Source organism: Botrimarina colliarenosi (assembly GCF_007859955.1).
In the GTDB taxonomy this organism is placed as follows: Bacteria; Planctomycetota; Planctomycetia; order Pirellulales; family Lacipirellulaceae; genus Botrimarina; species Botrimarina colliarenosi.
On record NZ_SJPR01000008.1, the window covers coordinates 5,194 to 62,864 of the forward strand.

The following is a 57,671-nucleotide window of genomic DNA, read 5'->3' on the forward strand; positions in this document are numbered from 1 at the left end:
GTGTTCTGCGTGTGGAAGCCCACTTGGGTCCAACCGCCGAACGTGATCGGGCTGCAGCCGCACGGGTCGAGGTGGCCCTGGAGGGTCCACGGATCGCCCAGGCAGCAATCGCCGAACAGGCTGCACGTCGAGCCACAGCCACACGCGTCGCCGCAGCAGCCGTCGTACGCGGGTGACTCGTCGCAGCAAGCGGCCGAGGCGAACGACATCGGCGCGGCGCCAACGTCGTACGACGTCGCGACCGGCGCGCCAGCGGCCGACGGGTTCGGCGGCGCCACCGAGGGCAGCGTCTCGAGGGGCTGGTTGTAATAGCTCTGGTACTGCAGCGGCGCGGGGGCGACCGAAGCGGGTTGGGCGACCTGGTCGGCCGCCGCGTAGCCGGCGACGGCAAACGCCGTCAGCCCAGCAAGGGCGTGACGTTTCATAAGACTCACACTGCTCCAGGATCGGGAAGGCGGGGGCTAGCTGCCGGGAGGGAGCGGTGGCGCAGGCCTCCTCGCGGCCCGCGTCGCTAGCTAGCACTGATATCGCCAGGCAGCGGGCCGCGTATGAACCTTGAAGCACGCCCGTCAGCTAGAAATGCTGGCGTCGCGGTAAGCCTTGCCGAGGTGCGGAACACTACCGATTAGGCAACGGCGGCGGCTTTTCCCCGCGTGAGCAAGACGGCGGGAAAATGAGACCAACTGTGGGGGGTCTCCAGACCCCTCCCACAAACAGACCCAGGCGCTTCGACACCGTCTATGCGGTGGCCGCCAAGACGTCCGAGAACAGAGCGTCGACGAACTCGTCCGGGTTGAACGGCGCGAGGTCCTCGTGGCTCTCGCCCAACCCGACGTACTTGACCGGCAGGCCGAGCTGCTGGCGGATCGAGACGACGACGCCCCCCTTGGCGGTGCCATCGAGCTTGGCCAGCACGATGCCGGTGCAGCCCGCCGCGTCGGCGAACTTGCTCGCTTGGCTGACGCCGTTCTGGCCGGTGGTGGCGTCGAGCACCAGCAGCACCTCGTGCGGCGAGCCCGGGAGCGCCTTCGCCAGCGCGGCGCGGATCTTCGTCAGCTCGGCCATCAGGTCGGACTGCGTCTGTAGCCGGCCGGCCGTGTCGATAATCGCCACGTCGATCTTGTCGGCAAGCGCCTTTTCGACCGTCTGGTAGCCGACCGTCGCCGGGTGGGTCCCGCTCGGGGCGGTGACGATGCTGGCGCCGAGGCGGTCGGCCCAGATCGTCAGCTGCTGCACGGCCGCGGCGCGGAACGTGTCGCCGGCGCCCAGCACAACGCTCTTTCCCTCGCTCCTGAACTGGCTGGCCAGCTTGGCGATCGAGGTCGTCTTGCCCGCGCCGTTGACGCCGCACACCATGACGACGGTCGGGCCGCTGGCGGCGTACTCGATCGGCGAGGCGGGCTGGTGCATCAGCTCCTTGAGCTTCGCCTTGAGGACGTCAACGACCTCCTCGAGCTGCACGACGCGGCCGCGGAGCTTCTTGCCGATCTCCTCGACCAGGGCCTCGGTCGAGTCGTACCCCATGTCGGTGCGGAAGAGGATGCCGCGGACCTCTTCGAGGAACTCCTCGTCGATCAGCCGCCCCTCGCTCTTGAAGAGGTCGCGGATGTCGGTGTTGAGGACGGCGCCCGTCTTTTTGAGACCGGCTTTGATGCGGCTGAAGAAGCCCATGCGGGAGGCGGCTGGCTGGAGACGATGCGGCGGAGGAAAAATGGCGAGCCGGCTATTCTCAATCCTCGAGCCGTTCGCCTCAAGCCTCGGCCGGCTGTCGCGGCAGCTTGTCGAGGATGCCGTTCACAAAGCCGCTCGATTGGGCGCTGCCGAAACGCTTGGCGAGTTCGACCGCTTCGTTGATCGCCACGGCGCGGGGGGTCTCGCCGTGGAGGACCTCGTAGGCGGCCAGCCGGAGGATGTTGCGGTCGGCGCCCGCCATCCGCTTCAGGCTCCAGTTCTGGGCGATCTCGCCGAGCCGTTCGTCGATCGCTGCGCAGTTCTGGCGGACCCCCAAGACGATCCGCAGGGCGAAATCCTCACCGTCCTGGTTGTTGAGCCGGCCGTGGAGGAAGTCGGTCAGCTCGGTCCCCGAATTGCGCGGGTTGACGTCGTCCTCAAAGAGGATCTGCAGGGCGACTTCGCGGGCGCGGCGACGGAGGGACATGCGGCGGGAGCAAACTTTCGGGGCGGGGGCGATCCCCTAAGGATAACCGCTGGGGCGCGGGGTACGCCAAGGGGCGGCGAAGAATAGGACTGTGGGAGGGGTCTCCAGACGCCGATGACGCGCACCATGCCGTTTCGGAATCGATGCCGTCATCGGCGTCTGGAGACGCCTCCCACAAGCACGCACTCCTCCCACAAGCGGTTCCCGCTACGACGTTGGCAGCGACTTAAGAATCGCCACCATCCGCAGGGCGGCTTCGGCGCACTCGGCGCCCTTGTTCCCCTTTGCCCCCCCCGCGCGGGCGACCGCGTGCTCGCGGGAGTCCACCATCAGCACGCCGAACAGCACCGGCAGCGAGTGCTCGGTGGCGATCCGCATGAGGGCGTCAGTCACGCCGTGGTTGATCCAGTGGTCGTGGGCGGTCTGGCCCTTGATGACCGCGCCGAGGGTGATAATCGCCCCGTAGCGACACGTGTCGGCCAGCCGCTGCACGACGACCGGGATCTCCCACGCGCCCGGGACCCAAACGACATCGATCTGATCGTCCGGCACCCCCGCCCCCGTCAGCGTCGCCACCGCGCCGTCGGCGAGCGGCTGAGTAATGTCATCGCGATTCCACTCGGCGACGACAACCGCATAGCGGGCGTTCTTGGCGACTTCGGTAGCAGGTTCGATCAGGTTGGGCATCGATTCAATTTTAGAGTACGAAAAAAGGGAACCACGGAGGCACAAAGAACACAAAGGACGATGAAAGAGAAGAGCCCACGAATTTCACGAATGGCCACGAATCTTCTCGAACGAGATTCGCGTCGATTCGTTTGATTCGTGGGCTCTTCTTTGTGCCCTTCGTGCCTTCGTGGTTCTCAACTAGTCCTTCAGCGACATCAAGAACTCGGCGTTCGACTTCGTCTTGCCCAGGCGGGTCGTCAGCAGGTCCATCGCCTCGGGCGGGTTCATCTCCGACAGGACGCGGCGCAAGACGCTTACGCGGCGGTGCTCTTCGGGGTCCATCAGCATCTCCTCGCGGCGGGTGCCGCTGCGGTCGATGTCGATGGCGGGCCAGATCCGTTTATCGACCAGCTTCCGGTCGAGGAAGATCTCTTGGTTGCCGGTCCCCTTGAACTCTTCGAAGATCACCTCGTCCATGCGGCTGCCGGTGTCGATCAGCGCCGTGGCGATGATGGTGAGCGAGCCCCCCTCCTCGACCTTGCGGGCCGAGCCGAAGAACCGCTTGGGGCGCTGCATGGCGTTGGCGTCGAGGCCGCCCGACAGGACCTTGCCGCTCGGCGGGCACTCCGAGTTCCACGCCCGGGCGAGCCGCGTCACCGAGTCGAGGAAGATCACCACGTCGCGGCCGTACTCGACCATCCGCTTGGCCTTCTCGATCACCATCTCCGAGACCTGCACGTGCCGCGAGGCGGGCTCGTCGAACGTGCTGCTGATGACCTCGCAGTTGGGGCCTTTGACCTCGCGCTCCATGTCGGTGACCTCTTCGGGCCGCTCGTCGATCAGGAGCATCATGACGTAGGCGTCCGGGTAGTTTTGCAGGACGCTCTTCGCCATCTTCTGCATCAGGATCGTCTTGCCGGCGCGCGGCGGGCTGACGATCAGGCCGCGTTGGCCGAAGCCGATCGGCACAATCAGGTCGACGACCCGCATCGCCAGCTCTTCGGGCGTGGTCTCCATCGAGATCCGGTGATCGGGATGGATCGCCGTCAGGTCGTCGTAGGGGATCTTCTTGGTGAGCTTGTTCGGGTCCTCGCCGTTGATCGACTCGACCCGCAGCAGGGCGAAGTAGCGCTCGTTCTCCTTCGGCGGCCGGATGGTGCCGGTGACGGTGTTGCCGTTGCGGAGGTTGAAGCGGCGGATCTGGCTCGGCGAGACGTAGATGTCGTCCGGGCAAGAGAGGTAGTGGTAGTCGGGGCTGCGGAGGAAGCCGAACCCGTCCGGCAGGATTTCGAGGGTCCCCTGCCCCACCATCATCCCCTGGAGCTTCACGCGCTCTTTGAGGATGCGGAAGATCAGATCCTGCTTCTTGAGGCCGGCGGTGTTCTCGACCCCCTCGGTCTCGGCGATTTCGAGCAGCTCTTGGGTCGAGAGCTGCTGGAGGACCGCGATGTGGATGTTTTGGTCGGGCTCGGTCGCCTTGGCGATGGCGCCGCCGCTGCGGCGGACGCGCTCGGCCGCCTTGTCGAGCTCTTCGGCAATCGACAGCGGCTCTTCGTTGTCGAGTTGGCGGAGCAGTTCTTTGTCGATCTGCTCGCTCGGCGGGGCGTACCGCGTCGGGCGCCGCATGTGAGGCCCGCCGGTGCCCGACGGACCGCCGGTGCGACCGCGGATGCCACGCAAGGGACCACGGCCGGACGACGTCGAGCCGTGCCGGTCGGAGGAAGAATCGTTGTCGGGAGCGTTATCGGCCATGACGAGGGCTCCAGCACTGCGCAGTCGTCAAGCGACGAGTCCGCCCGCCAGGAGGCAGGGAGTCGGGGTCTGCACAGGGCTTGGGGGGAGAGTCCGACACAGTAGCTGGAACGCAAGAAGCGCCGGGCTAACCGAGCCAGAGAGGGAGGTGGGATGGGGGATTAGGTCAGGGTCGCCGCAAGGGCGGGCAGGACCACCGAGACGAAGGAGTCGCGTCAGGTGGGAGCAGCGGGGGTCCGACACGCCAGCAGGTGGACGCCAAAAGGCAACCGCCGGCCGGGAGCCAGCTGCCCACCGGCGTGTCCAGAACGGACAAACCAGTGGGCCTAGTCAGTATGCCAAACGCATGTCGCCGATGGTAGCAAAATCGGCGTCATCGAAGACCAAATCTGAGGGAAAACACTGTTATCGCGACAACCCGACGTCCGATTAGCGGGCGTCGGGCAGCCCCCAGCGTCGCCAAACCCGGTCAACGACCTCCCTCGCCGCGGCCTCATCAGCGCCGGGCACGACCACGTCGGCAGCGGCTCGCTTCGCGTCGATTGGCGTCTGCGAAGCCTCGCGACGGGCCAATTCGTCGGCGGACCAGCCCCGTGTAGCCGCCCGCTGCTGACGAACCGCCAGCGGGGTATCCACAAAGAGGACCGCGTCGCACTCGTCGGCCCAACCCGCCTCGATCAGCAGCGGGATGTCGAGCACCGCCACGGCGACGCCCTGCCCGGCCGCCCCGCCCCCGGCAATCCTGTCGAGTTCTGCCCGCAGCCGCTGGCGGACCCGCGGATGGACGAGATTCTCTAAGAACCGCCGCTCGGCGGTCGCGGCGGCGTCGTCCCCAAACACCCGCCGGGCGATCTCCCCCCGGCGGAGCGAGCCATCCTCCGCCAGAACGCCCGCGCCCCAGCGGTCCACCAACGCGTCACGCACCGCCGGCTCGGCAAGCACCGCGTGGGCATGCCGGTCGGCGTCGAGCACCACGGCGCCCCGCTCCGCCAAGAGCGCAGCGACGAAGGACTTGCCGCTGGCGATCCCACCGGTGAGGCCGAGGATGGTCATCGTCTCTCCCAGTTCATCGAAGAACCACAAAGGAACCACGAAACGAAGGGAGTTTGCCAGCCCACGAATTACACGAATCTTCGCGAATCGTTCTATTCGTGCTTATTCGTGTGATTCGTGGGCTGACAAACTCATCCTTAGTTTCTTGGTTCCTTGGTGGTTCAAATCTTTCATCAGCACTCGGCCCAGTTGTCGCCGACGCCGATGTCGACCGCCAGCGGCGTGCGGAGGTCGGCGACGCCCTGCATCTCTTCGGTCACGAGGGTCGTCAGTTGTTCGACTTCTTCTTCGGGGGCGTCGAACACCAGTTCGTCGTGGATTTGGAGGATCAGCTTCGTGCGGAGCCCCTCGCCGCGCAGCCGGCGGCTGACGGCGAGCATCGCTAGTTTAATCAGGTCCGCAGCGGTCCCCTGGATCACCGTGTTGACCGCGGTCCGCTCGGGCAGGTTCATCTGGATCGGCTGCGGGCGGTCGTCGAACAGCGAGCCCTTGGGGATCGACGGCTTGCGGACGCCGGCGATCGATCGGCGGCGGCCTAACAGCGTTTCGACGTAGCCCTGCTGGGCGGCCGTGTCGAGCGTGTCGAGCATGAAGTCGGCCACGCCCGGGTAGCGGGCGAAGTAGTCGGAGATGAACCGGGCCGCCACGTCCTGGGGGATGCCGAGCGACTTGGCGAGGCCGAACGCGCTCTGGCCGTAGATGATGCCGAAGTTGACCGCCTTGGCGCCGCGGCGCATCTCGCTGGTGACCTCCTCCAGCGGCACGCCGTTCACCTGGCTGGCGACCAGCGTGTGGATGTCTTGCCCCTCGGCGAACGCTTGGCAGAGCGTGTCGTCCTGGCTGAAGTGGGCCAACACCCGTAGCTCGATCTGCGAGTAGTCGGCCGCGAGGAGCTTCCAGCCCGGCTCAGAGGCCGTGAAGGCGGAACGGATCTGGCGCCCCTCCTCGGTGCGGATCGGGATGTTCTGCAAGTTGGGGTCGCTACAGCTCAGCCGGCCCGTGGCGGCGACCACCTGATTGAACGAGCAGTGGACGCGACCCGTCTGCGGGTTCACCAGCAGCGGCAAGGCGTCGACGTAGGTGCCGCGGAGCTTGGCGTACTGGCGGTGCTCGACGATCAGCTTCGGCAGCGGGTGCTGGGACGCCAGCTCCTCGAGCACGGCCGCGTCGGTCGAGGGGCCCGTCTTGGTGCGGCGGATCGGTTTGAGGCCGATTTCTTGGAACAAGACCTCCGCCAGTTGCTTCGGCGACGCCAAGTTGAAGGGGTGGCCGACGAGCTCCTCAATCTCCTCGGCGAGGGCTTGCAGCTTGTCCCCGAAGTCGGCGCTGAGCTGCCCGAGCCGCTCGACGTCGACGCGGACGCCGTTCCACTCCATCTCCGCCAGGACGTCGACCAGCGGCGTCTCAAGGTCGTCGGCGAGCGTCAGCAGCCCGTCGTGGTCGAGCCGCTCGTGCAGCAGCGGCCAGAGCCGGAGCGGCACGTCGGCGTCCTCGGCGGCGTAGTCGGCGATCGCGGCGACGGGGACCTCGTCCATCCGCTTTTGCGATTTTCCTTTGCCGATCAGCTCGCTGATTTTGGTCGTCGTGTGGCCCAGGTAGCGCTGGGCGAGCACGTCGAGGTTGTGGGTCCGCTCGCCGGCGTCCAGCAAGTAACTGGCGATCATCGTGTCGAACACGAGGCCGCGGAGCGTCACGCCGGCGCCGCGGAGCACGATCATGTCGTACTTCAGGTTCTGGCCGATCTTGTGGACCGTGGCGTCCTCAAGAATCGGCCCGAGGGCCGCGATCACGTCCGCCAGCGGCAGCACCCGCTCGCCCGCCGGCGCCCGGACGGGGACGTAGGCGGCCTCCCCTTCGGCCCAGGCGAACGACAGCCCCACCAGCTCCGCTTCGCGCGGATTGACGCTGGTGGTCTCGGTGTCGATCGAGATCGTCTCGCACCCGGCAAGCGTCGTGGCCAATTCGGCCAGCGCCGCGGGCGTGTCGATCGTTTCGTAGGCGGATTCCCAATCGCTGGCGTCGGGGTCGGTGCCACGTCCGGCGAGGCCCGCCACCCGCTCGGCGATGCTGCGGAAGCCGAAGTCGGCGCACAGCTCGGCGAGCCGCTCGTGGTCGAACTCGCCGACGCGCGCCGCCTGCCAGTCGATCTCAAGGTCCATGTGCTGGTGGAGCCGCACTAGCTGCCGTGACAGTAGGGCCTGCTCGCGCCCTTCCATCAGATTCTGCTTACGTTTAGCGCCTTTGACGCGCTCGGCGTTGTCGAGCACCCCGTCGAGCGTTCCGAACTCGTCGAGCAGCTCCTTGGCAATCTTCGGACCAATGAGCGGCACGCCCGGGACGTTGTCGATCTTGTCGCCGACGAGCGCCTGGAAGTCGACCACCTGGTCGGGCCGGATCCCCCAGTCCGCGTAGAGAGCGACCGCGTCATAAACGAGGTCCTTGCGGATGTTGTAGACCGAGACGTGGTCGGTGATCAGCTGGCGGCTGTCCTTGTCGCCTGTCACGAGCCGGCACGTGACCTGGGCCTCGTCGCAGAGCCGGGCGACCGTCGCCAGCACGTCGTCCGCCTCGTAGCGAGGGACCGAGAGGACCGGCACCCCGAGGGCCCGGACCACTTCCTCGATCTTGGGGAACTGCGACCGCAGCTCGATCGGCGTCTCGCTCCGCTCGCCCTTGTAGACCGGATAGAGGTCGTGGCGGAACGTGTCCCCGGGGGGATCGAACGCACAGAGGATCGCATCGGGCCGCTTGTCCTCGATCAGCTTCAGCAGGTCCTTGGTGAAGCCAAAGACGGCGTTCACCGGCTCGCCGCGGGGGCTCGTCATCTCCGGGATGGCGTGAAACACCTGGAAAATGAGCGAGTAGGCGTCAACGACGTAGACGGTCGACCCGGCGGGGAGCATGTCGGACAAGGGGCGAGACGGGGGGTTGGTGGGGGGAGGGGGTGCTTCACTCCCGGCGCTGGCGCTGAGGGCTCCCATTTCGGACGTTGCTCCCGCACCGCCAGACGAGAGCCCTAAGCGCCAACGCCGGGAGTCGCCCGCAAAATCACCCCAAACCACCCAAACGGACAAAGTTCGGTCCAATCGGGCCCGCCGGCGCCGGTTTTGCGGCCTCTTGGGGGGGACTCTACCCCGTTCGTTGACAGGCGTTAATCCCCTAACTAGTTTCGACTTAGGTTCCGAAGTCCCCCGCGCCGCGCGGAGGGGCCCGGGATCGTTGTTCGCCGAGGGTTGCGACGCTTCACTAGTTGCGTCAGGCGGCCCTACGGCGGACACTCGCCTCCGCGTAAATCACTCCTTACCGGTTTCGCCCCGTCCCCCCAGTCGGTGGCGCCCCTGTTGGCGCCCGACCGCGGAACGGGTCCACCCGTAGGCCCTCGCTAGCAAGCGTTCGAAGGACTCCGCATGGCCGCCCGCCAGGACCAAAGCCAGACGATCGTGATCATCGTCTGCTCGATTCTGATCCTGCTGCTCGCAATCGTCGCGTACCTGACTTGGAGCTCCTCCAAGCAGGAGTTCGCCCGCGCCGAAGAACTAGCGACCCAAAAGCAGCAGGCCGAGAACGCCGCGCGGCAGAAGGTCCAAGAGGCCGAGTCGATGCTCGCGATGCTCGGCCTCGACGCCGGCGCCACCTTCACCGAGGTGCAGGAGCGTTACGAGGCCGACAAGAAGCAGTTCATGTCGACCTTCGAAGAAGGGACCCAGACCTACCGCAACGCGCTCGACTACATCTACACCGAGAACGCCAAGATCGCCCAGCAAGAGAACGAGGCGAAGAAGCAGGTCAAATCGCTCGAGCAACAACTCGTCGCGATCGAGGCAGAGAAGCAGAAGCAAATCGACGAAGCGGTCTCCGCCCGCGAGCAAGCCAAACAAGACCTCGCCGCCGAGCGCGCCCGCTTCGAGCGGGAGCGTGAGAGCATCGACCGCCAGAAGCGACAGCTCGCCCAGACGCTCGCCGACAAGGAGACCGAGTTCAACAGCCGCGTCGCCGTTGCGCAGTCGGCCCGCCAAGCGGCGGAAGACTCGCTCACCAAGGCGGAACGGTCACGCTCCACGCTGCTGGCCGAACGCAAGCAAGAGACCCCCAGCTCGGAGGTCGCCGACGGCGCCGTGACTTACGTCAACCAGGCGACGCAGACGGCGTGGATCGACCTCGGTGAGGAAGACTCGCTCCGCCGCCAAGTGACCTTCAGCGTTTTCGACTCGGCCCTCACCGACGCCGCCAAGGCGGAGAAGAAGGGGAGCCTCGAGGTGACACGGCTGCTGGGCGACCACATCGCCGAGGCCAAAATCACCAACGACGACCCCCGCAACCCGATCCTGCCGGGCGACCGCATCTACAGCCAGGTCTGGCAGCGTGGCAAGGCGCTCCGCTTCGGCCTCACCGGCCTGATCGATATCGACGGCGACGGCGTCAGCGACCTGCAACGCGCCAAGGACCTGATCGCCCTCAACGGCGCCAAGGTCGACGTGTCGCTCGAAGAAGACGGCACCGTCGACGGCGAGATGACGGTCGGCACCCGCTACCTGGTGCTGGGCGACTCGCCCGACCAGCCGAGCAAGGCCGCCTACCGCACCGGGTATCAAGACATGAGCCGCGAAGCGGCCAACCTCGGTGTCGAGACGATCTCGCTCACCGACTTCTTGAACCGGATGGGCTACAAGCCGGTGGAAGAGACCGTCCGATTCTCGGGCGGATCGAACAAGGGCGGCCCCGCCGGCGACGCGCCGCGGAGCTTCCGCTTCCGCACCCCGTGAGTCACGGGCCGGCCATCCGTTGACGGCCTGCTGGGGCTTTGTCAAAGCTAGGAAGAGGGGTTTGCTCCACGAGCCGTTTTGGCGCTTGCCACGGTTCTTGGTGATTCAAGCGGGGCTAGCGCCCAATCGGCTCATCCTAGGATTCAGCTTTGACATGGCGCTAGCCGAACACCTCCTAGCCGAACAACCGTCGCGCTAAGTCGGCGTCGCGCGTCGCCAGCGCTTCGCGGGCCTTGTCGGGCCGGACGAAGACCTCCGCCGGATCGGCCAAACCGAGTTCGTCCGCCACCTGGCGGCAATGGAACCGATCGCGGCGACTGAGACCGTGCGCCCGGATCAACTCGCTAAAGGGGCTCCTCGGCCGGTCCTTTCTCGACCAGTTCTCTTGCAGCTTGCCGAGGCGGCTAAGCAGCCAGAACCCCAAAGCGAAACCGGCCACCAGCAGGACGAGCCCGACCGCGTCGCTGAGATCCCAGCGGAGGGCCTGGCCGCTAAACCGGTCGCCGAGGCGGTTCCAGTTGGAACGCTGCGCCAGCAGCGTGAGGGCCCAGATTGTTGCGTCGCTCATCATCGGACCTCCATCAGCGTTTCAAGCGACTGGCCCGTAAGCTTTTCGAGACACTCCTGGGCGGCGCGACGCAAGGCGCTGGCGCGCGAGCCGACCGCTTCAACCAGCGCGTCGATGACCTCCGTTGTTGGCGTCACGGAGCCCAGCAGCTGCGCGCACTCGACGCGGACACCGAGGTCCTTATCCGCCACCAGCGTTTCGGTCAGGGAGTCGACGAGGACGTTGGCCAAGTCCATCAAGCCGATCAACTCGAGCGCCTTCAGTCGACGCGACACCGCCGCCGCCCCCAGCTCGGACCGCAGGGAGGCGACCGCCAGGGGGTCCGCCTTGCCGACGAGTCGGCCCACGTCGCCCCGCACCTCCGGGGGTAAGTCGTGGAGCGAGTCTCGGTAGGCCGTGAACGAGAGTTCTTGCAGCGTCTTGCCCGCCGCGTCGCGGACCGGGGCGTCAGGAGACTCGAGCATCGCCACCAAGACGGTGGTCGCGTTCGGGTAATCCTTCTTGCGGACCATCCGCACCGCCGTGGCCACCACCGCCGGATCAGCTGCCTGCAGCGCTCGCCACAAGGGCTCTTCCGCCAAGCGGGTTGGCAAGACGCTGATCGCCCGGCAAGCCGCAAGCCGAGCGACCGCGTGCTCACTCGCGAGGACCGTCAGGATGGCGCTGGCGAGCGCGCTGCGGCTCGCCTGCGACGCGCTCGCTAGCTGGATCGCGGTCGCTTGCGCCGGGCCCGACAAGTCGGCCAGCACCGCGACGCGATCGGGTTCGAGCCATGAGAAGAAGCCCAGCCGCTGGCAGTTCTCACGGACCCGGAGCCCGACGGGGTAGCCGACGAGCGTCAGCAAGGCTGTGAGCCCCGCCCGGTCGTACCGCTCCGCCACGATCTCGAGAAGAGCCTGCGGAGAGCGAAGGTCCGCAAGCAAGGCGGCGAGTATCGAGATGGCGCCCGGGCAACTGCTTGTCTGCAGCGCCGTTTGTAGCGCGTCGTGCGCCGGGTGGGTATCGGTGCGGAGGGCGCGGAGCAGCGCCGGCTCGTCGCCGGGCGTCAGCAGCAGCAGCGCCTGTAGCAGGTCGTGTTCTCCATGCTCGCCGAACCGATCGAGCGCCGTCACCAACGCGTTGACCGCCGCCCGACGGGCGAAGGCGGGGTCCTGTGGTCGGGGTCCCTCGCCGGCGTGGACGGCCGGGTCGTAGTGGCGGACCCGCTCCTCAAGGCGTACCGCGAGGAGGAGGGCGTCGGCCGCCAGCGCGCCCGAAAGGTCATCGGGACAGGCGAGCGCGACGGTGACAATCGCCGGCAGGGCCTCCGTGAGGCCGAGCGCCGCCGCCACTTCGCTGCCTCGCCGGGCCAGCTTCGGCGCTTCGGGGCGGATCAGCGAGGGAAGGGCTTCCGCAAGCGGCGTCGTCTCCGGGAGCTCGCGGAGGGCCGCTTGGGCGTCGGCGGGGAGTTGGGAAAAAGCCTCCACCAGTTTCCGGTGGCCCGCGACGTCCTCCCGCAACGCCAGCACGCGAACCGCCCCCAGCCGTAGCGCCGGCTCCTCGGACTGCAGCGCAATCAGCAGCAACTCGGTCGCCCGCGGATTGGGCGAGCCGAGGAGCGTCCGGAGCGTCAGTTCAATCGCAGAGGCCACAAGGAAGGCCCACAGGGAGGGAGACGGCGGGCAGAGGCGGCCCAATCGGCAGAACTTATCGGGGCAGCGCGTCAACGGTTATGTCGTCCCCGCGAGCCGACCGGTATCAGCCGCCGCCTGCGTAGTCGCCGCATCCGTGGAACCGCGGTGGCGGAGTTGGCGGAGTTGTCCGATCGCACCGACGCGACCAGACTGGTTGTTCTGGTTACACCGCTTCCCCCGATTGCCAACGCTCCCGTGCCCGAAACGCCTCCAGCCCTCACCGACGCCGAACTAGCCGGCCGCGAATGGCCGGCCCTGCGGGCGTCGATTATCGATATCGCCGCGGCGCTCGACCGGCTCGACGCCACCGGCGGCAGCGAGTCGGCCCGCGTCCGCGCCGAGGCGGAGGCCCTGCTGAGGACCCTCCTCGCGGCGGGCGACGCCGACCGCGCCGAACGCCTCCTGGAGCAGCTCAGCCGGCCGTACGACCCCGCCTGGCGCAAGCGGTTTGCGGCCGACAACCCCGACGAGTCGCTATGAACTTCTTCGATCCCCACCTCCACATGGTGTCGCGGACCACGGACGACTACGCCCTGCTGGCGCGGATGGGGTGCGTCGCGGTCAGCGAGCCGGCGTTCTGGGCGGGCTACGACCGCAGCGGCGTCGAGGGCTTCCGCGACTACTTCCGACAACTGACCGAGTTCGAGCCGACCCGCGCCCGTCAGCACGGCATTGAGCACTACACGTGGCTCTGCATCAACGCCAAGGAGGCGGAGAACGTCGCGCTGTCGCGCGAGGTGATCGCGATGATCCCCGAGTTCCTTGATCGCCCTGGGGTGATTGGGATCGGCGAGATCGGGCTCAACAAGAACACCCCCAATGAGGCGACGGTGTTCGCCGAGCACGTCGACCTCGCCGCCCGGCTCGGTGAGCTGGTGCTGATCCACACGCCGCACCTCGCCGACAAGCTGCAAGGGACGCGGATGATTCTCGACCTGCTGCGCGACGACGGCCGCCTCGCGCCCGAGCGAGTGCTCGTCGACCACGTCGAAGAGCACACCGTCCGCCCCGTGCTGAACGAGGGCTACTGGGCCGGCATGACGCTCTACCCCACCAGCAAATGCACGCCGGCCCGCGCCGCCGACATCGTCGAGCGCTACGGGCCCGAGCGGCTGCTGGTGAACTCGGCCGGCGACTGGGGGCCTTCGCGCCCGACGGCGGTGCCCGACTTTATCTTTGAGATGCGGGCCCGCGGCCATGCCGAGGCGACGATCCGCCGCGTCGTGCTCGACAACCCCCTGGCGTTCTTCGCCGGCTGCAAGCGCTTCGAGCCGCCCGCACGGCTGGCCCCCTGATAAGAGCGGGCCGTCTGAACAAGTGCGGGGCGCCGACGGCTAGTGATTGCCGTCGGTATGCCCAACGACGCGGTACCGATCCCCCGTCACGTCGATCGTGTAAGCCGCCCCCGAGACCGGGCAGGCCGGGATCCCGTCGGGGAAGTAGGCGAGGACGTCCAGTTCATTGAGGTCGGCGCTTGGCCAGACGCCGTTGGCGTTGCGGTAGCGCTCGACCGCCGAGTGGATGTGGCCACAGTTGTAGACGCACGTCCTGTCTTTGGCGGTGTCGGAGCTGCTGATCACGCGCGGAACAATGATCGCGGCGAGGATGCCGAGGATCGTCACGACGGCGAGCAACTCCATCAAGGAGAAGCCGTAGCGGTTGTTCGGGGTGGCGTTTGGCATGGCGTGGCGCCCGCTCGACTCGCGGATCAAGGACGCTCGGAGACGCCCCTCGTACGGAAGGAATAGCTCGCCGAGGTGCGGCCCCGACGGCATTGCCCCCGCCGGCGCCTCGCATGCGCCTCACCGAGGGCGGGTGGCGCGGGTTGTCCGGGTTGGCTCGGACAGGCTGGCCAATCAGTCGGCGTACTCGGCGAGGTCCGCTTCGGCGAGGTCACGCAGCCGCCGCGGAAAGTCCGGCATCGCCGTCACGACGCGGGTCCAAGTCGGCAGCGCCGGCTGGCCCGAGGGGTCGTGGTGGACCGCCGCGCCGGTCTCGCTGATCAGCTCGGCAAAGCCCTCGACGGCTTGCTCTTCGCTGTGGCGGTCGTAGTCGAGGCCGTTCATCAACGAGTCGGCGTGGTACTGACGGATGGCGTCTTGTGCCAGCCGCAGGTAAGCCGCCTGGACGGTGATGAAATGCCCCTTGCTGAACACCATGCCGCGGCTGGTGAGCGTCCGGAAGAGGTTGGCGAGGATATCGCGGGCCATCTTCATCAGGCCCGACGTCTTGTCCTCCAGCGACAGCGGCTGGTGCTTGTGGTCGTACAGCCGGGCGATATCGACCTGGGCGACACGCTTCGGCGAGGTGTTGCGGAACACCTCGGCGAGCGTCCCGACCTCGAGGCCCCAGTCGCAGGGGATCCGGTTGGACCGCGCCAAGAGCGACGAAATCGCGAACTCCCCCGCCAGCGGGTAGCGGAAGCTCCGCAGGAAGACGAGGTAGGGGTCGTTGCCCATCACCGAGATCAACGCCCGCAATAGCGGGACGACCAACAGCCGGACGACGCGGCCGTGCATCCTGGTGGTGCAGCGGGCGTAGTACGCCTTGCAGAACTGGAAGTCCATGCCGGGGTGCGCCATCGGCAACGCCAGCCGCACGAGCATGCCATTGTCGTAGTTCTCAATGTCGCCGTCCTGGAGGACAAACGCCTGCAGACGGGGGTCGGCGAGCAAGAAGCCGAACGCGAACCAGACCGCCCTCCCCTTGCCGGGCACGCTGACGTTGAAGCCCGCCGCGTCGAGGTCGGCCAGGGCCTCGCAGCCCCGCGGCCCATCGGTCCACAGCAGCTTGGCGCGGTCGCCCAGCGGCGCAATCCGCCGGCGGGCCTCCACGTAGTCGTCCACTGAGTCGGCCCGATTGAGCACCACAACCGCCGTATCGACGTAGTCCGCCGAGGCGAGGCTCTCGATGATCTGCCCAAACGGCGCGGCGCGCATGTCGGAGGCGGTCACCGGCAGCACCAGGCCGATCGGGAACTCCGCGACCGCCTTGCGGAGCATCTCCTCGAGCGTCGCCGAGTCGGTCAGACCGAGGTCGTGCAGCGTGGTGATCGGACCGCGTTGGGCGAAGTCGGGCATACGATTGCGGATTGCAGAATTCGGATTGCGGAGTCATCGACAGCGAGCCGGGCCGTCCCCCGCCCCGGTGCACTATCAACGACTTACCACAGAAAGAGGAGCCGCCGACGAACGCAGATAAACGCGGGTGCCTAACGGGGGGCAAGCCACAGGGTTTGACCGGGCGTCAGACTGGAAGTGGCGCCGCCTTCCATGGTAACTCCGGCAAGGAGGTCCGTCGCGTCACGATAGGGGTCGGGCAAGTCGGCAAGCTCGTCGGTAGCCGCCACGTTGCAGAGCACCAGCAAACGCCGTTCCCCGTCGAGGCTCACCCGCTCGAAGGCGAGCACCGCCGGGTTGCCGGTATCGACGACCCGCTGCGGGGCGTCGGGGTGGAACGCCGGCTCGGCGATCCGCTTGGCGAGCAGGTCGCGGTAGCCGTCGAAGACGCGGCGCTGGACCGTTCCGGGGGTGAGCAATCCGTCGAGCTCGGCCCGCTCGTACTTGCGGCGGTTGATGCGGCGGGCGATGCCGCTCGCCTCGGCGCCGGCAATGTCGTTCGGCGCGCCAACCAAGCTTTGGAAGTAGGGCGCCGGCATGCCGCGGAGCGCGAGCATCACCGCCTGTGAGGAGAGGAAACGCCGGACGTGCAGGTCGTCGTCGGGCGTCTCGGGCGCCAAGGCGCTGAAGTAGGCGACGCAGAGCTCGTACGGCGCGTCGCTGCCGTCGGGCTTGCGGCGGGTGTTGACGATCGCGCCGCGTTGCTTGACCGCCTCGACCATCGCGGCGAGCCGCTCTTCGGAGACGAGCCCCTCCAGCGGCCGGACTCCAACGCCGTCGTGCGAGGCGGTGAAGTTGAAGAACGTGCAGCCCGGCGGCGGGGGCGCAAGGTCCGTCAACCAGTCGCGGAGCGCGGTGGCGTCGCCCGACAGGAACGCCTCCAACAGCAGCGGCGGCAGGCTGAACTGGTAGACCATGTGGGCCTCGTCCGCCTCGCCGGTCGTGGGCGAGACCTCGCCGAAGTACGACACGTTCTCGGCGTGCGGCACATTGGTCTCGGTGAGCACCAGCGTCCGCGGCGTGAGCGCCGCCAGCACGTCGCGCATCAGCTTGACCAGCTCGTGCGTCTCCGGCAGGTGGAGGCACGTCGTCCCGAGCCGCTTCCAGAGGAACGCAACCGCGTCGAACCGGACGATCCGCGCTCCGCGCCGGGCGTACTCGACCAAGATGCGCAGCATCCGGGCGAGCAGCGCCGGGTCTCCGTAGTTCAGGTCGATCTGGTCGGCTGAGAAAGTGGTCCAGACATAGCGGGGCCCTCGGCTGGTCTCCACCGGCGTCAGCAGCGGCAGACTGCGGGGCCGCGTGACCAGGGAGTAATCGAGCGCCGGGTCGGCCTCGATGAAGAACTGGTCGTAGGGGGGCTCGCCACGTTTGTAGGCGGCGTACCACTCGCTCTGCTGCGAGATGTGGTTTAGCACCAAGTCGAACATCAGCTCAAACGGCTCGCCCAGCGCGGCGATGTCTTCCCACGTCCCCGACGCCGGATCGACCGCCAGGTAGTCGATCACCGAGAAGCCATCGTCCGACGAGTAGGGGCAGAACGGCAACAGGTGGACCGTGCTGAGCAGATCGTCGAGCCCCTGCTCGACCAGCCACTCACGGAGCGTCACCAGCGGCGAGGGCTCGCCCCCTTCGGTCGAAAGCTGGTCGGCGTAGGTGATGAGCACCACGTCCCGCTCGTCCCAACGCGGCGCCGACGGGGCGGTCGGTGGTTGGTCGATCGGCGCTGGTTCTCTGAGCAGATCGGCGAACTCGGCCTCCAGCGCCCGCAGGGCGTTGTCGGCTTGGTCGCCGTAGACGCGGCGGAGTCGGACGGTCAGCGAGGGAACGCGATCGGCTAGCGACAAGGCGGAACCTTCCTACGCGGTGAGCCTGGAGAGCTATCGATCGAGGTCGATAGCGGCGGGGAGCGTCGATTGTAGCGAATCGGGCGGGCCGCGTCGCCGGCGGCTGTGTCGGCCCAGCCCAACCCCTGCGGTCCGAGGGGGGCTACAAGTCTTCCAGTCCCGTGACATTGGTCACCAGGGCGCGGAGCTTGCGCCGCAACACCGCGTAGCTGAAGAACCGTTTGCCGAGCTCGTAGTTGTGCTCAACCATCCGCTCACGGTAGGTGGGGTCCTCGATCACAGCCTGGACTTTCTGCACCACGTCACGCGTCATGTAGCCGTTCATCGTGATGACATCGAAGCCCTTCGGCTCGATGTCGGACACAAAGATTGAGTAGCGGTTCACCAGCACCGGCTTGCGGTAGTAGAACGCCTCGATCAAGGCGTTGCCGAAGCCCTCGTAGAGGCTGGGGTAGGTGATGAAGTCGGCGTGGGCGTAGGCGTCGCTCAGCAGGTAGACCTTCTGGCCGTCGTCGTTGACGCCGCGTTCTTCACCGACGCGCGTCGGGATGTAGCGGAGATCGACCCCCTGGCTGACGGCCATGTCCTGCAGCATGTGCAGGTACTCGTGCCCCTCGTCGCCCGACTCGTGAGAGACGACCAGTTTGCACTTTGGATTGCCCAGCGACTTGATCAGGGCGATCGCGTGCTCGATCCCCTTGCGGGGAACGACCCGCGTCGGCTGGAGGAAGAGGATGTCGTCGGGCTCGACACCGATCGACGCGCGGAAGTCGGAGTTGTAATCGTCGACCGCCTGCGGGGGCTTTTCGAAGTCGAGCACGTTCGGCACCAGCACGCTCGACATCCCGCGGCGATGCGACAGCGCGCGCTGGGCCTCGCTGTTGATGGTCACATGCTGGATACACGGCACCGTGCAGGGGAACGCCATCCGCAAGATGTCGCCGATCGCGTTGACGCTAAAGCGGTCCCGCTCCCAGTAGAAGTCGTGGTGGTGGGCGATCGTCGGGAAGCCCGTCTCGGCGCAGTAGGTGGCGATCGCCACCCCCAGCGGCACGTTCATGGGGATGCAACTGGCGTTTTGGATACAAAGGATCTCGATGTCGAACCGCGACACGAACTCGTACAGCGACCGCTTCAAGTGGTCGGCGATGGCGTAGATCCGCCGCGTCACCTCGGGGTCCCGAGTTGTGCGTCCGTAGACCCGCTCGTTGATCCACTGGATGTCGGGATGACCGAAGTAGGCGTGCGGCACCAGGGTGCTGACGCTCGGGTCGGTGTCGAGCTTGCCGGCGAACCAGTAGCTGATGTGCTCGTGACGCCAGAGAACCTTGGCCCACTTGGCCGCTTCGAGGGAGACGCCATCGGTCCCCGCGAATCGGGTGCCGACAAAACCAATCCGGTGGCCAGTATTTGCTGCGGGCGCGGACATCGGCGGGCGGGATGGAGTGAGGGAGGGCGATTTGGGTGGGTTCGGCGTCGGGGCCACCCCACCTGCAGGCCGGTCGACGCTTATCCAACATGCGCCGAAGACCTAATCCGGGCAAGCGCCAGAGTCGTTACAACACGATTGACAGCAGTTCTCGGAGGTCGGTCACCACCGCATCGGGGCGCACGTCGGCGAGGCTCCGATCGTCACGGCGCCAACGCAGACTCCGCGCGTCGCCGGCGAACAGCGCGGTGCGGAAGCCGGTCTGCTGGGCCGGCGCGACGTCGTTCCGCAGATCGTTGCCGACGAAGAGCGCCTCGTCCGCGGCGACGCCGTGAGCGGCGAGGGCGTCGGCGCAACGCTCGTAGAGGTACGCGCCCGGTTTCGCCTCGCCGTGCTCGTACGACCAGACGCTCAGCTCCGGGGCGAATCCCCACGACCGCAGCGACTTCCCGGTGAGCGGGGCGAAAGCGAGCGGCGTGAAGAACTGGGCGTTGCTGACGATGCCGAGCAGCTGGCCCGCGTCCCGCAGGGCGTCGAGCGTTTCGGCGAGCCCGGGCATCGGCCCGATCGGATTGACGCGGCACTCGTATTCGACGGCGAGCCGTTCGATCTGGGCGTCGGTCGCCGCGCGGCCGAGCCCTTCGAGCACCGTCCGCCAGATGTCGCGGATCTCGACCTCCGGGTGCGCGCTCGGCGAGGCGTCGTGCGCGGCGTGGATCGCGGCGTGCAGGGCGGCGACCACCGCCTCACCGTCCGCCACCGGCTCGCCGAGCACGGCCTGGAGGGCGTCGGCCGCCGCCGCGCCGCGGGCGCCGCCGCTCGCCAGCGAGATGTCGCCGCTGCCGCTCACGAGGAGCGTTCCGTAAACGTCAAAGACGACCGCCCGGACCCCCGGGAGCTTCGGCAGATCGGCCGTCTCGCCAGTTGGCTCGGATGGCAGTGGCCCACTCAATTGGGTGATGAGATCGCTCAGCGTGTCGCGCTCGGCCGAAGCGACCGACTCAACCCGCACGGGGCTCTGGCGGACCGGGTCGGCGAAGTGCTCGACAATCGCCTCGCCATGGAAATCGCCGGCCAGACCGCCTCGATCGGCGAGCACCGCACTGAAAACCACCTTAAGACGCCGCCCGATGCTCTCAGTGTTGTAGTGCTCGCGGACCACCGCGGCGTTGGCGGCGATGTCGCCCGCCGCCGCCTCGATCCCCAGATCGAGCGGAACCGTCGGCCGCCGCGTGGCTTGGATCACTTCCGCCTGCTCGGTCGCGGTGAGCCGGGCGAAGTCGTTTTCGAGGCTTTCGGCCGCCCGAAGCTCGGCCCACAGGCTGCGGAAGCGCATGCCGGCCGCCTTGAACTCACGTGTGATCTCCGGCAGATCACGACCGATCAGCGGTTTGCCGGCGAGCCAGGCCTCGAGGAAGACCATGCCAAACCCCTCGGCGACGCTCGTCGTGACGATCGCGTCGGCGGCGGCGAGGGTCTCGAGGAAGTCGCAGCCGTAGCCCCCCTGCTCTTTCGGTCCGCCGGTGTCGAAGCAGCACGGCAGGTCGAGCGAGTCGGCCAGCCGCCGCCAGCGGTCGAACGAGGCCGCCTCCGCCGGGTTCTTCGGCCGCAGCGTCACAGCAAAGTAGGTCCCCTCCGGCGCCAAGGCCGACAGCAGGAGCATCTCGCCGAGGTTCTTTCGGCGGATTCCCCGGACCGGGTAGACGACCAGTTGGGCGTCCTTGGGCAGTCCCAACGCCGGCAAGACCCGCGACCGGGCCTCCTCCCGCGGCGGCATGCCGCTGAACTCCGACACCGGATTTGGGAGCGTGTGCAGCCGCTCCGCGGCGACGCCGGCGGCCCGGAAGAGGTCGGCGTCGCGTTCGGTGAGTGTCGCGTAATGGACGCCTGGAGCCTGTGGATAGAGGAGCCCGCCGAGCCGATCGGGATCGCTTTCGCTCAGAGACACCTGCAAGTGGCGGTAGTTGTCGGGCCGGTTGTCTTCGGCGAAGTCATGAACCTGTAGCAGCATCCGCCAGCCGCCGTCGGCCAACCGACGCAACGCGCCGGGGAGCGATACGTTCTTGCCCAGCGCGTGGTTGTGGACCTGCAGCAGCGTGGTGTCCGCCGTCAGGCCATTTTCGGCGAGTCGGGCGGCGAGGGTCGCGGCCAACCCCGCCGGGTCGGCCGCTGCCGCGGCCCGGTCGTAGGCGAGCGCCGGCTCGATGACGAGTTCGATTGGGAACCCCTCCGGCGAGGTCTCGGGCCAGCCGTCGCGTTGCCCGTCGTAGAGCACGACGACCCTCTCGGGCCTCTCGGGCCTCTCGGGCCTCTCGGCGGCCGGTAGCGTCGCCAGCGCGCGGAGCTGGTTGACGATCACCGAAGTGACGCCACCCCGGTTGAGGTGGTGGTGGAGGATCGCCAGTTGCATCGGCTCGGTCGTCTCGCAATGGGGAGAGTTTGGACGCACTCCCTAACACGGGGGCCGGCACGGGGGCAACGGCCGATCATCGACCCCAATCGGCCTTGGTGGCGTCGACGACTCACTTGAAAACACGTGAGCGGCGCCAAAAAACGCGTAAGCGGTGCGAACGGCGTGCGCAAATGCGTGTGCTTATTCTGAATCCTTGTCTATTCTGAAAGGGTTAGGAACCCCCTGAGCCGACACGCCCTGCGGGTCGTTTTGCGGAACATGAGAATTAGGCGCCTGTTGATGTTGAGCTTCTTCGCTTCGCTGTTTGCCGCCCCCTCCGACTCGCCCCGTTCGCGCGGGCGTCTGCTCGCCGCGGAGCCGCTCGAGACCCGCGAGATGCTCGCCGCGGCCGGGCTGGTGGATGTCGGCTCTCAGCCTAGCGGCGCCCTCGACGGCAAGATCGTCTACCTGCACGGTGGCCACGGCATCACCACCACCGCCAGTGGCTGGGGCTACCAGCGGTCGTTGCTGCTCGACATGGTCGAGGACCTCGGCAACGTCGACCAGATGTCGCAGCTCGCCGAGCACCTCTGGAACGCCGGCGCGACGGTCGTGCCGCTGCGTCCCGTCGGGCATCAGCTCAACGAGGTGATCGTCGACAACGACGATGTCGGCGTCACCTTCACCGGCGCCTGGAGCAACAGCTCCTCGAGCATCTACTTCGGCGACGCCGGCGACGTCCCCTACCGCTACGCGAGCACCTCGCTGACTGAAACGGCCACGGCCCAGTTCCGGCCCGACCTCCCCGAGGCCGGTTTCTACCCCGTTTATGCGTGGGCCCGCCCGGGGACCGACCGGGCGGCCGACCAGTTGTACCGCGTCCACCACTCGGGCGGCGCCACCGAGGTGACGGTTAACCACCGCATGGTTGGCAACGGCTTGGTCTATCTCGGCACGTACTACTTCGAGGACGGGACCGACGGCTACGTCGAAATCTCCAACGAATCGAGCGAGACGGGTAAGGTCGTCATCGCCGACATGATCCGCTTCGGCAACGGCATCGGGAGCATCGACGTCGGCAACGGCGTCTCGGGCGAACCACGCGAGAACGAAGCGGCCCTTTATTGGTTGCAGTGGCACGTCGAGCACAGCCAAGGCATCTCTTCGAGCACCTACGGCACCTCGACCGTGTCGGCGCCGAATCGCTACGCGGCCTTCATGAACCAAGCCGGCGAGGGCTCGCTCTCCGACCGGGTCTACATCAGCTATCACTCGAACGCCAGCAGCGGCAATTCGCGTGGCGTCGTCGGTCTGCACAACACCTCGAGCGGCGGCGACACGCCCAATCAACTGCTTCTGGCGCAGCTCATGGGCAGTCAGATCAACGACGATCTCGTCGCCCAAGCGGGCCAGTTTGAGCGAGATTGGTTCGACCGGGACTTGAACATCACTTACCAGGCGAACTTCAATTACGGCGAGATCAACAACTCGGTCATCAACAACGAGTTCGACGCGACCATCATCGAGTCGGGATTCCACGACAATCAGTTCGACGCCGAGATGCTCCGCGACCCCGAGGTCCGCGAGGCGATCGCCAAGTCGACGACCCAAGCCTTGGTGGACTACTTCCGCGCCGTCGATGGAAACACGACGCCCGACATCGACGCCCCACCCACCGTCGTCTCGTTAAGCGGCGAATCCGAATCCCCGGGGGAAGTGACGCTCAATTGGACGCCGGGGACGCCTTCGTCCTACGCCGGCAGCGCGGCCACCGGCTACATGGTCTACGCATCGACCAACGGCTACGGCTTTGACGGCGGGACCTACGTCGCCGGCGGCGCGACGACGACCCACACCATCACCGGCCTGACCGCCGACGAGACTTATTACTTCCGCGTCGCGGCCGTCAACGCCGGTGGCGAGGCCGCCGACTCGGAAGTTGTCGCCGTCAAGCCGTCCGCCTCGCCCCAACGACTGTTGATCGTCAACGGCTTCGACCGTGAGGACAATTCGCTCGCGGACGTCGAGCCTTTCCGGGGCGGGTCGAACACGGTCGATCGGGTCCGGCTCTACGGTGGCAACACGCGTGACTACGCCATCGAGGTCGCCACCGCGATCCAGGCGGCGGGCGCCACGCCGTCGATCGCCACGGCGTCGAACGAAGCGGTCGCCAACGGCGTCGTCGATCTGGCGGTGTACGACGCCGTGATCTGGATCACCGGGACCGAGTCGTCCAAAGACCAGTCGCTCAGCGCCGCGGAGCAATCCGCCGTATCGGCCTACCTGACGTCGGGGGGCAAGCTCTTCCTCTCGGGCGCCGAGATCGCCTGGGACCTCGACAATCTCAATAACGGCCGCGCCTTCTACAATGGCTCGCTCAAGGCGGACTATGTCGCCGACGACGCCGGCACGCACAACGCCACGGGCGTCGCCGGCTCAATCTTTGAGGGGCTGAACCTCCAGTTCGACGACGGCTCGGTGGCCTACGACGTGGCCTTCCCAGACGTGATCGCCCCGCTGGGCGGTTCGACGGCGGCCCTCGCCTATGGCGCCGGCGCGGGAGCGGCCGCCGTCCAGTACGCCGACGCCGGTTCGGGCCAGCGGCTCGTGCTGATGGGCTTCCCCTTCGAGACCCTCACCGGCGAAGACAACCAAGCCGACGTGATGTCGCGGGTGCTGGAATTTTTCGGCTTCGCGACGACCCCCGTCGAGACCGTCTCCTTGATTCTCAACAACGACGACGGTGCCCCGACCTATTCGGACGCCGGCGGTTGGAACGACCTCGGCGGCCTGAGCCCCACCGACACGCAGCGTTTCAATCTCCGCGGTGTCGCCGCCACGGCGACCTGGACGGGCGTGCTGCCGGTCACGGGCGACGCCGAGGTCTTTGTCCAGTATTCGGCCGGGTCCAACCGCGTCTCGGGCGCCCACTATACGGTCACCGTTGGCGGCGAGAGTCGTATTGTCACGATCGATCAACGAGAGAACGACGCGACGTGGGTCTCGCTCGGTAAGTTCACCGACGCGACCGGCGCCGTCACCGTGACGCTCGACGCCGGCGCCTCGACCGGCGGCAGCTTCGCCTTGGTGATTGCCGACAAAGTTCGCGTCGATGTCCGCGGCGTCGCGACGCCCCCCAACGGCGACTTCAACAACGACGGCGTCGTCAACGCCGCCGACTACACCGTCTGGCGCGACACGCTCGGCCAGTCGGTCACGCCCCTGTCCGGCGCCGACGCGGATGGCAGCGGCTTCGTCGATGCGGCCGACCGCGAAATCTGGCTCGCAACCTACGGCGACACGGTAGCGGTAAGCCCTGTCGCGGTCAGCACGGTCGCGGTCAGCAGCCCCGCCTTGATCGTGACGGCGCCGACCGACACAGCGGTCGGAACAGCCCCGATTACGACGGAAACGGCAAGCAACGGAGCTGAGAAACGCGCTTTTGCGTCGTTTATCGCCCCACCGGCAGCCGACGAGTCGCTATCGGCGCCGTCGGCACGTCAGCGGGTGACGTTCCGTCCCACCGCCCGAACGACGGCGGTCGACGCGGCCTTGCTGCTGATCACTCAGCCATCATCGAGCAATTCCGACGAGATTAGTCCGGACGGCCCTGCTGCAACGGAGCGGCTACCCGCAGAGTCCGAAACCGCCGTCGATCTCGCGTTGGGAACGCAAATCAAGCTGAAGTAGTTCCCGAGTAAGGACTTCGGACACCCGAGTATGCGCCCTTCGGAGACAGCCTTGCGCATAAGAGATGCAAAAGGTAGCAGTTTTGTCGGTAGCATAAAGAAATGACGAATTTCCGAGCACTACAGAAATAGCTACCGACCGCGCTGTCATCCACGGCAGCCCTGCAGCCTCATAGAGATTCCCTCCGTTTTAGTAGGAAACACCCAAGATGAAGCTTTGCACGATAGTTGCTGCAGCCCTGGGGCTAGTAGTCAGCCTTCCTCAGACAGGATTCGCCGCGTCGTATGCGTCAGGTCTGCGGGACATCGGTGGCGGGCAAGTCGAGTTCGTCTTGAACGAGGACGCGGCTGACGTTTCGATCAACCTGAACGTCGGCGGCACGCTCAACCTCGGGTCTCTAACACAGGGCCGGCACACGTTCAGCCTAGGCGCCGCGAGCGCTTACGACATCGTCGTCAAAGACAGCGCACCCGCCGGCTACAACGCTATTGACCAGTCCGCCAATCCCTGGGCTGGCTTCGATCGTCCTGGCGGCTTAGCGATCAACAACATCCCGTCGAGCCCGTACTTCGGTACGATCTACGTCAACCAGAATCGCGGACTCAACGGCGTCAATCCGATCACCGTCGGGTCCCGGACGATGGGCAACGGGATCTACTCGCTGACAGCTGACCGCGTTGGCGTCGATCTGCCGACCTGGTCGGTTCCGTCGGACCCCAACGATCCCGCGCTGGCCAAGCTGCCCGAACCGTTCGCATCAACCTTCGCCCTCGGCGACAACCAGGGTTACAAGAGCTCGAGCGCTTTCTACCGCATCGGGATGGATGACGCAGGGAACCTGATCGCCAGCGACTGGTCCAATTTCCCGGGCCAAGCGGGGTTGGCTTACATCTCGAATGACTTGACGACGGGCGCTTACCTTTTTGCTCCAACCGCTGATTCGGCGCAGACAACCATCGGCTCGGGAGGAAAAATCCAAGTCGATGGCAGTGGTCCTTTTTACCAGCACGGTTCGATCAACGGCGAGCCTCAGGCTCGAGGCACCTATGGTGTCGACTTGGTAGTGTCCGCCATGGATGAGGACCTCGACGCCGACAAGCTCTTCACGTCGGACACCGCGGGCCTGAATGACGGCAACGCCATCTGGACGTGGAACTTCGGATCGCAGACTAGCGGGTCGACTGTCCGGCCCGAACTGACGATCGCCCCCGGCGACCTCTACACCTCTACCGGGCAGGACAAGAACACTTCGGGCGTCACCTTCCCCAGCTTCTCGTTGAACCCGGCGGGCACGCACTCCGACGGCAGCCCGGTGTTCCTTGACTACAACATCGGCGTCACCGCCAACGCTCAGTACAACGCACACTTCGACAAGTGGTACCTGTCGGGCGCCCGTTCAAACGGCGACGATTCGTCAAACCTCGTCATCCTCACCCCCGAGGGCCCGGGCGGCGACGGACGTGACATCCAAGTCGATTGGGCTTCGAAGCAGTTCTCGATCGACAATGGACTCGACGGCTACACCGACGACGAAGCCGTTGTGAACAGCCTCGGCATTAACGACATTTTCCGTCAGGCGCACAACGTCTCGTTCTCGCCCGACAATACCGTCATGTATGTCCAGCGACGCCTCGTAGCCGGCGATAACAACCCGTACCTGGGGCTAAACAGCGGCCTGGGCGCCAAGATCTTGGCGATCCCGCTCGACGCGAACGGCATCCCGGTCATCGACGTCGACGACAATGGGACGCCCGGAGACACGACCGACGACTTCATCACGAACATTGTTCCGATCGACGCCGGCGTGGCTGGTTCGTCGGGTTCGTACTCCCAGGTGAAGACCGACGCCGCCGGCAACGTCTACTATACCGGGAACGTCAACGAGAGCCTCGAGTACTTCTCGCTCGGCGGAAGCACGGTCGCGACCACGTCGAGCGCCGGCACTTTCTCGATCGAGCAACTCCTGGCCCTAGAAGGCGACTACAACGGCGATGGTCTCGTCAACGCGGCCGACTACACGGTCTGGCGTGACACGTTGGGCTCAACAACCGACCTGCGGGCCGACGGCAACGGCAACCTGATCGTTGACGGCCCGGCCGGCGCCGGCAGCGACTATGAGGTTTGGACCAGTAACTACGGAGCCGGCGCCTCGTCCGGCGCCTCGGTCGCGATCCCCGAACCCACTTCGATCCTTCTTGCGACCGCAGCAGCCCTCGGGCTGCTGCGTCGTAGCAGCTGAATTAGGCGGCGTCGCTCCGGCGGCGTGGATGACGACACTTTCGGTACGGCTTTCTTCCTGTTTCCTGTTTCTCTGAGGTCAAGTACTCATGATTCGGCACCTTTGGATGGTGGCACTCGCGGCCACACTGGGCTTCGTCGCCTCTCCGGCGATGGCTCAAATCTCGGATAGTTTCGAGACCGACACCTCCGCCAATTACACGGTCGTTGACGACAGCAACGGCGCCTCGGGCGACGGAGTTTTTGACGGCACCATCGCCTTCGCCTACGACTACGTTGCGGCTGGAATCCCGTTGGCTCCCCGCTCTTTGCCGGGCGACGTTGGCGGCCTCCGGATGACGGTTAACGACACCGAAGAGGGCGAGGAAGGCGCAACCACGACCGAAGAGGATCACATCACCGCGTTCAACAACCTCTCGATCGCGGGCAGCTACCGCATTGACGTCGATATGTACATGGGCGTGAACCTGGGCGCCTCCGGCACCACCGAGTTCGCTCACGTGGGCGTCGCCGGTTCATCGACCGACTTCCTCTCGATCTTCACACCGACGACCGACAACGGTTACTACGTGTCGATCACCGGCGAAGGTGGCAGCGGTTCGGACTATCGCACCTCGGCCCCGGGCAATGCTGCGATCCCCTCGGGCGACCCGGTCTACCTGAACCCGACGAACACCACGAACTCGGCAACCGAACCCTACCTGTCGCTCTACCCGAACACCGAGGTTCCGGGCTCGCCGACCAACATCTGGACGACGCTCACCATCACGGTTGCCGATACCGTGACCTACTTCCTCGATGGTACGCCGATCATCCAAGTCCCGAACACCGGTTCGTCGGATGGCTTGGTCGGCCTGGGTTACACCGACCCGTTTGACTCGGTCGGCCCGAACTTTGTGATCTACGACAACCTAACCGTTACCGCGATCCCCGAGCCTACCGCCGCCTTCCTTGCGTTGGCCGGCATGGCCGCGTTGGCCGGTCGTCGTCGTTGATTGAAGCGATTCGTATGCGACCCGGCGGGGGGCGTCACGCCCCCCGCCGGTTTCATTGAGACGAGCAGTTCCGTGGCCAACCCGTCATCGGAACGAGCAAACACCCGCCTTCGCCACACAAGGACGCCCCAGCGCGACGCCTGATGCGAGTTCCCTCCCCCCAAGAAACGACCCGTCGCCAAGGCTTCACCTTGGTCGAACTCCTCGTCGTTATCGCCATCATCGGCATCCTGGTGGCCCTCCTGCTGCCCGCCGTTCAGGCCGCTCGTGAAGCGGCGCGGCGCACCCAGTGTAAGAACCAGCTCAAGCAGATGGGCCTCGCCTGTCTGCTGCACGAAGACACCCATGGCTTTTTCCCCTCCGGTGGTTGGGGCACGAAGTTCCTCGCCGAACCGAACAGCGGCTACGGCAAGAACCAGCCCGGAAGCTGGTACTACAGCGTCTTCAGCTATCTCGAAGAGAACGGCCTCCGCGACCTCGGTCGTGGCAAGGACCCCGGCACCGCGGCTTGGCGAACCGACATCCTGCAACTACTGAGAACCCCGGTCGGCGTCTTCAACTGCCCCAGTCGGCGATCGGTCGCGATCGGAATCAGCACCAATGTTGGCAGTACCGACTTCAGTTTCACCAACGGAAGCCCCGCAGCAAAAGGCGACTACGCCGGCAACACCGGAACGTCGGTCTGCACAGCTTCCTCGGGCTACGGCGGCGGACCCGACTTTGACCAGGCAGGCCTCACGCCCAGTTCACTCACAGCAGCAAAAACGTGGAGTAAATGGCCCGACACGTCGTCGGTCGGTGGGACCTTCTTTGCGAATCCGTACTACCAGAACGGCGTCATAAACTTCCGCAGCGAAGTGAAAGCGAGCCAGATCCCCGACGGTCTGAGCAAGACCTACATAATCGGAGAGAAGTTCGTCGCTCCGAAGGCGTACGATGACAACGGCGTCTACGGCTCGGGCGATATCGCTCGGTGGGGCGACAACCAGTCGATGTACGTCGGCTTCGAGTGGGACAATCAGCGGATGGCTTGGCGCCAAGGGAGCCAGATCTTCGGTCTCGGAGCCAAAGACCCCTCCGACTATCAGCCGTCGCCGGACAGCAACGACAACCAATTCAAGCCGCTTTCAGCGTTCGGCAGCCCCCACGCAGGCGGGCTGAACATGGCCTACTGCGACGGGTCGGTGCACCAAGTGTCGTACGACATCGAAGTCGACGCCCACCGTCTCAACGCGATCCGCAACGACGAGGGTGACCCGAATTCGGGCATCATCCAGTTCTGAATGACGCGGCGTGGGTCTCACCGCACGGCGAGATTCACCAGAAAGACAATCCTCAAACGCCCCCGGCAGACGCGGTCTGCCGGGGGCGTTTTCTGCCGGGTGTCCGCGCGGCCCGCACGGTGGCGACCCGTTATGACAACACGATGTCGAATCGTCGGCATTGCGTCTTCCGGCTAACTACTCCAACCCGCCGACGTTCATCGCTGCGTCCCATTTCCGATCTATTCGATCCGCGTTCGGCAATACCGGCACTTGAGCGGTCGCGGCTTGCCGTACGTTCGCGGCTCGATCGGAAATGCGCGTATTCATGACAGTCTTGCGCACGGCAAAGGGGCGGATTTTTTCGCCGTTGCCTAAGATGAGAAGTGACACTCCCCGATCCCCGCAAGACGGGGATGTCGGCGAAACACGCGACTCCTCACTGAAAATTAGCCGGGATTTAACCCGCTCGGCTCCGCGACCCGCCCAAGGATCTACCGCTATGAAGATCGGACCCCTCTGTGCCCTGGCCCTCGCCACGACTTGGCTCACCGCGCCCGCCTTGGCGGTCACCACGGTGCTGATTGACGACGACTTTGAAAGCTACGCCGACACGTCGGCCCTCAACGCCGTCTGGGCAGCCGCCGGCGCCAATGGGCAGTTGGTCGATGAGACCTTCACCGAGTTCATCACCGCCGACGACCTCGACCCGCAAGCGGTCGGCGCCCGGGCGTATCCGACGGGCGGCCAGGGCGTTGAGCACCGCGGCGGCGGCGTCGTCCAGATCGACCTCGCCTCGCTCAATGGCGGCAATCCGATCTCACCTTCGGCAACGCAGACCATTGTGGTCGAGGGCGACATGTTCGATATCGGCGGCTTTGGCAATAAGCGGATGAGCATCGGCCTGCGAAGCACCTCCCCCCAGAACCTCATCGAGCTCGGCCAGTACAACGAAGACCCAATTGGCTACGCCAACCGGACGATTCTATTCCCGGCGGCCGAGGGGGACGAGGCCAACCCGAACTGGCAATACTTCGAATTGCCGATCGAACTCGATCGTGCGGACGATCTCGACGAGGTCGTTACGATTGGCGACATCGGCGAGGCGTGGGCGACCTACCGGGCGATTATCACACCGACGACGATCACCTACGAGATGGACCTCTACCGCGACGGCGTCATCAACGACGGGACGGATACACCGGGCGTCGACGCGACAGTGACTTACAACATTACGACCGGCTCGAATGGCTACAACAGCCTGCGGATGGGCGGCCCGTCAGGGATCGCGTCCGGCGGCAACGGCTTCTACGGCGGCATGATCTTCGACAACCTCAAGCTGTCGCTCGTTGAGGTCGATGCGGTGCTGACCGGCGACTACAACGGCGACGGCATGGTCAACGCCGCCGACTACACCGTCTGGCGTGACACGCTCGGGTCAACAGAAGACCTCCGCGCCGACGGCAATGGCAACCTGATCATTGACGGCCCCAGCGGAATGGGCAGCGACTACGACCTGTGGGCGTCGAACTACGGTGCTGTCGCGACGGCCACCGCTTCGGCCGTGCCCGAGCCCGTCACCGCCTTCTTGGCGCTATTCGGAATCGCTGCGGCCGCTACGCGCCGCAACTGAACAAGAGAGATTTACTGTGTTTCTGCGGGGTGGACCCTAGGCGGACCGCATCGGGAACGCGGCCATTTGTCACACGGAGTCGATATGCAAAGGCGTGATCAGAAGGGAACGGAGCCCATCGCGGGCTTCACGCTGGTGGAGTTACTCGTCGTGATCGCGATCATCGGCATCCTGGTCGCGTTGTTGCTTCCTGCCGTCCAGGCCGCCCGCGAAGCGGCGCGCCGGAACGCGTGTGTTAATGGACTGAAGAACTGCGCTCTGGGTTGCATCAACTACGAGAGCACCTTCAACCGTTTCCCACCGGCGATGACTTACACGAAGCCCGGCACGGGCGTCAACGGTTTGAGTTGGCAGGTTGCCGTGCTTCGGTACATGGAAGAAGCGGGCTCCGCCGACCTGATCGAAAGCGCGGTCGCCGACCGGAAAGCGAACGACCCGCAGATGACGAACGCGTCCTACGGCAATGGTCTCGCGTACATGACGGCGATCCAGCCGCTGCTGACGAGTGTCTCGGAGATCTTCGTCTGCCCCTCCGACATCGACAGTGCGGCGACAAACGGCAGTGAGCAAGGGAACGGCTGGAAGGGATCGAACTATTGCGGCGTCATGGGCTCCGCATTCAGCCGTGGTAATGACACCTTCGATAATCCGGCCCGCGTGACGACCGCGGTTCAGGGCGAAGATTACTTGGGGACCAATTCCTACGCCGCCGTCAATCTCGACGGGATGATGCAGTGCCAGAAGGGAGCGAAGGCCGCCCAGATTTCGGACGGGTTGAGCAAGACCTTCCTGATCGGCGAGAGGACCTATCAACTGCGGTCTTGGACGGTTGGAGGGTACTGGATCCTCGCCTCGTCGGGGCTCAGCAACACCGAGGCGATCCAACGGTGGCGTGACGGGAAGGGCTGGTGGGGTGGGTTCGACGAGCCGATCCAGGGAACCGTCGTCTACTCGGCGAAGAACATCACGGGCGAGATGACGCCTAACGCCGACCTCAACCAGGTCGGCTACTTCGCCAACACGGAGCCTGACGACCCCATCCAGCCGCCGCCCGGCGCGCCCGAAACGATGGGTGTCAACGAGTTGCTCTTCGGCAGCTTCCATCCCGGCGGAGCGAACTTCGCCTATGGCGACGGCAGCGTTCACTTCATCGGTGACGACATCGAGCCCGAGGTGTACGTCGCCGTGGGCTCTGGCGATGGCGGCGAATCGATCTCGTACGAACGATAGACCTCTGCGCATTCGTTGACGCTTTGATTTTGGCTAAGAAGCGACAGAGATTAGGCTAAGAAGGCATTGCACGACGTTCTCAATCCCAACCTGAGGTAGACCCAATGAGACGCATCCTGACCCTCACTCTCGCCGCACTCGCGGCGCCGGCGCTCTGTAGCGCCGCTGTTATCGTCAGCGAGGACTTCGAGTCCTACGCCGACACCACCGCTCTGGGCGGCGTCTGGTCGCTCGGCGACGGCACGCTCGACACGGCCGCCGGCAACCCGGGCCAGTCGCTCAACCACCCCGGCACGGGCGGTTCTTTCACCGGCGCCAACACCAACTCGCTCAGCTTCCCCTCGGTCTACCCCGGACCGGGCGAGACCCTGATCTTCCAGGCCGACATCTACGACGACGGCAACTCCAACAACGAGCGCAACACCGCCGGTCTCCGCGCCGCCGCAGGGGCGAACATCATTGAGATGGGCCACTACAACAGCCCGTCGCATTACGCCATCCGCACGGTTCTGTTCGGCGGGGGCAGCGACGCGGTTTACGTCGCGTTCCCCAATATCATCGACGACCTCGGCGCCCCGGTTGCTGATGCGACTTCGGTCACGGGTTGGCACACCTACACGGCTGCCATCACCGATTCGAACGTTACGTTCACGCTTGACCTCAACGGAGACGGCAACATCAATAGCACGATCGTCGCCAACGTTACGCAAAACGCCGCGTTCGAGTTCGACATCATCCGCTTGGGTGGCCCCTCGGACCTCGGCTCGGGCGCCGGTGGCGTCAAGTTTGACAACATCAGCCTGACGCTCGTCCCCGAGCCGACCGCTGCGGTGCTGGCCCTCGTTGGCCTGGCCGGGTTGGCTCGCCGTCGCGGCTGAACCCTTGCATGCGTTTCTGCGGAGTGACGCGAGGCGCCCCGACCGACCGGTCGGGGCGCCTTTTTTGTGCGCCGGCGCAAACCGGATAAACAGCCCAATCGCATCACATGGTGGAGCCGAGCTACCCCTGATGACGGAGGTCGGGAGAGTGACAAGGCAGAGGAACGTAGCCTAGGGGTAGACCCCTTTGGCTCTAGAGAAACCGTGCCATGCTGCGCTACGCCCTCTCTCTCCTGGCCGTCTTGTTGTGCGTTGTTGAAGCGGACGCCGCTAACGTTCTACTCGTGATCTCCGGCAGTTCGCCCAGCACGGAAGAAGCCGCCCGCAAGACCTCGTTTGAAGGCTGGGGCCACACGGTCACTACGATCCAAGACAACGAGAGTCAGGCCAACTTCAATACCGCCCTAGCGGCGGCCGACATGGCTTATGTGTCGGGAACGATCCAGCCTTTCGATCTTCTCTACAAACTCCGCGAGGCGAGTTGCGGCGTTGTCTCGGAGGTCCCTGACCTCGATACGGAATTTGGCTTTGCTAGTGGCGACGGCTACACCGACGGCGCGACGGATGTCGTCTACAGCGTGGACACTACCCATCCGGTCACGTCGGGTCTGCCGAGTGGAACGGTTAGCTTCTTTACGAGTAACCAGGGGAGCGCGCAGAACGGCAATACGCTCGCAAGCGGATTAACGACGCTCGGGTTGGGCAGCTTTGGGATGATGAGTCTCGGCGTCATGGATTCGAACGCCGCACTGGCCAACACCTACAGCGGCAACAGCGTTGCCAAGGGGCGGCGTGTGCGGCTGCCGTGGAACAGCGTCTCCTGGACGGCCCTTAACGCCAACGGTCAACTCCTCACTCAACAAGCGATCGCCTGGGCGGCAAGCGGGGGAGGTCTGATCGGCCATTGGAAGTTCGACGAGACGAGCGGGACGGTCGCCGCGGATAGCTCAGGCAACGGCAACGACGGCACGCACGTGAATAGCCCAACGTGGTCCACCAACGCGATGCGCGGCGGCTCATTGCGGTTCAACAACTCGAGCTCAACCGATCGCGTCGATGCAGGGGTATTCGACGTCGCCCGAGATATCACGATGGCAACCTGGGTGTACGTAGAGACATTAAGTAATGATTCACGCCTGATCATCAAGTGCAATGGCAATACCGCCGCTACACAAGAGTGGGGAATTGCTGTTGACGAATATGGTGCCCTGCAGGTCCGCATCCGCTCGACAGGTGGATTCGACTGGCGCGGAACGGCCACGGGGGTGGTCACTGCGGGCCGTTGGCATCATGTCGCCGGAACGTACGACGGCACTACCATGCGTGCCTATGTTGACGGCGAACTTATTAACTCCTGGACACACACATTCGGAGGCGACCTCGATGTCCAATCAACGCGTACTGTGTCGTTAGGAGATTCTTCTGCCGGCGGCAGACCACTCCTCGGCTATCTTGACGACGCACGCGTTTATGACCGTGCGCTAAACGACACGGAGGTGCGAGAGCTCTATGGTCTCGTGGGGCATTGGATGCTTGACGAAAGCAGCGGTACGACGGCAGCTGACAGCTCGGGAGTAGGAAACGACGGAGCCTATGCAGGCTCCGCAACGCTTGGAGGTAGCGGTGTTCGAGGCACTTCAGCTGCTTTCGATGGCAGCTCCGGCAAGGTCGTGGTTAGCCCATCGAACAGCTTGGATTCACTCGAATCCGTCTCGGTAGGCTGCTGGGCAAAGAGCACCACGAGCACGTGGAACGAGAACGGCATGCTAGTCAGCAAGCGTGACCAGTTCGTGCTCCACCCCGTGATCAACACGACAACAATCCGCTTCGAAGTTCACGCGAACGGGAGCTATCATGGGCTGAGTTACGACGTCGATGACATCACCAGTTGGAGGCAATACCTCGGAACTTACGACGAAGGCACGGGCGATCTGAAGCTCTACGTCGATGGCGTTCTGGTCGACTCGACCAACCTTGGAGCCGAGACGCCACTCACTGCGGACGCAGGCGACTTCTTGATCGGTCACGACGAGGCTCACTCCGCTCGCTACTTCAACGGCTCGATGGACGACGTCGTTCTGTACAACCGGGCGATGATCCCGGAGGAGATCGCCGAGCACTACGGCCTAGTCGCCCATTGGAAGCTCGACGACGCAACCGGTACGACTGCGGCCGACAGCTCGCTCTCGGGGAACGACGCCCCGCTCACCGGAACGGCTGACTGGACGAACGGGCAGGACGGCGGCGGCCACGCCTTCGACTACACCGACGGGCAGGACTATTTCACCGCGCCGAGCAGCGAGCCGTTAGACGACGTCCAGGAAGACGATTACACGGTCATGGCTTACTACCGACCGGAGCGCGTCCCCTCTGGCACTGGGAGTGAGCTAGCTCACTCCGTCCTGATTAAGAACGGCAATCACCTCGGCATCTTCTACAACAGCTCACAGCAGTTCCACATCGACCACTGGCTCGCCGGGAACATCCTTGCCAAAGCGGTGACCACCGAGACCACCTACGCTCCCGGCCGCTTCTATCACGTCGCTGGCGTGGTGAGTCGAACCAACGGTACCGTCCAGATTTACATCGACGGCCAGCTAGTCTCGACGACGAACTTCACTCCGGGAACGACTTCTCGAGAGTATGCCAGCACGCCGTGGCGAATCGGCGTCGGCAATCCCGGGGGGTTGTACCCGTCTTTTGGTGACATCGACGACGCCCGCATCTACAACCGCTGCCTCTCGGGCGTCGAGATCGCCGAATTCGTCCAAAGCGGCTTGATCGCCCACTGGACGTTTGACGAAGGCGCCGGCACGACGATCGCCGATGTCACGGGACATGGCCATGACGGGGCGTTCAACACGGGAACCGCCTCGTGGGTGACCGGGGTCCGCGGCGCGGCGTTGGAATTCGACGGCGCCAATGACGCCAACACCGACGAAAGCTTCGACCCGCCAGCAGTCGGCAGCGTCGCCCTTTGGTTCCGGCCAAACGCCGAGCCTTCGAGCGCCGAGAGGCTGCTTGGGGTCGCCAATCAATGGGAAATCCGTACCGAAGCCGACGGCGCCATCTATTGCGATCTCGCTGGACCCGCGACGGGATCGTTTACGACCGCGAGTGGAGTCGCGCAAGCGGGAGGATGGCGGCACCTGGTCGCCATCTACAACTCGACCGAGGACACGCACCAACTCTACCTCGACGGTCAACTGGTGTCGTCCGGCGGCTTCAGCTGCGACAACGAGCCCGCCGCTACGCTTACGTTCGGCTCGAGGACCGGCTCCGCCGAACGGTTCAACGGCGCGCTCGACGACGTGCGGGTTTACAGCTACGAGTTGACCGCCGCCGAGATCGCCGAAATATTCGGCCTGGTGGGCCATTGGAAGCTGGACGAAACCGGCGGCTCGGTCGCCGCCGACTCGTCGGGGCTCAGCCGACATGGGACGTACCTCGGATCGCCGATTCTCGCCCAGTCGGGCCCCAAGCCGACCGAGCTGGCGGCGCATTTTGATGGCGACGACGACGTCGTCCTGTTGCCGACCATCGACGACGACTTCGCCGACGGCGCAGCCATCAGCGCCTGGGCCCGGCCGACCGCGACCAACAATTTCGCCAAGTTCCTGCAGGTCGCGGAGGGGACCACCAAAGAGATCGATCTGGGGCGGCATGGCACGACCAATTCGCTCCGCGGAATCGCCAGCAGCGGATCCTCGACGACCTCGGACGGGGGTCTGCACCTCGGCGTTTGGCGGCATTACGCGATGTCAATCAACTCCGCCGGCGAGATGAAGCTGTTCCGCAACGGCGCGCTGATCCACTCGGCGACCCAAGCCCCACCGACAGCCGGCCCTCGCACTGGCAATTGGATCGGCGGCAGCAACTGGCCGACGGATGAACTCTTCGAGGGAGACCTGCGCGACGTTCGGCTTTACAATCGGCCGATCACTGACGAGGAAGCGCGGACCCTCTATTACGGCGAGTCCGTCCCGGGCCTGCGGATCGTCCGGTGGCAAGAAGTCGCCAACCCGTGACGCCCTTCAGACATCGCCCAGGCTAACGCCGTAGCGCTGGCGGGTCTGCTCGGGCGACAGGTTGAAGACGGTGCGACCCTCGGTCTGCCAGCGGCCGTCGCGCCAGTGGAACACCGCGGTCGCGTCGCGGAGATTGCCGACGGCTTCGACCTCTTCCATGCCGCCGCCTGCTTCGGCCTCGAACGCGATCGTGACGCCAACCAGGGCGATCAGCTCTCCGGTCGCCACGTCGCGGACCAGCAACGCGTCGGCCGGCAGCCAGTCGCACCGCTTCCAGACGAGCCCGCGTGGCTTGCCGGTGGCTTGGGCCGCTCGGCGGAACTCGTCGGCGAGCTCCGGGCGGCGCTTCGCAAACGAAGCGGCGGCGCGCGTCGCTTCGCGCCGCGCCCGACGCGTGCGGTAGGCGCCACGCAGGACCCAGCCGACGCCCAACAAGACCGCAGCCGCCAGCAGCACCAGACGCGTAAGAAACCACAGCACAGCAGACGCCTCGTGGGCCGGGGGGCAGCGGGTAATCCCCTTCCAGCCTAACGAGCCGTAGCCGAGGAGAGCGTTGCGATCGTTTCCATTTCGGAGAGCCGGGACGGCGTACCCGCTCACGACCCAGCGACGCGAAAGGGCTTAGTACGACGGGTAAAGCGTGGGCCCTACCTGGCCCAGGGGGCCGCCGTTCGACGACGTCGACGCATCGATCCAGGTGCTAGGCGCGTCGAAACCGCCGCACGCCGGAGGCGTAAGTGCAGCGGGCAGCCGCTGCACCCGCTGGGCCGCGATGCCTGACTTCATCATCGGCCCGAGCAGCATCGGAGCGTGGTAGCCGGGGCCGCACCCTAGTCCCAGGCACTGTTGCCACGAGGTGGGCATGTTGTAGTAGCCGGCCCCGAGGGCGGGCGACGCCAGGGCGACGACCGCAACGAGACAACTCAGGCGTGCGCGCACGATCAACCTCCCTTAGCCGAATACGGGGCCATCCCGCTGATGGCTGAATCGGCATTCGGCGCGCCGCGCGTCAATGCCCGTCGCGACACAGCGACGAATGGGCGGTCGCTACGCCTCCGGAATTGCCGGCGGGGCAGACTCTAAGGCCCCGAAACAGCAGACGGCCGCGCCACGCGGGCTTTGCAGGCCCCTACGTAGTCCGACCGTCACAATGCGAACCGTCGGCCACAGGCTCGTTTAACACCAAGTCATTTGTGACAAGATGCGGTTCGGTCCGTGGGCAACGTGGCCAATTAACCGTAGGCCAATTAACCGTAGGAATGCCTCCTACGGAAGGATCAGGTCCAGGCGACCTGCAACAGGTTCTCGACCATCTGGACGCCGTCGATCCGACGGGCGACTTCCTGAGCCATCTGCTTCTCGAAGAACGTCCCGACGTCACCGTGCAGGCGGACCCGGCCGTCTCCCGCCTCGATGCGGACACGCGAACCGGCCACGTAAGGGCTCGACGCCAGGGCGGCGGAGACGGCTTCGTGGAGGGGAGAGGCGGCCTGCGTGGCCGGGGCGTCGATGGTCAGCATGGCGGTTGGCTCGGCGGGAGGGGGAGCGCCGCCGGGGAGTGCGACGCGGTCGGACTCCCGAACTATCGGTCGCTATCGATGGCGCACGACAGAAAGCGCAATGGGCGCGAGACGGATTACTCCGCACGCCGTACGGGTCGCACAACCCTTGCGGGTCAAACGCCCCGAACAGAGCTTCCGCGAAACGCTGTGCGCGACGTTCGACCCGATGACTCGACCGCTACTCTCAGCCGAGCCAAGCCGGGACGGTGCCCGCTTCGGGCAACCGAACCACCCGGGCGCTGCTGATCGCCTCAATCCCGCGGATGGCCTCAATCGCGGCGTCGGTCGGCTCGCCATCGACGTTCAGCACGCCGATCGCCTCGCCCCCCTTCTGGTTCCGACCGACCGCCATCTGGGCGATGTTGACGCCGTTCTGGCCGAGGACCGTGCCGATCGATCCGATGATGCCGGGGACATCCTTATGGGTGAAGACGATCAGGCAGCCGTCGAGGAAGGCCTCGAGGCGGTAGCCGTCGATCGCCACCAGGCGGGGCATGTCGGCCCCCAAGAGCGTGCCGGTGAGGCTGTGCGACGCCTCGCCGGTCGAGACATCGACGGTCATCGAGGCCCGGAAGGCGCCTTGCTGGGCGCTCGACTCGGTCACGAGCTGGATGCCACGCTCGGTGAGCAGCGACTCGGCGTTGATCAGGTTCACCTCATCGCCCATCGCCTGCTCGAGCAGGCCGACGGCGAAGGCGGCCGTGAGGATCTTGGTGTCGCCGTCGGCGAGCGTCCCGCGATAGGTCAGCCGGCACGAGCCGACGCCGCTGGGGGTGAGGCTCTGCGAGAGGCGTCCCAGTCGGTGCGCCACGTCGATGTAGCCACGGAGCGACGCCAAGGTCTTCGGGTCGAGAGCGGCGGCGTTGACGGCGCACTTGATGGCGCCTGTCTTCAGGTAGGCGGTGAGCAGCTCGACCGCCTCGACGGCGACCTGCGTCTGGGCCTCCTCGGTGCTCGCCCCCAGGTGGGGCGTGCAAACCACATTCGCCATGCCGAACAGCGGGCTGTCGGTGCAGGGTTCGTCGGGGTAGACGTCTAGGGCGACGCCACCCAACTTGCCCGACTCGAGGCCCTTCACCAAGGCCGCCTCGTCGTAGATGCCGCCGCGGGCGCAGTTGATCAGCCGGCAACCCGGCTTGATCTTCTCGAGGGCCGCGTCGTTGATCATGCCGCGCGTTTCGTCGGTCAGCGGCGTGTGGACCGTCAGGTAATCGATCCGGGGCAGCATGTCCTCGACCTTCTCGACCAGCTCGATGCCGAGCGACTTGGCGTGGTCGGCCGACATGAACGGGTCGTAACCGACGAGGTCCATCTCGAGCGCCTTGGCCCGCGAGGCGACGGCTAGGCCGATGCGTCCCAGGCCGACGATGCCGAGCGTCTTGCCGGCGACCTGGGCGCCCATGAACTTCTTGCGGTCCCAGCGTCCCTCGACGAGCGACTGGTTCGCGGCCGGAACGTTGCGGCTCATCGCCAGCATCAGGGCGATCGCGTGCTCGGCCGTGCTGATCGTGTTGCCGGCCGGCGTGTTCATGACGACGATGCCGGCGCGCGTGGCGGCCGGCTTGTCGATGTTGTCGGTGCCGACACCGGCCCGCACCACCGCCCGCAGTTTGGTGTTCCCCTCGAGCACGTCGGGTGTCAGCTTCACACCGCTACGGCAGATGGCGCCGTCGAACTCGTTGAGCGCGTTCTTGAGGTCATCCCCTTTGAGCCCCGTGCGGACTTCGTACGAGACCCCCTCGGCGGCGTCCAGGAGAGCGAGGCCTTCGGGTGCGAGGTCGTCGAGGACGATGATGCTGGGCATAGAAGCGAGAGGGGCGAGGGGTTAGGGACGGGGGACGAGGGCAAATGAAATCGGCTTCGCCTCTAGCTTGGACGAGAGACCGCGAACCTCAGGACCCTCGTCCCTCGTCCCCCGTCCCTCGCCCCTGGCGTCAGCCCTGCTCACTCCGGAACTCAACCATGTAATCGCGGAGGGCTTCGACCCCCTCGATCGGCATGGCGTTGTAGATCGAAGCACGGGCGCCGCCGACCGAGCGGTGGCCCTTGAGGTCAGTGAGGTTGCGTTTCTTGGCGCCACTCAGGAAGGCGTCGGTGAGGTCGTCCGACGGCAGGCGGAACGCGACGTTCATCAGGCTGCGGCAGCCGGGCTGGGCGTGGCCGATGTAGAAGTCGGGCGACGCGTCAAGCACGTCGTACAGCAGACCCGCCTTCTTTTGGTTGTGATGGTGGACGGCCTTGAGGTCGCCGAACTCCTGCATCAGCCACTCGGTCACGAGCTTCACGATGTAGATCGAGAAGGTCGGCGGCGTGTTGTTGAGCGAGTTGTCGGCGATGTGCGTGTTGTAGTTGCAATAGACGGGCAGGTCGGGGCTCGCGTTGGCGACGAGGTCCTTCTTCACCACGACGATCGTGACGCCCGCCGGGCCGGCGTTCTTCTGCGCACAGGCGTAGATCAAGCCATACTTGCTGATGTCGAGCGGCTTGTGCAGGAAGTCGCTCGAGGCGTCGCAGACCAGCGGCACGCCGCCCGTGTCGGGCTCGGTCGGGAACTGAACGCCCTGGATGGTCTCGTTGCAGGTGTAGTGGACGTAGGCGGCGTCCGGGTCGAGGTCCATCTTCGCCGCCCCCTCGCAGAACGGCGCCGGCAGCCGGTCGAAGTTCGTCGCGGACGAGTCGTAGGCGACCCGCACCGGGCCGGCCTTCTTGGCCTCGGCCATCGCCTGCTTGCCCCACGAGCCCGTGAGGAGGTAATCGGCCGACTTGCCCTTCTGGGCGCCGAGGTCGCCAATCAGGTTGGCGGCGGTCATCCAGAACTGCAGCCGCCCACCACCTTGAAGGAAGAGGATCGCGTAATCGTCGGGGACGCCGAGAAGCGTCCGCAGGTTGGCCTCGGCCGCCTCGATGATCGCGATGAAGGCCGGGCTGCGGTGGCTGATCTCTAGCACGCTGGCGCCGACGCCTGGCAGGCAAAGCATCTCGTCGCGGGCCTGCTCAAGCACCGGCAGCGGGAGCATCGCCGGTCCGGCGGAGAAATTGAAAACGCGCTGGTCGGTGGCGGTGGCGGTCGACATCGGATTCAGCCTGGTTGGGACGTGGCGTGGAGGGCGGGGGCGGAAAACGCTTGTCAGACCCGGCAGTTTAACGGGGCGTCGCACGATTGACGATGGGCGGCGGCGTCAGGTTCGGGGCGACGAAACGCCGCACCCACCCCCACACCCCGACTTGCTACGAATCAGCCACCTTTGCCGCTATGTCATCGGTCCCTCGGGTAGCGAAGTCCCCAATCGACGCTTACGCTCTTACGCAGCCGTCTCGCGCCGCCGCGCAACCGTGATCTTTGATCTCTCCACGCCGCCGTGTACAAGCGATTTGCTGATTGGATCCGCCCCCTCGCCGAGAGGGGCGCCGTCCCCGGCGGAACGCTTACCATCTTTGTGGCGGGAGTCGTCGGCGTCGCCGCGGGCTTCGGCGCGGCCTTTTTTGGCCTCCTCCTCGAGACCATCACCGACTGCACCTACGGCTTCGCTGCGGCAGCCCGCGACGACGCCAGCGGTGGGATGGCGTGGCTCTGGACCGCGGCGATCATCGTGAGCCCCCCGTTGGGGTTGTTGCTCGTCGCCTGGGCGACCCGGCGTTTCGCCCCCGAGGCCCAAGGCCACGGCGTCCCAGAAGTGATCACCGCGGTGGCGCGCCACGACGGCGTCATCCGCCCCCGCATCGCGATCGTCAAGATCCTGGTCAGCGGGATAACGATCGGCTGTGGCGGCTCGGTGGGACGCGAGGGGCCAATCGTGCAGATCGGGTCGGCCTTCGGCAGCTCGGCCGGCCAGTGGTTGCGGCTGTCGGCAAAGAATATCAAGGTCCTCGTCGCGGCCGGCGCCGCAGCGGGCATCAGCGCGACGTTCAACGCCCCGCTCGCGGGCGTCGTCTTCGCCAGCGAAATCATCCTCGGCTCGTTCGCGGTCGAGTCGCTAACGCCGATCGTGCTAGCGAGCGTCCTCGCCGACGTCGTCCAGCAGCACGTTGGCGAACACCGGCTGAACCCGGCGTTCAAAGACCTCGAGTACCAGTTCGCTGGCGCCTGGGTCCAGCTTCCGAGCTACCTGCTGCTGGGCTTGGTGGCGGGCCTCGCGGCGGCTGGATTCATCAAGGTCCTGTACGGCCTGGAAGACCTCTCGCAGCGTTGGCTCCCCGACTGGCGTAAGCGGGCCCTCGTGCTCGGCGGGATCGTCGGGTTGATCGGGGCGGTCTACCCGGCGCTGCCCCCCTTCACCGCCGAAGGGGCGACCCTGCAAGACCTCAAGCGGCTGCCGCCCCTCATGGGCGTCGGCTACCAGGTGGTCGAACACTCGCTCCACCTCAGCATCGAAGGGGACGACAAGGGGCCTTATGGCGACGGCGAAACCCGGGGGCCAACCGCCTCGTTTTTCCAGGGGCTCTTCCAAACCGCTCCCGACAAGGCGGTCCGGGTGCCGAGCGATCGCTTGCTGAGCGAATTGCTCTGGCTGGCGCCACTCGTACTACTCAAGCCGCTGATGACCAGCCTGACGCTCGCCGGCGGCGGGTCGGGCGGGGTCTTTGCGCCGTCGCTGTTTCTGGGCGCCACGCTCGGCGGCTCGTTCGGGCTGGTGATGAATATGATCGTGCCGGCCTACAGCCATTCGCCCGGCGTCTACGCCATTGTCGGTATGGCGGCGGTCGTCGGGGGCGCCACCCAGGGGGTCCTCTCGGCGATCTTGATCGTTTACGAGATGACCGACCAGTACGAGATCATCCTACCGATCATGGCCGCGGTGGGGGTCGCCAGCATCGTCACCCGGATCGTCGACCCCGAGAGCATCTACTACAAGAAGCTCAGTCGGCGCGGCGAGCACATCTCGCGCGGGCACGACCTGCACAATCTCGACCACGTGATGGTCCGTGACGTGATGGTCCGCAAATTCCCGACGCTCAACCCCGGGGATAACGCCGCCGAGATCATCAAGATCGCCCGGCAGCACCCGGAGATGGAGAGCCTCCCGGTGATGGGCGCCGACGGCAAACTGATCGGCATCATCCGCGCCGAGGACCTGCACCGCGTGCTCGACAGCGACCTGCCGCCCGAACTGGTGAACGCCGAGGACATCGCCCTCCGCGCGCCGCTGTCGGTCCACCCAGCGGAGAATCTGATCGAGGCGATGCGCGACTTCGGCGCCCGGGACGTTGAGACCTTGCCCGTCGAAGTTGGTGTTGGCGAGAGCCGTCGGCTCGTTGGACTCTTGCTACGGTCGGACGTGATGCGCCGTTACCGAAAAGAAATGCTCTCGGGGCATTGAGTCCCCAAACGCCGGCCAGCGCAGCGCCAGGCGCCGACGCTTAAGCCTCGACGCCCAGGTACGGCGGCTCGTCCCCTTCTAACTCGGCCAGGGCGTTGGCGGCGGCGCGCTGCTCGGCTTCTTTCTTGGTCTTGCCCCAAGCGCCGGTGAAGCGGCGGTCGCTGATCTGCACCGCGACCTGGAACACCTTGCTGTGGTCCGGCCCCTTCTCGTCGAGAAGGCAATAGTTGGGGGTGGTCCCTTCCTCGCGCTGCACCAGCTGCTGCAGCAACGACTTGAAGTTCTCGCCGCCGACCCCTTCGGCCGCCGCATGCTCGATCTCGCGGAGCGTCAAAGGCATGACAAACTCGGCCGCGGCGTCGCGTCCGCCGTCGAGGTAGATCGCCGCGACGAGCGACTCGAACACGTCGGCCATGACGCTCGGCGGCACCGTCGGCGAGGTCGTCATCCCCTTGCCAAGGATCAAGAAGGGCTGCAGCCCGAGCCGCTTGCTCAGTTTAGCGCAGGTCTGCCGGCTGACGACGACGCTCTTGACCTTGGTCAGGTCCCCCTCCAGAAAGTCGGGGAAATGGTCGTAGAGTTGCTCACAGACGATGGCGCCAAGAATGGCGTCGCCCAAGAACTCCATCCGCTCGTTGGAGCCGAGCCGGTGATCGGCGCCCGAAGCGTGCGTCAGGGCCGATTCGAGCAAGCCCCGGTCGCGGAACCGATACCCCAACGCCACTTCACAGGCGTCGAAATCAACAGCATCGGAGACCGGATCGTCAGACACAGAGGCGGGTGGCGCGTGAGGGGTGGGGGAAACGCAGCCTGAAGGCTAATAACCGGGCGGGGGGGTGGTCAATGCACGCCGCGACACGGCCGGCGCCTTCAGCCGGCGGGCAGGGGCGTTGTGGGGCCTAGCCATCTCGGTCGGCGGACCGAGTAAGCTGTACGCCGACGGGCGTCCGGCGCCCCCCGAGACGCCCCGACCCGATGCCCTCGCGACTTGCCCCTGCCACCCGTCGGTCCCGCCCCCTCCCGCCCTCGACCGTCGCCTTGAATACGCTCTACCTGCCCGAACTGCGTGAGATGATCGCCACGGACGACAACGAGTCGCTCCGCGAGTTTGTCGATGCGCTGATGCCGGCCCGCGTCGCGGAGTTCATGGAGGGGCTCGACGCCCGCGAATCGTGGCGGGTGCTGGAGGTCGCCGACCCGGAACGCCGCGTCGAGGTCTTCGGCTACTTCGAGCCCGAAAAGCAAACGGCGCTCGTCCACGCGCTCGTGGGCGACGGCGACGCCGCCGCCATGAGCGGCTTAGTGGCCGACCTGCCGGCGGACGACCGCGTCGACCTGCTACGGGACGTCGACGAGCACGTCGTCGACGAGTTGATCCCGCTGCTGCCGATTGAGGACCGCCGCGAAACGCTCCGGCTCCGCGGATTCCCCGAGGGGACCGCCGGCTCGGTCATGACCACCGAGGTGGTCTGTCTCAAGGAGAACCTCTCGGTCGCCGAAGCGCTCACCGAGATCAGCAAGCAAGCGTTGGGCGTCGAGACGGTCTACTACTCGTACGTCGTCGACGACGACCGCCGGCTGCTGGGCCTCCTCTCGGCCCGTCAGCTCGTGACGCACTACCTCAACCCCGATCAGCCGATCAGCGAGCTGATGGAGCGCGACGTCGTCACCGTCCTCGCGATGGACGACCAGGAAGCGGTCGCCGAGACGGTCGCCGACTACGACTTTTTGGCGATCCCCGTCGTCGACGACAACCGCCGGCTGTTGGGCATCATCACGCACGACGACATCATCGACGTCCTCCGGGCCGAAGCGACCGAAGACGCCCTGCTCTCGGCCGGTATGGCGCCCCTCGAGTCGGGCTACCTGCGGACCCACTGGTTCACGCTCGCCTGTAACCGGGGCGTCTGGATAGGCGTCCTGTTCTTTGCCGCGTTGCTGACGGCGTTCGCCCTGCTGCGGTACGAAGAGGCGTTCGACAGCGTCTGGTGGCTGGTGCTCTTTATCCCGCTGGTGATCTCTAGCGGCGGCAATTCGGGCAGCCAATCGGCGACACTCGTCATCCGCGGCCTCACCGATGGCGAGGTGTCGCTCGGCGACTGGCGCCGGGTGCTGCGCCGCGAGCTCCTGATGGGGCTGACGCTGGGAACGACCCTGGCGGCCTTAGGATTTGTCAGCGCATGGGTGCTCACGCGGCAGGCGCCCGAGGGGCACACAGCGCCCACGCTGGTGGAAGTCGCCGTCGTGCCGGCCACGCTGCTGCTGGTGGTCGTCTGTGGCACCGTGTGCGGCGGACTGCTGCCGCTGATGTTCCAGCGGTTGGGGCTCGACCCCGCGCTGATGAGCAATCCGTTCGTCGCCGGCATCATCGACATCGCCGGGATCGTCATCTACGTGACGGTCGCCATGGCGATGATCGGCGGCCTCGCCGGCGGGTGAGGCGTGAGCGGTGAGGTTGGCGAAGCGAATCCGGTCAGGATCACCAGCCCTCACGACTCTCACCTCAAGCCTCAAACGTCGTCAGACATCCAGCACGGGATGGCCGACGTACATCTGCAGCACCTGGCTTTGGACTTTGATCGCGCGGATCAGCACCCAGACTTGCTCGGGCGAGAACTCGCGCGGATCGGACGACGCCAGCTCCTCGAGCTCGCCGGTCATCGCCGCGTGCTGGTCGGTCGCGAGCTGGAGTTGCAGCCCGACCTGACGCCAAGCCGACTGCAAAGACCGGCCCTCGTTGAGTTGGTCGAGGTCACGTTGCGAATTGGTCAGCAACAGGCAGAGCCGCGCGACGTCTTGCGGCGTCGCCTCGGGCTGCATTTGTTGGATTCGCTCGGCCAGTTGGTGGCAGGTCATAAGCGGCGGGCCAAGTCGGCCAGGAGGCATCGTCGTTCCGGTGGCTCCGTCGCCACGGTTGCTGAACTACGAATGGTAGCTCGGTCCTCCGGTCGCGGCTTGTGACACTTTTCACGGACGCCCTCCCCCTCGGCCCAAAGTGGTCGGGCTGTATCGACTGCACGGACTGGTCAGCCCCCTGCGGCGGGGGACAATGGAATTGCCGCCGAAACGCCTTAATTTCGGTAACCCGCTAACCGAACCCGCCAGCGCCCCCAGCGGTCCCCTGGGCGGCGCTCGGCAGCGGTCGCTGACACGGCGAGCGGCCGCGCGATAGACTCCCGGCCTTCGGATCGCCCTTCCTTTGACCCCCCATCGCCCCGTGGCCTCACTCGGCGTCAACATCGACCACGTCGCTACCGTCCGGCAGGCCCGCCGGACGACCGAACCCGACCCCGCCACCGCGGCCGCCCTGGCGGTGCTCGCCGGCGCGGACGGGATCACCATCCACCTCCGCGAGGACCGCCGTCATATCCAGGACCGCGACCTGGAGGTCCTGATGCAAACCGCAGCGGTCCCGGTGAACCTCGAGTGCGCGTGCACCGACGAGATGATCGGCATCGCCTGCGCCACCAAGCCGCACCAGGTGACGCTCGTCCCCGAACGCCGCGAAGAAGTCACGACCGAGGGGGGTCTCGACATCGTCGGCGGCCGCGATCGTGTCGGCACGTGCGTCGAACGGCTGGCGGCAGCCGGGATCCTCGTGAGCCTCTTCATCGACGCCGACCCGGCGCAGATCGAGGCCTCCGCCTCGCTGGGCGAGGGCGTGGACGGCGTCGAGCTCCACACGGGCCCCTACGCCCACGCCTTCGCCGACGCCGGCGGCCTCCGCGGCCCGGGCAAGCAACAGCTGGAACGTCTCGTCAGCGCCGGCGCCGCCGCACGGGCGGCCGGCCTCCGCCTGCACGCCGGCCACGGCCTCAACTACCAGAACGTCCAGCCGGTCGCCGCGCTGCCCGAGATGAGCGAACTGAACATCGGCCACAGCATCGTCTCGCGCGCGGTGCTGGTCGGCTTCGAAGCCGCGGTGCGTGAGATGAAACGGCTGATCGTCGAAGCGAAGTCGTAGTACGACGGGTCGGCCTAGAAATCCGGCGTACATCAATCGCCGCTGCGAGCCTATGACACGCTTGCGACGAAGTCGTCCGCGAGTCGCCGTAGGACTTCGCGTGTCACGGTCGCCTCAATCGGCTCCCGCATCGCGCCACGCGGCTTGCGGTAGCGGCGTAGCGACAGCGAGCCCCCCTTGCGAACTAAGAGCTCATAGTAAGCGCTCGATTCGTTATCGGTCTGGGGCGTGGTGCTCCGCATCTGGACGACGGCGAGCTCTTGGTCGATCTCGACGGGCGTCAGCGGCTCCAGCAGATACGTCACCCGCCGCGTGAGTTCTTCCGCGACCGCACGGACCCGCTCGATCGACGCGTCGGCGAGCCGGCTCGTCTCGAGCCGCAGTTCAGTGAACGCAACTGCCAAGGCGTCGACCCGCGCGACGCCAACGGTCAGCCGATCGCCACTGGCGTCGGCCGTGGCGACGTCGCCGGCCGTCGCCGCATCGACCGCGCTCAAAAGGTCCTCTGTCAAACCGCTCATGCGCCCCTCCCGTTGCCGAGGAGCTCGTCGAGGCTCTGCACGTCTTCGGCCGCCTCGCCCTTCTCGATGTCGAACGCCTTGCCGTCGAACGACAGCACAGCGTCGACTTCCTCGAGCACCGTGGCGATATGGACCGGCCGCTTCCACAGGCGGTGGAGGTTGCGGAGCGTGTCCTGCGCCTCGCGGGTATCGAGCTCGACGCCCGCGTAGCGGTGCTCGAGGTAGAGCTCGCCCCGGTTGCGGTAGTTGCCGTCGACGACCTCGATGATCGGCCGGCCGGCGTTGGTGAGACTCGCCAGCAGCTGGGCCTTCACCTTCGGGAACGCCCGGCTCTCGATCTCGTACTGCTCGGCCGACTCGTTCCAGCCGAACTTGAACATCCGCTGCTCGCGCACGAAGTCGAGCGTCAAGAACGTATCGATGAACGTCAGGTCGTTGTGCGTCCGGCGGACCTCGAAGATCTTGTCGCGGCCCTGCCCTGCCTTGGTGTCCCATTGGCGACGCTCCTCGGCGACTTCGCACTCTGAGTAATCCTTGCCGAAGGCGCCGCGGTTCCAGCGGTCCTCGATATCGCGGAACAGCTCGATGCCGAGCTTGTAGGGGTTCAGCCGGTCGGGCGACGACGCCATCGTCCCCGAGTGGTGGTCGCAGTAGCAGATGAAGTCGGTCGGCGAGAGGCCGTGCTTGGTCATGATCGTGGAGTGCCAGTAGCTGGCCCACCCTTCGTTCATGATCTTGGTCTGGCCCTGCGGGGCGAAGTAGTACGCCTCCTCACGGAGGATCGCCAGCACGTCGTGCTGCCACGCCATCAGCGGCGCCTGCTCGAGCAGGAACAACAGCACATCTCGCTCGGGCCGCTCGGGGACCTTGCGCGGGCCCTCGGGCTCTTCTTGCGGGGTCTCGCCGCCGCGAGGGTTGATGAATGAATCCATATAACCCTTGGCCGCGAACCGCTGGGCCGGCTGCTTTCGCTTCTCCTTTTTGTCGGGGTCGAAATCGTACCGACAGCAATCGTCACGCCGTTTGATGTGCGGCGCGTGGATGTCGATCAGGTTGTCGAGGCTGTTGCAAGCGTCAATGAACTCCTCGACCGGCTCGACGCCGAACTCGTCCATGAACCGCCGGATCCGGCTGCCGTGGTTCGCCATCTCGTCCATCATCTTGCGGTTGGTCTTGGCGAACCACGCATTGCATTTGAAGAAGTCACAGTGCCCGTAGACGTGCGCCATCACAAGCCGTTGATCGACCGGCATGTTGCTCCGCATCAGGTACGCGTAGCACGGGTCGTTGTTAATAACCAGCTCGTAGATCTTCCCGAGCCCGTAGTTGTATTGCTTCGAAAGCTGGTCGTACTCCATCCCGAACCGCCAGTGCGGGTAGCGAGTCGGGAAGCCCCCCTTGGCGGCGATCTCGTTGAGCCGGTCGGCGTCCACGAGCTCGAACAGCGTCGGAAAGAAGTCGAGCCCGTACGAGCGCGCAATCCCCTCGATCTCCACCTGCATGGCGGCGAGGTCGGGCGGCAGCGGGGCTAGCTCGTGGAGGGGCATTTTTAAGTTGGAACCACGAAGGAACTAAGGAACGAAGGGTTTGCCGCGGAGTTGGTAACTAGCTGCTCGACCCACCCTCTTTGCCAACGAAGTCTTGATGATCGTTATGCATAGCCGTTCTTGCGAACGCAGCTAGAGACTCGTGAATCTCAGTCTCTGGCCAAGGCATCTTTTCTTGTGAAGGTCTCCAAGTGAGGTGGACTACTGCGTAGCGACCGGAATCATCCAAAAGTTCGAACAGGGTGGTATCAGAACCTCCATGTCTCGCGACGATCTGAACTGGGACTTCGTATAGCGGGTGGTCGGGTCCCACTTCTCTGTGAAGCTGCTTCGCAAAGCAATTGCGCTGCTCATCACTCCACTCATCTACAGGCCACCAGGGTTCAAGCCATTCAATTGCCATTGCTTCCAGCGTTCCTGCGATTCTTTTGGTTCCTCTTCTTCTCCGCGTCCCCCGCGATCTCCGCGGTAAATCCTTCTCACCGCCCCTTCCCCAAGAACGTCTTGATCGCCGCGTAGTTCGTAGGGTGGGTCGTGACCCACCGAATGCTGTGGAGACTTGCCTCCAATGCTGGTGGGTCTCGACCCACCCTACTTTGTTCCTTCGTTCCTTTGTGGTTCCTCTTCCTGACGATCCTTGGCGCACTTGGCGTCTTGGCGGTTCCCTTCTTTCACCGCCCCTTCCCCAAGAACGTCTTAATCGCCGCGTAGATCGCTTCACGGTCCTCGATCTCGCAGCACACGAGGTTCTCGTGCTGCGAGCCGAACTTGGCTTCGATTTGGCCGAGCAGTTCGCCGCTGCCGTAGGGGCTCTCGACTTGGCCGTAGGCGAATTGGTTGACGTGCGGCAGGATGCGCTCGCCGAGGAGTTCGAACGCCTGGTGGTTGTCTTCGCCCCAGTTGTCGCCGTCGGAGAACTGGAAGACGTAGAGGTTCCACTCGGCGGGCGGCAGTTGCTGGGCGATCAGCTCGGCGCAGACGCGGTAAGCGCTGCTGACGCGCGTGCCGCCGCTCTCGCGGGTGTGATAGAAGGCGTGCTCGTCGACCTCCTTGGCGACGGCGTCGTGGATGATGTAGCGGCGTTCGAGGCCCGTGTACTGGCTGCGCAGCCACGTATCGATCCAGAAGGCGGCGTTACGGACCAGCGACTTTTGGGCGTCGGTCATGCTGCCCGACACGTCCATGATGTAGATCGCCGCGGCGTTCACCAGCGGCTCGTCGACGGTCGTCCACGAGCGGTAACGCTTGTCCCCTTTGACGGGGATGATCGCCGGGCGGTCGGGCGTGTAGCCGCCGGTGCTGATTTCGCGCTGCAGCGCCCGCAGGTAAGTCCGCTTGTTGTGGCGCAGCGACTCGGGGCCGGTCGAGCGGACCGAGTTGTACTTCGCTTTCTGGGCTTCGATGGTCGCCTTGCCGCGCGGTTCGATGTGGGGCAGTTCGAGCTCTTCGCCGAGGAGGGCCGCCAGCTCGTCCAGCGGCACATCGACTTCGGTGTAGTGCTCGGCGCCCGCGTCGCCGCCGGCGCCCCCTTCGCCCGACTGACCCTTGCCCTTGCCGACCGCGTCCCCCTCGTCGCCCTGGCCTTGGCCGACGCCGCCGTTGCCGTTGTCGCCGAAGCGGAACCGCGGCGTGTTGAGTGACGGCACCGGGATCGAGACGACGTTCTTCCCCTTACGGCCGAGCATCTCGCCATGGGCGACGTAGCGCTTGAGGTTCTCGCGCACCTTGCCCTTCACGATCTGCTTGAACCGCCGGACGTCTCTGTCAATCGGGAGGGACATGATGGTGGCGTCAGGAAGGGAGATGTGGGGATGAAGGGGGATGAGGGGATGGACTATTGGAGGGGCGTACTCAATCGGGATAGAGGATTGGAGAGAGATAAAGGAATAAAGTTCATTGAACTCAACACTTATTTCAAAACCTACTACGGAAAATTTTCCTGATCGTTTGGCTAAGTCCCACGATCGGCCATCACCTCATCCCCCTTCATCCCCAACATCTCCCTTCCTAACCATCACTCCCGCTTGGCGTCGCCCCTCGCGAAGATGCTGGCGACGTACTGCAGCACGTCGGTCGCCGACTCGTCGTCGTAGCCGTAGTTCTTGATCAGGCGGCCCTTCACGACGTCGATCTTCTGCTGGGTCTCGGCGTCGACGACGTTCGAGACGAGGCTTGTCAGCTTGATCGAGTCCTTCTGGTCCTCGAACAGCTTGAGCTCGAGCGCCTTGTGGAGCCGCTCGTTCGACTTGTAGTCGAAACGCTTGCCGTCGATCATCAGCGCGCCGATGTAGTTCATGATCTCGCGGCGGAAGTCGTCCTTGCGGCTGTCAGGGATGTCGATTTTTTCCTCGACCGAGCGCATCAGCCGCTCGTCCGGCTCTTCGTACGAGCCGGTGAAAGCGTTCTTGACCTTTTCGCGCTGCGTGTACGCCTTGACGTTGTCGATGTAGTTGCCGCAGAGCCGCATGAGGGCTTCCTCGTCGGCGGCGATCGCGCGCTGGACCTCGTTCTTCACGATGTTCTCGTACTCCTCTTTGACGACGCCCAGCAGGTCGCGGTACTCCTGCTTCTGCTCGTCGTCGTTGATGAGCGAGTGGTGCTTGAGGCCCGACTCGAGCTCGTTGAGCACCATGAAGGGGTTCACGCTGCGGGAATCGGGATGCGTGACCAGGGCGTTGGACAGTTTGTCCTGGACGTAGCGGGGTGAGATGCCGACCATCCCCTCGGTGGTCGCCTGCTCGCGCAGCTCGTTGATGTTCTCCTCGGTGAAGCCGGGGAGCGTTTTGCCGTTGTAGAGCTTCATCTTCTGCAGCCGAGACAGCCCGGCGTGCTTGGGCTCTTCGAGACGGGTCAGGACCGCCCACATGGCGGCCATCTCGACGGTGTGCGGGGCGATGTGCTTGCCGCGGACCGTCTGGTTGTTGTAGTCCTTGTCGTAGATCTTGATCTCGTCGGCGAGGGTGGTGACGTACGGCACGTCGATCTTCACCGTCCGATCCCTGAGGGCCTCCATGAACTCGTTCGACTGCAAGCGGCGGTACTCGGGCTCGTTGGTGTGGCCGAGGATCACCTCGTCGATGTCGGTCTGGGCGAACTTCTTCGGCTTGATGCGGTGCTCCTGGCTCGCGCCCAAGAGGTCGTAGAGGAACGCCACGTCGAGCTTCAGCACCTCGACGAACTCGATCAGCCCGCGGTTGGCGACGTTGAACTCACCGTCGAAGTTGAACGCCCGCGGGTCGCTGTCGCTGCCGTACTCGGCGATCTTGCGGTAGTTGATGTCGCCGGTCAGCTCGGTGGCGTCTTGGTTCTTCTCGTCCTTGGGCTGGAAGGTGCCGATGCCGACGCGGTCTTTCTCGCTGAGGATGACGCGTTTGACACGGACGTCCTTCATGACGAGCGTCCAGTCGCCGTCGTACTTTCTGAGCCGCTGCTGGTAGATGAACCGGCAGAAGGGATCGAGCTCTCCCTCAATCCGGACGCGGTGGTCGTCGTCGGTCCGGTCGTCATTGAGTTGTGACTCGACATCGGCCCGGAAACGCTGCGGGATGAGGTGCAGCGGCTCCTCGTTCATCGGGCACCAGTGGACGAGGTCCGGGTTATCCGGCTCGTTCTCGTCGGCCCAGCCGAGGGTGTAGAGCGCCCCCTCGTCGGTGGTGCTGTAGCGCTCGAGGCCTTTTTTCAGCAGTCGGGCGATCGTGCTCTTGCTGCTACCGACCGGGCCGTGGAGCAGCAGCACGCGTCGCTCGATGCCGTAGCCCTTCGCGGCGCTCTTCAGGGCGTTGACCAGTTGGTTGAGCGTGTCGCGCAAGCCAAAGACCGCGTCCTTGCCACCGCCATCGGGGTCGTCGAAGAACCGATATTGATTGACGGTCTCGCGGCCGATGCGCACTTTCTCAACCCCGTACGACAAGATCATGTCGTAGAGGCGTTGGTACGCGGTGCGCGTCACCTCGGGGTGGGCGTGGACGATGTCGAGGTATTCCTCGAACGAACCAACCCAGTTCTTGCGACGGAACTGGTCGCGGTCCTGGCGATCCGACACCAGGCGGATGATTTCGCTACCGTTAGCCATGGCGGTGCCTGCTTCTCCGTGAGTGCTGCGTGACTCGCCGAAGGGGGGCCCTTTGCATTTCCCTGCAAAAGTGAGCCGCAACGCCCGGAGGGGGGCGGGAGGTTTCAACCACAGGTTTCAACCACAACGGCCCACCGAGAACGGGGACCGCCAACTCCCCCATCCAATGAGGGGCTCACCGTGCGAGGTTGGCAAAGAGCGGAGGGCGGCGAGTGGCGGGAGAAGGGGGGAGGCGTCCTGCCGGCGGTGTGGCGCGGAAGTAACTCCTGCGACCCTTCCTTACCCTAGTATCACTTCGCCCCTCGCCAGCCAGCAAGAGAAATGTGCGCGGTGAGGCCGCAATCGCCCGCCTGTCGAGTGGACAGTTCGTCACGTGACGCCCCCCAAGAAGAGGCATCCGTGGGCAATTTATGCGATGCAGAGCCCCGCGTGGGCGTTACTCGCCGCCTGAGCCGTTCGACGACGAGCCCGACCCGCGACGGCGACGGCCGCCACGTGAGCGCCCGCCGCGACTGCCTTCCGAACCACTTCCACTTCCGCTACCACCGCCATCGCTACCGCTGCGACTGCCGCTGCTGCGACCACCGCCGCTACGCCCGCGGCTTGACCCGCTGGTGGTGCGACGTCGTTCGGAACGGGCCGCGATGTTGGCGTCGACCATGACGCCGATCGCCTCGGTCCACGAGGTGATGTTCTTGTGAGAGATCGCGGGGACGTCGTCTTCGTCGTCCTCGGCCTCTTCGTCGGAGGCTTCGACGGTTCGGGGACGCCGCGCGCGGGTCTCGGACGCCGGCTCGCCACCGTCGTCGTCATCGTCGCTCTCCTCCGCGTCGGCCTCCTCCCCCTCAGAACGGGGGGCGTCGTCCGCTGCTGAGCGGCCGCGTCCGCGGCGGCGCCGACGGCGGCGGCGTTTGGGCTTATCACCCTCCTCGGCTTCCTCGCTCGAGGACTCTTCGGAGTCGTCGTCGCTCACTTCCAGCGAAGGCCCGTCGAGGTCCGCCGCGGCTGACGAGTCGTCCTCGTCTTCTTCGGAAGTCGCTTCGGCGGTGTCGTCGGTCTTCTTGCGGCGACGGCGTCCGCCCCGGCGGCGACGGCGGCGGGGCTTCTCGGTGTGATCTTCGTCGTCGGAGTCGGCCTCTTCCCCCTCGGTGGCGACCACCTCTTCTTCGGAGTCGGTGAGCTCCGCACTGTCGTCATCATCGTCGTCATCGGAAGCGGCGAAGAGGTCGCGCGGCAGCTCGGGCTCCGCAGCGGCCGACTCGGGCTTGGCGCGGCGGCCGGCAAAGGGGAACCAACCTGTGAACCCACGGGGCTTGGCGGCAGGCTCCTCGTCTTCAGGGGCTTCGGCGGACGGCGTTTCGCTGGCGGGCTTCGCGGCGGACTGGGCAACCGCGGCGTCGACCGCGGCGGGGGCGGGACGCGACGGTTCGGGCCGTGGAGCCCGCTCTTCGACCACCGAGGCGGGGGTCGGTTCGGGGGCCTTGGCGGCCGGTGGCGCCGGCTTCGGGGCGGGCTGCGGCGCCTTCGGCGTGGCGGGCTTGGCGCCGGCGACGCCGAGTGTCGAGGCGAGATTGTCCCACCCGCTCGGCTTGGGGGCGGGGTAATCGTCCGGCAGATCGACCGCCGGCGTCTCGGCGGCGGCTGGCTCCGGCTCCGGCGTCGGGGCAGGGGCTTTTGCCTCGGTCGGCGTGGGGGTCGCCGGCTTGGCGCCCAGGTCTTGGAGAAGCGAGTCCCAGTTGTCGGCTGCCATAAGTTGCTTTGTTCGTCGTGTGAAGCCGGCCTGGCTCGAGGCGGCTCGGCGGGTTCGACCGGCCTCGACGACGGGCCCCCCGGTGCGGGGGAGCCGGTTCGGAGGCGTTGGCCCTTGGCGTAGCTTGTGACTTGTGCGTTATCGGGGTCGGCTAAGCGACCGTAAGCCAAGCAGCATAAAGGGTTTCCCGCGCTTTCGGAAGCCGATCGAGGCGGCCAACAAAAAACCCCGGGCCAATTGGCCCGGGGCGTCGTTGTTGGTCGTTGGCGTTCGCCGGCTTTACGGCCGGTCGTCGATGATCAGCGAGCCGTTGTCGGCGACATCGAACAGCGGGCGGTACTGACCCGAGTAGCTCTGCTTGGCCCGCTTGCCGTAGTGCCAGACGAGGCTCGTGCCGAGATTCCAGGCTTCTTCCTGGGCCCCGATGCCGGCGCCGTCTTCTTCGGGGATCACGTAGGTGAACCCGGTGGCGAGCGACCAGCGATCCGTGAGCGGAATCGAGGCGTCGAAGCCGACGATCCCCTTGCTGTCGTCGTCGAAGCCGCCGAAGAAGCGGACCTCGCCCCCCTGGCAGCCGTGCTTGCGGTAGAAGAACAGATACTGATTGGTAGCGTGGTAGGTGACGGTCCCCGCCGTGCCTAAGGCGACCGTGTTCTCGTTCATCTTCGAAGCGAACTGGAAGCCGATCTCGTGGCCGCAGGGGTTGGTGACGCTGATAAGGCCACGGAGCTGGCCGAAGTCCATCGACCCCTGCCGTTCATCTTGCAACAGGTCGTAGACGACGCCGTACTGCAGACCGACCGGTTTGCGGTGGAACAAGCCGCCGGTGAAGAACTGCTGGGTGTGGCCACTGTCCGTGTTGAGATCGTCGTCGCCGTGCAGCTGGTTCTGTGTCGACCGGTAACCGAGTTGGTAGCCGACGCCCGGCACGCCGAGGAACGACATCGATCCGCCGACATTCACGCCCTCGGTGAAGCCGAAGTTGCCGCGGTCGCGGTTCGGCCCGTCGAGCGGGTTCTTGAACGCCTGGACGCCGGCGAAGAGGGTCAGCTCGCGGATCGGCGGCAGACAGAGCACCACCGGCACGCAGTCATCGCCGCAGACGCCGTCGCCACAACCCATGCCGCAGGTTCCGCCGCAACCGACGTCGCCGCAGCCGCACGTTTCGCCGTAGGTGAGACCACAGCCGGGTTCGACGCCACACCCACAGCCGAGCTCGCAACCACAGCCGGGGTCGCCGTAGGCGCAGCTTGGGTCGACGACAGCGCAACCCGGCTCCTCGTAGTAGGAGCCTCCGCAGCCACACCCGCCGGCACAACCACAGGTGGCGCATGCCGCCTGGACCGACGCATCGACGCGAGGCGCCGACCCCGATCGGGGGGCGGGAGGCATCGCGGCAACCGCTTGTCGCACCGGAGCCGGTCGGTTCGCCGCCGCCGGTGGGGCGACCGCGGACGCCTGTCGGACGACCGTCGGCGCCTTGGCGGCCGGCTTGCCGCTCGCGGCGCGGGGCGCCGGGGCGGTGTGACTGACTTGCTGGACTCCCGTCGACTGCCACTG

41 protein-coding genes and 1 pseudogene (1 of these 42 running past the window's edge) are annotated in these 57,671 nt (G+C 65.7%); 14 read left to right on the forward strand and 28 right to left on the reverse strand.

From position 1 onward, the window contains the following. The 7 genes and pseudogenes from Pla108_RS21080 to polA form a co-directional block, all read right to left on the reverse strand. Positions 1 to 425: pseudogene (locus tag Pla108_RS21080) on the reverse strand (hypothetical protein); the annotation flags it as partial. Positions 426 to 738: 313 nt separating this feature from the next. Then, entirely contained in the window at positions 739 to 1,671 is a 933-nt protein-coding gene (ftsY, locus tag Pla108_RS18890; RefSeq protein ID WP_146446542.1) for a signal recognition particle-docking protein FtsY, read from the reverse strand. A gap of 79 nt (positions 1,672 to 1,750) precedes the next feature. Next, positions 1,751 to 2,158 carry a transcription antitermination factor NusB gene (gene nusB, locus Pla108_RS18895; protein ID WP_146446543.1) on the reverse strand — a complete coding sequence of 136 codons (408 nt, stop codon included), beginning with the start codon at positions 2,156 to 2,158 and terminating at the stop codon, positions 1,751 to 1,753. 207 nt (positions 2,159 to 2,365) lie between these two features. Beyond that, positions 2,366 to 2,845 (reverse strand): 6,7-dimethyl-8-ribityllumazine synthase, encoded by a 480-nt coding sequence (ribH, locus tag Pla108_RS18900; protein ID WP_146446544.1) that lies wholly within the window; start codon positions 2,843 to 2,845, stop codon positions 2,366 to 2,368. Positions 2,846 to 3,025: 180 nt separating this feature from the next. Next, positions 3,026 to 4,453, reverse strand: a complete 1,428-nt coding sequence (gene rho / locus Pla108_RS18905; RefSeq protein WP_197526724.1) for a transcription termination factor Rho — start codon at positions 4,451 to 4,453, stop codon at positions 3,026 to 3,028. A gap of 555 nt (positions 4,454 to 5,008) precedes the next feature. Continuing rightward, positions 5,009 to 5,632, reverse strand: a complete 624-nt coding sequence (gene coaE / locus Pla108_RS18910; protein ID WP_197526705.1) for a dephospho-CoA kinase — start codon at positions 5,630 to 5,632, stop codon at positions 5,009 to 5,011. A gap of 173 nt (positions 5,633 to 5,805) precedes the next feature. Then, entirely contained in the window at positions 5,806 to 8,535 is a 2,730-nt protein-coding gene (polA, locus tag Pla108_RS18915; protein ID WP_146446652.1) for a DNA polymerase I, read from the reverse strand. Between the two features lie 504 nt (positions 8,536 to 9,039). On the opposite strand from polA, the gene Pla108_RS18920 reads away from it, so the two are divergent. Then, positions 9,040 to 10,395, forward strand: a complete 1,356-nt coding sequence (locus Pla108_RS18920) for a hypothetical protein (RefSeq protein WP_146446547.1) — start codon at positions 9,040 to 9,042, stop codon at positions 10,393 to 10,395. A gap of 175 nt (positions 10,396 to 10,570) precedes the next feature. Here Pla108_RS18920 and Pla108_RS18925 read toward each other — a convergent pair whose 3' ends face one another. Continuing rightward, positions 10,571 to 10,963, reverse strand: a complete 393-nt coding sequence (locus Pla108_RS18925) for a hypothetical protein (RefSeq protein ID WP_146446548.1) — start codon at positions 10,961 to 10,963, stop codon at positions 10,571 to 10,573. Further along, positions 10,963 to 12,594, reverse strand: coding sequence for a HEAT repeat domain-containing protein (locus Pla108_RS18930; RefSeq protein WP_146446549.1), 1,632 nt, complete (start codon positions 12,592 to 12,594; stop codon positions 10,963 to 10,965). The genes Pla108_RS18925 and Pla108_RS18930 overlap by 1 nt, the downstream gene beginning before the upstream one ends. A gap of 237 nt (positions 12,595 to 12,831) precedes the next feature. On the opposite strand from Pla108_RS18930, the gene Pla108_RS18935 reads away from it, so the two are divergent. Both Pla108_RS18935 and Pla108_RS18940 read left to right on the forward strand, forming a co-directional pair. After that, a complete protein-coding gene (locus Pla108_RS18935; RefSeq protein ID WP_146446550.1) occupies positions 12,832 to 13,116 on the forward strand; it encodes a hypothetical protein in 285 nt (94 codons plus the stop codon). Continuing rightward, positions 13,113 to 13,931, forward strand: a complete 819-nt coding sequence (locus Pla108_RS18940; protein ID WP_146446551.1) for a TatD family hydrolase — start codon at positions 13,113 to 13,115, stop codon at positions 13,929 to 13,931. The genes Pla108_RS18935 and Pla108_RS18940 overlap by 4 nt, the downstream gene beginning before the upstream one ends. 39 nt (positions 13,932 to 13,970) lie before the next feature. Here Pla108_RS18940 and Pla108_RS18945 read toward each other — a convergent pair whose 3' ends face one another. From Pla108_RS18945 to Pla108_RS18965, 5 genes are all read right to left on the reverse strand, one after another. Then, complete coding sequence (locus tag Pla108_RS18945; RefSeq protein WP_146446552.1) at positions 13,971 to 14,318, reverse strand: type II secretion system protein; 348 nt, start codon at positions 14,316 to 14,318, stop codon at positions 13,971 to 13,973. Positions 14,319 to 14,492: 174 nt separating this feature from the next. Next, positions 14,493 to 15,716, reverse strand: coding sequence for a glycosyl transferase (locus tag Pla108_RS18950; RefSeq protein WP_146446553.1), 1,224 nt, complete (start codon positions 15,714 to 15,716; stop codon positions 14,493 to 14,495). A 131-nt stretch (positions 15,717 to 15,847) separates the two neighbouring features. Further along, positions 15,848 to 17,602, reverse strand: coding sequence for an alpha-amylase family glycosyl hydrolase (locus Pla108_RS18955; RefSeq protein WP_146446554.1), 1,755 nt, complete (start codon positions 17,600 to 17,602; stop codon positions 15,848 to 15,850). A 142-nt stretch (positions 17,603 to 17,744) separates the two neighbouring features. Then, positions 17,745 to 19,031: a glycosyltransferase family 4 protein gene (locus tag Pla108_RS18960; protein ID WP_146446555.1), complete on the reverse strand. Its 1,287-nt coding sequence runs from the start codon at positions 19,029 to 19,031 to the stop codon at positions 17,745 to 17,747. A 127-nt stretch (positions 19,032 to 19,158) separates the two neighbouring features. Next, a complete protein-coding gene (locus Pla108_RS18965) occupies positions 19,159 to 21,441 on the reverse strand; it encodes an HAD family hydrolase (RefSeq protein ID WP_197526706.1) in 2,283 nt (760 codons plus the stop codon). Between the two features lie 282 nt (positions 21,442 to 21,723). Here Pla108_RS18965 and Pla108_RS18970 point away from each other — a divergent pair, with 282 nt between their 5' ends. The 4 genes from Pla108_RS18970 to Pla108_RS18985 all read left to right on the forward strand — a co-directional run bounded on the left by Pla108_RS18970 (position 21,724) and on the right by Pla108_RS18985 (position 29,629). Continuing rightward, complete coding sequence (locus Pla108_RS18970) at positions 21,724 to 25,113, forward strand: golvesin C-terminal-like domain-containing protein (RefSeq protein WP_197526707.1); 3,390 nt, start codon at positions 21,724 to 21,726, stop codon at positions 25,111 to 25,113. A 208-nt stretch (positions 25,114 to 25,321) separates the two neighbouring features. Beyond that, positions 25,322 to 27,352: a hypothetical protein gene (locus tag Pla108_RS18975; RefSeq protein WP_146446558.1), complete on the forward strand. Its 2,031-nt coding sequence runs from the start codon at positions 25,322 to 25,324 to the stop codon at positions 27,350 to 27,352. 151 nt (positions 27,353 to 27,503) lie between these two features. Further along, a complete protein-coding gene (locus Pla108_RS21085; RefSeq protein WP_197526708.1) occupies positions 27,504 to 28,346 on the forward strand; it encodes a hypothetical protein in 843 nt (280 codons plus the stop codon). Positions 28,347 to 28,489: 143 nt separating this feature from the next. Then, positions 28,490 to 29,629: a DUF1559 family PulG-like putative transporter gene (locus tag Pla108_RS18985; RefSeq protein ID WP_146446653.1), complete on the forward strand. Its 1,140-nt coding sequence runs from the start codon at positions 28,490 to 28,492 to the stop codon at positions 29,627 to 29,629. A gap of 177 nt (positions 29,630 to 29,806) precedes the next feature. Here Pla108_RS18985 and Pla108_RS21090 read toward each other — a convergent pair whose 3' ends face one another. Next, the gene (locus Pla108_RS21090; RefSeq protein WP_197526709.1) at positions 29,807 to 30,001 is read right to left on the reverse strand and encodes a hypothetical protein; all 195 of its coding nucleotides are present in this window, start codon (positions 29,999 to 30,001) and stop codon (positions 29,807 to 29,809) included. Between the two features lie 109 nt (positions 30,002 to 30,110). Between Pla108_RS21090 and Pla108_RS18990 the strand changes: the two genes are divergently transcribed. From Pla108_RS18990 to Pla108_RS19005, 4 genes are all read left to right on the forward strand, one after another. After that, complete coding sequence (locus Pla108_RS18990) at positions 30,111 to 31,241, forward strand: hypothetical protein (RefSeq protein ID WP_146446559.1); 1,131 nt, start codon at positions 30,111 to 30,113, stop codon at positions 31,239 to 31,241. A gap of 84 nt (positions 31,242 to 31,325) precedes the next feature. Beyond that, a complete protein-coding gene (locus Pla108_RS18995) occupies positions 31,326 to 32,471 on the forward strand; it encodes a DUF1559 family PulG-like putative transporter (protein WP_146446560.1) in 1,146 nt (381 codons plus the stop codon). Between the two features lie 104 nt (positions 32,472 to 32,575). Continuing rightward, a complete protein-coding gene (locus Pla108_RS19000) occupies positions 32,576 to 33,349 on the forward strand; it encodes a hypothetical protein (RefSeq protein WP_146446561.1) in 774 nt (257 codons plus the stop codon). 209 nt (positions 33,350 to 33,558) lie between these two features. Beyond that, the gene (locus tag Pla108_RS19005) at positions 33,559 to 37,377 is read left to right on the forward strand and encodes a LamG domain-containing protein (RefSeq protein WP_146446562.1); all 3,819 of its coding nucleotides are present in this window, start codon (positions 33,559 to 33,561) and stop codon (positions 37,375 to 37,377) included. A gap of 6 nt (positions 37,378 to 37,383) precedes the next feature. Here Pla108_RS19005 and Pla108_RS19010 read toward each other — a convergent pair whose 3' ends face one another. The 5 genes from Pla108_RS19010 to serC form a co-directional block, all read right to left on the reverse strand. Beyond that, on the reverse strand, positions 37,384 to 37,857 hold the full coding sequence (locus Pla108_RS19010; RefSeq protein ID WP_146446563.1) for a hypothetical protein: 474 nt from the start codon (positions 37,855 to 37,857) through the stop codon (positions 37,384 to 37,386). 141 nt (positions 37,858 to 37,998) lie between these two features. Further along, the gene (locus tag Pla108_RS19015) at positions 37,999 to 38,316 is read right to left on the reverse strand and encodes a hypothetical protein (RefSeq protein ID WP_146446564.1); all 318 of its coding nucleotides are present in this window, start codon (positions 38,314 to 38,316) and stop codon (positions 37,999 to 38,001) included. Positions 38,317 to 38,654: 338 nt separating this feature from the next. Then, complete coding sequence (locus Pla108_RS19020) at positions 38,655 to 38,897, reverse strand: BON domain-containing protein (protein ID WP_146446565.1); 243 nt, start codon at positions 38,895 to 38,897, stop codon at positions 38,655 to 38,657. A gap of 226 nt (positions 38,898 to 39,123) precedes the next feature. Further along, complete coding sequence (gene serA / locus Pla108_RS19025; protein ID WP_146446566.1) at positions 39,124 to 40,743, reverse strand: phosphoglycerate dehydrogenase; 1,620 nt, start codon at positions 40,741 to 40,743, stop codon at positions 39,124 to 39,126. A gap of 130 nt (positions 40,744 to 40,873) precedes the next feature. After that, positions 40,874 to 42,013 (reverse strand): 3-phosphoserine/phosphohydroxythreonine transaminase, encoded by a 1,140-nt coding sequence (gene serC, locus Pla108_RS19030; protein ID WP_146446567.1) that lies wholly within the window; start codon positions 42,011 to 42,013, stop codon positions 40,874 to 40,876. 285 nt (positions 42,014 to 42,298) lie between these two features. Between serC and Pla108_RS19035 the strand changes: the two genes are divergently transcribed. After that, positions 42,299 to 44,257 carry a chloride channel protein gene (locus tag Pla108_RS19035; protein ID WP_146446568.1) on the forward strand — a complete coding sequence of 653 codons (1,959 nt, stop codon included), beginning with the start codon at positions 42,299 to 42,301 and terminating at the stop codon, positions 44,255 to 44,257. Positions 44,258 to 44,297: 40 nt separating this feature from the next. On the opposite strand, the gene rnc is transcribed toward Pla108_RS19035, so the two are convergent. Continuing rightward, complete coding sequence (rnc, locus tag Pla108_RS19040; RefSeq protein WP_146446569.1) at positions 44,298 to 45,029, reverse strand: ribonuclease III; 732 nt, start codon at positions 45,027 to 45,029, stop codon at positions 44,298 to 44,300. 266 nt (positions 45,030 to 45,295) lie between these two features. On the opposite strand from rnc, the gene mgtE reads away from it, so the two are divergent. Beyond that, positions 45,296 to 46,696, forward strand: a complete 1,401-nt coding sequence (gene mgtE, locus Pla108_RS19045) for a magnesium transporter (RefSeq protein ID WP_315851612.1) — start codon at positions 45,296 to 45,298, stop codon at positions 46,694 to 46,696. Positions 46,697 to 46,777: 81 nt separating this feature from the next. Here the strand turns inward: mgtE and Pla108_RS19050 are convergent, their stop codons facing one another. Continuing rightward, entirely contained in the window at positions 46,778 to 47,113 is a 336-nt protein-coding gene (locus Pla108_RS19050) for a hypothetical protein (RefSeq protein WP_146446571.1), read from the reverse strand. 361 nt (positions 47,114 to 47,474) lie between these two features. Between Pla108_RS19050 and Pla108_RS19055 the strand changes: the two genes are divergently transcribed. Beyond that, positions 47,475 to 48,221: a pyridoxine 5'-phosphate synthase gene (locus tag Pla108_RS19055; protein ID WP_146446572.1), complete on the forward strand. Its 747-nt coding sequence runs from the start codon at positions 47,475 to 47,477 to the stop codon at positions 48,219 to 48,221. 50 nt (positions 48,222 to 48,271) lie between these two features. Here the strand turns inward: Pla108_RS19055 and Pla108_RS19060 are convergent, their stop codons facing one another. The 6 genes from Pla108_RS19060 to Pla108_RS21095 form a co-directional block, all read right to left on the reverse strand. Further along, entirely contained in the window at positions 48,272 to 48,742 is a 471-nt protein-coding gene (locus Pla108_RS19060) for a hypothetical protein (protein ID WP_146446573.1), read from the reverse strand. Continuing rightward, positions 48,739 to 50,289 carry a SpoVR family protein gene (locus Pla108_RS19065; RefSeq protein WP_146446574.1) on the reverse strand — a complete coding sequence of 517 codons (1,551 nt, stop codon included), beginning with the start codon at positions 50,287 to 50,289 and terminating at the stop codon, positions 48,739 to 48,741. Before Pla108_RS19065 ends, Pla108_RS19060 begins: the two co-directional genes overlap by 4 nt. 671 nt (positions 50,290 to 50,960) lie before the next feature. After that, a complete protein-coding gene (locus Pla108_RS19075) occupies positions 50,961 to 52,070 on the reverse strand; it encodes a DUF444 family protein (protein ID WP_146446575.1) in 1,110 nt (369 codons plus the stop codon). Positions 52,071 to 52,303: 233 nt separating this feature from the next. Continuing rightward, positions 52,304 to 54,361, reverse strand: a complete 2,058-nt coding sequence (locus Pla108_RS19080; RefSeq protein WP_146446576.1) for a PrkA family serine protein kinase — start codon at positions 54,359 to 54,361, stop codon at positions 52,304 to 52,306. A 436-nt stretch (positions 54,362 to 54,797) separates the two neighbouring features. Continuing rightward, positions 54,798 to 56,111, reverse strand: coding sequence for a hypothetical protein (locus Pla108_RS19085; RefSeq protein ID WP_146446577.1), 1,314 nt, complete (start codon positions 56,109 to 56,111; stop codon positions 54,798 to 54,800). A 279-nt stretch (positions 56,112 to 56,390) separates the two neighbouring features. Beyond that, positions 56,391 to 57,671: the 3' portion of a DUF6666 family protein gene (locus tag Pla108_RS21095; RefSeq protein WP_197526710.1), read on the reverse strand. It continues 72 nt past the right edge of the window; 1,281 of the gene's 1,353 nt are visible here — the last part of the coding sequence; its start codon lies beyond the right edge, outside the window — the gene reads right to left on this strand; it ends in the stop codon at positions 56,391 to 56,393.

Excerpts from the sequence above, each read along its gene's own strand:
- ribH (WP_146446544.1), bottom strand. The coding sequence starts at position 2,845 with ATGCCCAACCTGATCGAACCTGCTACCGAAGTCGCCAAGAACGCCCGC.
- Pla108_RS19065 (WP_146446574.1), bottom strand. The coding sequence starts at position 50,289 with ATGCCCCTCCACGAGCTAGCCCCGCTGCCGCCCGACCTCGCCGCCATG.
- Pla108_RS18985 (WP_146446653.1), top strand. The coding sequence starts at position 28,490 with ATGCGAGTTCCCTCCCCCCAAGAAACGACCCGTCGCCAAGGCTTCACC.
- Pla108_RS18945 (WP_146446552.1), bottom strand. The coding sequence starts at position 14,318 with ATGCCAAACGCCACCCCGAACAACCGCTACGGCTTCTCCTTGATGGAG.
- serA (WP_146446566.1), bottom strand. The coding sequence starts at position 40,743 with ATGCCCAGCATCATCGTCCTCGACGACCTCGCACCCGAAGGCCTCGCT.
- Pla108_RS18995 (WP_146446560.1), top strand. The coding sequence starts at position 31,326 with ATGCAAAGGCGTGATCAGAAGGGAACGGAGCCCATCGCGGGCTTCACG.
- Pla108_RS19020 (WP_146446565.1), bottom strand. The coding sequence starts at position 38,897 with ATGCTGACCATCGACGCCCCGGCCACGCAGGCCGCCTCTCCCCTCCAC.
- rho (WP_197526724.1), bottom strand. The coding sequence starts at position 4,453 with ATGCGGCGCCCGACGCGGTACGCCCCGCCGAGCGAGCAGATCGACAAA.
- nusB (WP_146446543.1), bottom strand. The coding sequence starts at position 2,158 with ATGTCCCTCCGTCGCCGCGCCCGCGAAGTCGCCCTGCAGATCCTCTTT.
- Pla108_RS18970 (WP_197526707.1), top strand. The coding sequence starts at position 21,724 with ATGTTGAGCTTCTTCGCTTCGCTGTTTGCCGCCCCCTCCGACTCGCCC.
- Pla108_RS18960 (WP_146446555.1), bottom strand. The coding sequence starts at position 19,031 with ATGTCCGCGCCCGCAGCAAATACTGGCCACCGGATTGGTTTTGTCGGC.
- ftsY (WP_146446542.1), bottom strand. The coding sequence starts at position 1,671 with ATGGGCTTCTTCAGCCGCATCAAAGCCGGTCTCAAAAAGACGGGCGCC.
- Pla108_RS18990 (WP_146446559.1), top strand. The coding sequence starts at position 30,111 with ATGAAGATCGGACCCCTCTGTGCCCTGGCCCTCGCCACGACTTGGCTC.
- Pla108_RS19075 (WP_146446575.1), bottom strand. The coding sequence starts at position 52,070 with ATGTCCCTCCCGATTGACAGAGACGTCCGGCGGTTCAAGCAGATCGTG.
- Pla108_RS18975 (WP_146446558.1), top strand. The coding sequence starts at position 25,322 with ATGAAGCTTTGCACGATAGTTGCTGCAGCCCTGGGGCTAGTAGTCAGC.
- Pla108_RS19085 (WP_146446577.1), bottom strand. The coding sequence starts at position 56,111 with ATGGCAGCCGACAACTGGGACTCGCTTCTCCAAGACCTGGGCGCCAAG.
- Pla108_RS19000 (WP_146446561.1), top strand. The coding sequence starts at position 32,576 with ATGAGACGCATCCTGACCCTCACTCTCGCCGCACTCGCGGCGCCGGCG.
- Pla108_RS18920 (WP_146446547.1), top strand. The coding sequence starts at position 9,040 with ATGGCCGCCCGCCAGGACCAAAGCCAGACGATCGTGATCATCGTCTGC.
- Pla108_RS21085 (WP_197526708.1), top strand. The coding sequence starts at position 27,504 with ATGGCTCAAATCTCGGATAGTTTCGAGACCGACACCTCCGCCAATTAC.
- Pla108_RS19060 (WP_146446573.1), bottom strand. The coding sequence starts at position 48,742 with ATGAGCGGTTTGACAGAGGACCTTTTGAGCGCGGTCGATGCGGCGACG.
- Pla108_RS18965 (WP_197526706.1), bottom strand. The coding sequence starts at position 21,441 with ATGCAACTGGCGATCCTCCACCACCACCTCAACCGGGGTGGCGTCACT.
- Pla108_RS18940 (WP_146446551.1), top strand. The coding sequence starts at position 13,113 with ATGAACTTCTTCGATCCCCACCTCCACATGGTGTCGCGGACCACGGAC.
- Pla108_RS19080 (WP_146446576.1), bottom strand. The coding sequence starts at position 54,361 with ATGGCTAACGGTAGCGAAATCATCCGCCTGGTGTCGGATCGCCAGGAC.
- Pla108_RS19050 (WP_146446571.1), bottom strand. The coding sequence starts at position 47,113 with ATGACCTGCCACCAACTGGCCGAGCGAATCCAACAAATGCAGCCCGAG.
- coaE (WP_197526705.1), bottom strand. The coding sequence starts at position 5,632 with ATGACCATCCTCGGCCTCACCGGTGGGATCGCCAGCGGCAAGTCCTTC.
- serC (WP_146446567.1), bottom strand. The coding sequence starts at position 42,013 with ATGTCGACCGCCACCGCCACCGACCAGCGCGTTTTCAATTTCTCCGCC.
- Pla108_RS18925 (WP_146446548.1), bottom strand. The coding sequence starts at position 10,963 with ATGAGCGACGCAACAATCTGGGCCCTCACGCTGCTGGCGCAGCGTTCC.
- polA (WP_146446652.1), bottom strand. The coding sequence starts at position 8,535 with ATGCTCCCCGCCGGGTCGACCGTCTACGTCGTTGACGCCTACTCGCTC.
- Pla108_RS19005 (WP_146446562.1), top strand. The coding sequence starts at position 33,559 with ATGCTGCGCTACGCCCTCTCTCTCCTGGCCGTCTTGTTGTGCGTTGTT.
- Pla108_RS18950 (WP_146446553.1), bottom strand. The coding sequence starts at position 15,716 with ATGCCCGACTTCGCCCAACGCGGTCCGATCACCACGCTGCACGACCTC.